Annotated in this window: 46 protein-coding genes, 1 other RNA gene and 1 pseudogene (1 of these 48 cut by a window edge); 21 read left to right on the top strand and 27 right to left on the bottom strand. The window is 60.9% G+C overall.

Features of this window, described 5'->3' with window-relative positions:
- The 3 genes from xdhC to xdhA all read right to left on the bottom strand — a co-directional run.
- On the bottom strand, positions 1-558 hold the 5' portion of the coding sequence (xdhC, locus tag ACEN8Q_RS14135; RefSeq protein ID WP_085716804.1) for a xanthine dehydrogenase accessory protein XdhC. Its footprint begins 285 nt before the window's first position; 558 of the gene's 843 nt are visible here — the first part of the coding sequence; it begins with the start codon at positions 556-558; the stop codon falls past the left edge of the window.
- 116 nt (positions 559-674) lie between these two features.
- The gene (xdhB, locus tag ACEN8Q_RS14130; protein ID WP_413705371.1) at positions 675-3074 is read right to left on the bottom strand and encodes a xanthine dehydrogenase molybdopterin binding subunit; all 2400 of its coding nucleotides are present in this window, start codon (positions 3072-3074) and stop codon (positions 675-677) included.
- A complete protein-coding gene (gene xdhA / locus ACEN8Q_RS14125) occupies positions 3067-4521 on the bottom strand; it encodes a xanthine dehydrogenase small subunit (protein ID WP_322614141.1) in 1455 nt (484 codons plus the stop codon). The genes xdhB and xdhA overlap by 8 nt, the downstream gene beginning before the upstream one ends.
- A 276-nt stretch (positions 4522-4797) precedes the next feature.
- On the opposite strand from xdhA, the gene ACEN8Q_RS14120 reads away from it, so the two are divergent.
- The 7 genes from ACEN8Q_RS14120 (at position 4798) to ACEN8Q_RS14090 (ending at position 15350) form a co-directional block, all read left to right on the top strand.
- Positions 4798-5457 (top strand): GntR family transcriptional regulator, encoded by a 660-nt coding sequence (locus tag ACEN8Q_RS14120; RefSeq protein WP_413705370.1) that lies wholly within the window; start codon positions 4798-4800, stop codon positions 5455-5457.
- A 2-nt stretch (positions 5458-5459) separates the two neighbouring features.
- A complete protein-coding gene (gene smc / locus ACEN8Q_RS14115) occupies positions 5460-8948 on the top strand; it encodes a chromosome segregation protein SMC (RefSeq protein ID WP_413705369.1) in 3489 nt (1162 codons plus the stop codon).
- A 257-nt stretch (positions 8949-9205) separates the two neighbouring features.
- The gene (gene zipA, locus ACEN8Q_RS14110; RefSeq protein WP_413427383.1) at positions 9206-10060 is read left to right on the top strand and encodes a cell division protein ZipA; all 855 of its coding nucleotides are present in this window, start codon (positions 9206-9208) and stop codon (positions 10058-10060) included.
- A 91-nt stretch (positions 10061-10151) separates the two neighbouring features.
- On the top strand, positions 10152-12509 hold the full coding sequence (gene ligA / locus ACEN8Q_RS14105) for an NAD-dependent DNA ligase LigA (RefSeq protein WP_413427384.1): 2358 nt from the start codon (positions 10152-10154) through the stop codon (positions 12507-12509).
- A gap of 171 nt (positions 12510-12680) precedes the next feature.
- Complete coding sequence (locus ACEN8Q_RS14100) at positions 12681-13847, top strand: putative zinc-binding metallopeptidase (protein WP_413705368.1); 1167 nt, start codon at positions 12681-12683, stop codon at positions 13845-13847.
- A gap of 110 nt (positions 13848-13957) precedes the next feature.
- Positions 13958-14054, top strand: an RNA gene (ffs, locus tag ACEN8Q_RS14095) — signal recognition particle sRNA small type.
- Positions 14055-14729: 675 nt separating this feature from the next.
- Entirely contained in the window at positions 14730-15350 is a 621-nt protein-coding gene (locus ACEN8Q_RS14090; protein ID WP_413705367.1) for a methyltransferase family protein, read from the top strand.
- Positions 15351-15445: 95 nt separating this feature from the next.
- Here ACEN8Q_RS14090 and ACEN8Q_RS14085 read toward each other — a convergent pair whose 3' ends face one another.
- On the bottom strand, positions 15446-16243 hold the full coding sequence (locus ACEN8Q_RS14085; RefSeq protein WP_413427387.1) for a substrate-binding periplasmic protein: 798 nt from the start codon (positions 16241-16243) through the stop codon (positions 15446-15448).
- Between the two features lie 123 nt (positions 16244-16366).
- Here ACEN8Q_RS14085 and dnaX point away from each other — a divergent pair, with 123 nt between their 5' ends.
- The 5 genes from dnaX to ACEN8Q_RS14060 all read left to right on the top strand — a co-directional run bounded on the left by dnaX (position 16367) and on the right by ACEN8Q_RS14060 (position 22209).
- Positions 16367-18448, top strand: a complete 2082-nt coding sequence (dnaX, locus tag ACEN8Q_RS14080) for a DNA polymerase III subunit gamma/tau (protein WP_413427388.1) — start codon at positions 16367-16369, stop codon at positions 18446-18448.
- A 67-nt stretch (positions 18449-18515) separates the two neighbouring features.
- Complete coding sequence (locus tag ACEN8Q_RS14075) at positions 18516-18854, top strand: YbaB/EbfC family nucleoid-associated protein (RefSeq protein WP_007985911.1); 339 nt, start codon at positions 18516-18518, stop codon at positions 18852-18854.
- Between the two features lie 292 nt (positions 18855-19146).
- Positions 19147-20181 carry an NADP-dependent oxidoreductase gene (locus tag ACEN8Q_RS14070; protein WP_413705366.1) on the top strand — a complete coding sequence of 345 codons (1035 nt, stop codon included), beginning with the start codon at positions 19147-19149 and terminating at the stop codon, positions 20179-20181.
- A gap of 79 nt (positions 20182-20260) precedes the next feature.
- Positions 20261-20863 (top strand): recombination mediator RecR, encoded by a 603-nt coding sequence (gene recR / locus ACEN8Q_RS14065; RefSeq protein ID WP_057715679.1) that lies wholly within the window; start codon positions 20261-20263, stop codon positions 20861-20863.
- Between the two features lie 197 nt (positions 20864-21060).
- Positions 21061-22209, top strand: a complete 1149-nt coding sequence (locus ACEN8Q_RS14060; protein WP_413705365.1) for an acyl-CoA dehydrogenase family protein — start codon at positions 21061-21063, stop codon at positions 22207-22209.
- A gap of 142 nt (positions 22210-22351) precedes the next feature.
- Here the strand turns inward: ACEN8Q_RS14060 and ACEN8Q_RS14055 are convergent, their stop codons facing one another.
- From ACEN8Q_RS14055 to ccoG, 8 genes are all read right to left on the bottom strand, one after another.
- On the bottom strand, positions 22352-22900 hold the full coding sequence (locus ACEN8Q_RS14055; RefSeq protein WP_007985920.1) for an adenine phosphoribosyltransferase: 549 nt from the start codon (positions 22898-22900) through the stop codon (positions 22352-22354).
- A gap of 80 nt (positions 22901-22980) precedes the next feature.
- Complete coding sequence (fnr, locus tag ACEN8Q_RS14050) at positions 22981-23715, bottom strand: fumarate/nitrate reduction transcriptional regulator Fnr (RefSeq protein WP_007995802.1); 735 nt, start codon at positions 23713-23715, stop codon at positions 22981-22983.
- Positions 23716-23808: 93 nt separating this feature from the next.
- Positions 23809-25191, bottom strand: coding sequence for an oxygen-independent coproporphyrinogen III oxidase (gene hemN / locus ACEN8Q_RS14045; RefSeq protein ID WP_413705501.1), 1383 nt, complete (start codon positions 25189-25191; stop codon positions 23809-23811).
- Positions 25192-25371: 180 nt separating this feature from the next.
- Positions 25372-26055: a sulfite exporter TauE/SafE family protein gene (locus tag ACEN8Q_RS14040; RefSeq protein WP_413421367.1), complete on the bottom strand. Its 684-nt coding sequence runs from the start codon at positions 26053-26055 to the stop codon at positions 25372-25374.
- A complete protein-coding gene (ccoS, locus tag ACEN8Q_RS14035) occupies positions 26048-26275 on the bottom strand; it encodes a cbb3-type cytochrome oxidase assembly protein CcoS (RefSeq protein WP_085716788.1) in 228 nt (75 codons plus the stop codon). The genes ACEN8Q_RS14040 and ccoS overlap by 8 nt, the downstream gene beginning before the upstream one ends.
- A 22-nt stretch (positions 26276-26297) precedes the next feature.
- Entirely contained in the window at positions 26298-28748 is a 2451-nt protein-coding gene (locus ACEN8Q_RS14030; RefSeq protein WP_413705364.1) for a heavy metal translocating P-type ATPase, read from the bottom strand.
- A gap of 115 nt (positions 28749-28863) precedes the next feature.
- Positions 28864-29403, bottom strand: a complete 540-nt coding sequence (locus ACEN8Q_RS14025) for a FixH family protein (protein WP_413421371.1) — start codon at positions 29401-29403, stop codon at positions 28864-28866.
- Between the two features lie 11 nt (positions 29404-29414).
- The gene (gene ccoG / locus ACEN8Q_RS14020; RefSeq protein ID WP_413421373.1) at positions 29415-30830 is read right to left on the bottom strand and encodes a cytochrome c oxidase accessory protein CcoG; all 1416 of its coding nucleotides are present in this window, start codon (positions 30828-30830) and stop codon (positions 29415-29417) included.
- Positions 30831-31215: 385 nt separating this feature from the next.
- On the opposite strand from ccoG, the gene ACEN8Q_RS14015 reads away from it, so the two are divergent.
- Positions 31216-31482, top strand: coding sequence for a hypothetical protein (locus ACEN8Q_RS14015; RefSeq protein ID WP_413705363.1), 267 nt, complete (start codon positions 31216-31218; stop codon positions 31480-31482).
- A gap of 113 nt (positions 31483-31595) precedes the next feature.
- Here ACEN8Q_RS14015 and ccoP (ACEN8Q_RS14010) read toward each other — a convergent pair whose 3' ends face one another.
- The 8 genes from ccoP (ACEN8Q_RS14010) to ccoN (ACEN8Q_RS13975) form a co-directional block, all read right to left on the bottom strand.
- A complete protein-coding gene (gene ccoP / locus ACEN8Q_RS14010) occupies positions 31596-32573 on the bottom strand; it encodes a cytochrome-c oxidase, cbb3-type subunit III (protein WP_413421377.1) in 978 nt (325 codons plus the stop codon).
- Positions 32570-32755, bottom strand: a complete 186-nt coding sequence (locus ACEN8Q_RS14005) for a CcoQ/FixQ family Cbb3-type cytochrome c oxidase assembly chaperone (protein WP_003175465.1) — start codon at positions 32753-32755, stop codon at positions 32570-32572. Before ACEN8Q_RS14005 ends, ccoP (ACEN8Q_RS14010) begins: the two co-directional genes overlap by 4 nt.
- A gap of 5 nt (positions 32756-32760) precedes the next feature.
- Positions 32761-33369 carry a cytochrome-c oxidase, cbb3-type subunit II gene (ccoO, locus tag ACEN8Q_RS14000; RefSeq protein WP_007905434.1) on the bottom strand — a complete coding sequence of 203 codons (609 nt, stop codon included), beginning with the start codon at positions 33367-33369 and terminating at the stop codon, positions 32761-32763.
- A complete protein-coding gene (gene ccoN, locus ACEN8Q_RS13995; protein WP_007974131.1) occupies positions 33369-34811 on the bottom strand; it encodes a cytochrome-c oxidase, cbb3-type subunit I in 1443 nt (480 codons plus the stop codon). The genes ccoO (ACEN8Q_RS14000) and ccoN (ACEN8Q_RS13995) overlap by 1 nt, the downstream gene beginning before the upstream one ends.
- Before the next feature lie 482 nt (positions 34812-35293).
- Positions 35294-36247, bottom strand: a complete 954-nt coding sequence (gene ccoP / locus ACEN8Q_RS13990) for a cytochrome-c oxidase, cbb3-type subunit III (RefSeq protein WP_413421380.1) — start codon at positions 36245-36247, stop codon at positions 35294-35296.
- On the bottom strand, positions 36244-36441 hold the full coding sequence (locus tag ACEN8Q_RS13985) for a cbb3-type cytochrome oxidase subunit 3 (RefSeq protein ID WP_413421382.1): 198 nt from the start codon (positions 36439-36441) through the stop codon (positions 36244-36246). The genes ccoP (ACEN8Q_RS13990) and ACEN8Q_RS13985 overlap by 4 nt, the downstream gene beginning before the upstream one ends.
- Before the next feature lie 3 nt (positions 36442-36444).
- Positions 36445-37053 carry a cytochrome-c oxidase, cbb3-type subunit II gene (gene ccoO / locus ACEN8Q_RS13980; RefSeq protein ID WP_413421384.1) on the bottom strand — a complete coding sequence of 203 codons (609 nt, stop codon included), beginning with the start codon at positions 37051-37053 and terminating at the stop codon, positions 36445-36447.
- A gap of 10 nt (positions 37054-37063) precedes the next feature.
- Positions 37064-38488 carry a cytochrome-c oxidase, cbb3-type subunit I gene (gene ccoN / locus ACEN8Q_RS13975; protein WP_111282303.1) on the bottom strand — a complete coding sequence of 475 codons (1425 nt, stop codon included), beginning with the start codon at positions 38486-38488 and terminating at the stop codon, positions 37064-37066.
- 95 nt (positions 38489-38583) lie between these two features.
- On the opposite strand from ccoN (ACEN8Q_RS13975), the gene ACEN8Q_RS13970 reads away from it, so the two are divergent.
- Positions 38584-39261: an alpha/beta family hydrolase gene (locus tag ACEN8Q_RS13970; protein WP_413705362.1), complete on the top strand. Its 678-nt coding sequence runs from the start codon at positions 38584-38586 to the stop codon at positions 39259-39261.
- 195 nt (positions 39262-39456) lie between these two features.
- On the opposite strand, the gene ACEN8Q_RS13965 is transcribed toward ACEN8Q_RS13970, so the two are convergent.
- The 3 genes from ACEN8Q_RS13965 to acnA form a co-directional block, all read right to left on the bottom strand.
- Positions 39457-41022, bottom strand: a complete 1566-nt coding sequence (locus ACEN8Q_RS13965) for a methyl-accepting chemotaxis protein (RefSeq protein ID WP_413421389.1) — start codon at positions 41020-41022, stop codon at positions 39457-39459.
- Between the two features lie 105 nt (positions 41023-41127).
- Entirely contained in the window at positions 41128-41919 is a 792-nt protein-coding gene (locus tag ACEN8Q_RS13960) for a CPBP family intramembrane glutamic endopeptidase (protein WP_413421390.1), read from the bottom strand.
- Positions 41920-42046: 127 nt separating this feature from the next.
- Entirely contained in the window at positions 42047-44788 is a 2742-nt protein-coding gene (acnA, locus tag ACEN8Q_RS13955) for an aconitate hydratase AcnA (RefSeq protein ID WP_413705361.1), read from the bottom strand.
- A gap of 298 nt (positions 44789-45086) precedes the next feature.
- Between acnA and rlmM the strand changes: the two genes are divergently transcribed.
- Both rlmM and tusA read left to right on the top strand, forming a co-directional pair.
- Complete coding sequence (rlmM, locus tag ACEN8Q_RS13950; protein ID WP_008022982.1) at positions 45087-46160, top strand: 23S rRNA (cytidine(2498)-2'-O)-methyltransferase RlmM; 1074 nt, start codon at positions 45087-45089, stop codon at positions 46158-46160.
- A 196-nt stretch (positions 46161-46356) separates the two neighbouring features.
- On the top strand, positions 46357-46608 hold the full coding sequence (tusA, locus tag ACEN8Q_RS13945) for a sulfurtransferase TusA (RefSeq protein WP_057400193.1): 252 nt from the start codon (positions 46357-46359) through the stop codon (positions 46606-46608).
- Positions 46609-46739: 131 nt separating this feature from the next.
- Here the strand turns inward: tusA and ACEN8Q_RS13940 are convergent, their stop codons facing one another.
- A complete protein-coding gene (locus ACEN8Q_RS13940; protein WP_413705360.1) occupies positions 46740-48140 on the bottom strand; it encodes an MATE family efflux transporter in 1401 nt (466 codons plus the stop codon).
- Between the two features lie 255 nt (positions 48141-48395).
- Here ACEN8Q_RS13940 and pdxB point away from each other — a divergent pair, with 255 nt between their 5' ends.
- Both pdxB and ACEN8Q_RS13930 read left to right on the top strand, forming a co-directional pair.
- Positions 48396-49538: a 4-phosphoerythronate dehydrogenase PdxB gene (gene pdxB, locus ACEN8Q_RS13935; protein WP_413421399.1), complete on the top strand. Its 1143-nt coding sequence runs from the start codon at positions 48396-48398 to the stop codon at positions 49536-49538.
- Between the two features lie 65 nt (positions 49539-49603).
- A pseudogene (locus ACEN8Q_RS13930) lies at positions 49604-49690 on the top strand (outer membrane lipoprotein carrier protein LolA); the annotation flags it as partial.
- A gap of 79 nt (positions 49691-49769) precedes the next feature.
- On the opposite strand, the gene ACEN8Q_RS13925 reads toward ACEN8Q_RS13930, so the two are convergent.
- Positions 49770-49949: a PA1571 family protein gene (locus tag ACEN8Q_RS13925; protein WP_413421401.1), complete on the bottom strand. Its 180-nt coding sequence runs from the start codon at positions 49947-49949 to the stop codon at positions 49770-49772.
- A 251-nt stretch (positions 49950-50200) separates the two neighbouring features.
- Here ACEN8Q_RS13925 and ACEN8Q_RS13920 point away from each other — a divergent pair, with 251 nt between their 5' ends.
- Positions 50201-51988 (top strand): ABC transporter transmembrane domain-containing protein, encoded by a 1788-nt coding sequence (locus tag ACEN8Q_RS13920; RefSeq protein ID WP_413421554.1) that lies wholly within the window; start codon positions 50201-50203, stop codon positions 51986-51988.
- Positions 51989-52087: 99 nt separating this feature from the next.
- On the opposite strand, the gene ACEN8Q_RS13915 is transcribed toward ACEN8Q_RS13920, so the two are convergent.
- Positions 52088-54016, bottom strand: coding sequence for a transglycosylase SLT domain-containing protein (locus ACEN8Q_RS13915; RefSeq protein ID WP_413421402.1), 1929 nt, complete (start codon positions 54014-54016; stop codon positions 52088-52090).
- Between the two features lie 213 nt (positions 54017-54229).
- On the opposite strand from ACEN8Q_RS13915, the gene ACEN8Q_RS13910 reads away from it, so the two are divergent.
- Entirely contained in the window at positions 54230-56149 is a 1920-nt protein-coding gene (locus ACEN8Q_RS13910) for an ATP-binding cassette domain-containing protein (RefSeq protein ID WP_008022990.1), read from the top strand.
- Positions 56150-56335: 186 nt separating this feature from the next.
- Here ACEN8Q_RS13910 and ACEN8Q_RS13905 read toward each other — a convergent pair whose 3' ends face one another.
- Positions 56336-56776, bottom strand: a complete 441-nt coding sequence (locus tag ACEN8Q_RS13905) for a universal stress protein (protein ID WP_008022997.1) — start codon at positions 56774-56776, stop codon at positions 56336-56338.
- 104 nt (positions 56777-56880) lie between these two features.
- Between ACEN8Q_RS13905 and ACEN8Q_RS13900 the strand changes: the two genes are divergently transcribed.
- Complete coding sequence (locus ACEN8Q_RS13900) at positions 56881-57318, top strand: hypothetical protein (RefSeq protein WP_413421407.1); 438 nt, start codon at positions 56881-56883, stop codon at positions 57316-57318.
- Positions 57319-57671: the final 353 nt, after the last annotated feature.

Genomic DNA, 57671 nt, shown 5'->3' with positions numbered 1-57671 from the left:
GAGAATCGCGGCAGTGAGTTCGAGGTCGAGTTGATGGTTGTGGGTCATCACGATGCAATAGCTCCCGGCAGGGAGATCATCGACTTCATCCACCGGTTCTTCGCTGACGATCTTGCGTACACCATGGGGGATCTGTTCGGGAAACTCCGCATCCCGCGAGTCGATCCAGCGCACCCGGCAAGGCAGGCTGGCCAGCAGTGGCACCAGCGCCCGGCCCACGTGGCCGGCACCGAACACGGCGATCTGCGCCTGTACCTGGCCCATCGGTTCGAACAGCAATACCGTGGCACCACCGCAGCATTGGCCGAGGCTGGCACCGAGGCTGAAGCGCTCCAGATGGGTGTCCTGTTTGCCGCTGGCCAGCATTTCGCGGGCGATCTGCATGGCCTTGTATTCCAGGTGTCCGCCACCGATGGTGTCGAAGGCCTGGTTCGCGCTGATGACCATCTTCGAGCCGGCATTGCGCGGCGTCGAGCCGAGCTCTTCGATGATGGTTATCAGCACGCAGGGCTCACCCCGGTTTTGCAGGTCGGCGAGGGCGTCGATCCAGTTGTACATGTTCACCTCGACATCGTTGTTGTCTGTTCGGGCCTCTTCGCGAGCAAGCCCGCTCCCACAGGGGATTGCATTCCAAATGTGGGAACGGGCTTGCTCGCGAAGGCGGCGCCTCGGTCTTAGAGCGAAGCCAGCTCGGTTTCAGCCTCGACAGCCTTCGCCGCCTTCAACTGGCGCATCTGCTCACAGCCCCACAACACCCGCTCCGGGGTCGCCGGTGCATCGATTTTCGGTTGATGCCTGTAATCGCCCAGGCTCGCCACCGCGTCCTTGATTGCACACCACGAGGCGATGCCAAGCATGAACGGCGGCTCGCCCACGGCCTTGGAATGGAACACCGTGTCTTCCGGGTTCTTGCGGTTTTCCACCAGCTTCACCCGCAGGTCCAGCGGCATGTCCGCCACGGCGGGGATCTTGTAGCTGGCCGGGCCGTTGGTCATCAGCTTGCCCTTGTTGTTCCACACCAGCTCTTCCATGGTCAGCCAGCCCATGCCCTGGATGAAACCACCCTCGACCTGACCGATGTCGATGGCCGGGTTCAGCGAGGCGCCGACGTCGTGGAGGATGTCGGTGCGCAGCATCTTGTATTCGCCGGTCAGGGTGTCGACCAGCACTTCGCAGCACGCCGCACCGAAGGCGTAGTAGTAGAACGGCCGGCCACGGGCCTGGCTGCGGTCGTAGTAGATTTTCGGGGTCTTGTAGAACCCGGTGCTCGACAGCGACACCTGAGCGAAGTACGCCTGCTGGATCAGTGCTTCGAAGGTCAGGATATGGTCGCGTACGCGCACGTGGCCGTTGTGGAATTCCACGTCCTCTTCGCTGACCTTGTATTGGCGGGCAGCGAATTCCACCAGGCGTTGCTTGATGGTTTCCGCCGCGTTCTGCGCGGCCTTACCGTTAAGGTCGGCACCGCTGGAAGCGGCGGTCGGCGAGGTGTTCGGTACTTTGTCGGTGTTGGTCGCGGTGATTTGCACGCGGTCCATTTCCACCTGGAACACTTCGGCCACGACCTGCGCGACCTTGGTGTTCAGGCCCTGGCCCATTTCCGTGCCGCCGTGGTTGAGGTGGATGCTGCCGTCGGTGTAGACGTGGACCAAGGCGCCTGCCTGGTTGAGGAAGCTGGCGGTGAAGGAAATACCGAATTTCACCGGGGTCAGCGCCAGGCCTTTTTTCAGGATCGGGCTGTTGGCGTTGTAGCGACGGATGGCTTCGCGACGCTCGGCGTACTGGCTGCTTTCTTCCAGTTCGGCGGTCATCTCCTCGAGCATGTTGTGCTCGACGGTCTGGTAGTAATGGGTGACGTTGCGCTCGGTCTTGCCGTAGTAGTTGGCCTTGCGCACCGCCAGCGGGTCGAGGGCCAGGTGACGGGCGATGGCGTCCATCACTTCCTCGATGGCGACCATGCCTTGCGGGCCGCCGAAACCACGGTAGGCGGTGTTCGACGCAGTGTTCGTCTTGCAGCGATAACCGTTGATGGTCGCGTCGCCCAAGTAGTACGAGTTGTCGGAGTGGAACATGGCACGGTCAACAATCGAGTTCGACAGGTCCGGCGAGCAGCCGCAGTTACCCGCCAGTTCCAGCTGGATGCCATGCAGGCGCCCGCTGTCGTCGAAGCCCACGTCGTATTCGACATAGAACGGATGGCGCTTGCCGGTCATCAGCATGTCTTCGACCCGTGGCAGGCGCATCTTGGTCGGTTGGCCGGTCAGGTGCGCGATCACCGCGCACAGGCAGGCCGGGCTCGCGGCCTGGGTTTCCTTGCCGCCGAAACCGCCGCCCATGCGGCGCATGTCGACGACGATCTTGTTCATCGACACGTCCAGCACTTCCGCCACCAGTTTTTGCACTTCGGTGGGGTTCTGCGTGGAGCAGTAGACGATCATGCCGCCGTCTTCGGTGGGCATTACCGAAGAGATCTGGGTTTCGAGGTAGAAGTGCTCCTGGCCGCCGATGTGCAGCGTGCCCTGGATACGGTTTTTCGCGGTCGCCAATGCCCCTGTCGAATCACCGCGTTGATGGGTGTGGGTGTCCAGCACGAAATGCTTTTTGCGATAGGCCTCGACCACGTCCAGCACCGGCTCCAGGTCTTCGTATTCGATCACGGCGGCCATGGCGGCCTTGCGTGCGGTCTCCAGGTCGCGGGCGGCCACGGCCACCACTACCTGACCGACGAACTGTACCGTGTCGATGGCCAGCAACGGGTCGCCGGGCATCAATGGGCCGATGTCTTTCAGGCCCGGTACGTCTTCGTGGGTAATGGCGATGCGCACGCCTTCGAAGGCGTAGCAGGGCGCGGTGTCGATGCTGATGATGCGGGCATGGGCGCGGTCCGACATGCGCGCATAAACGTGCAACTGGTTCGGAAACTCCAGGCGGTCGTCGATGTACTGCGCTTCACCGGCGACATGCTTGGCGGCGCTATCGTGCTTGACGCTGCGGCCGACACCGGTGGTCAGGTCCTTGGCGAACAGTTCAGCCAATTCGGCTTGGGTCTTCTCTACGGCGTGATGATTAGACATAAGCGGTCACCCGAGTCTCGATGTGCGGTGTTTGCAGTTCGATGAAGTATTTGCGCAGCAGGTTCTGCGCGCTGAGCAGGCGATATTCCTTGCTGGCGCGGAAGTCCGAGAGCGGCGTGAAATCTTCGCCCAGGGCAGCGCAGGCACGTTCAACGGTGGCGTTGTTGAATGGCGAACCAAGCAACGCGGCTTCGCAGGCTGCGGCGCGTTTCGGAATGGCTGCCATGCCGCCGAAGGCGACGCGGGCCTCGGCCACCACGCCGTTTTCCAGGCGAATGTTGAAGGCGGCGCACACAGCAGAAATGTCGTCGTCCAGACGCTTGGAGACTTTGTAGGCGCGGAACAGTTTTTCGACGCTGGCGCGCGGCACGATGATCTTCTCGATGAACTCGCTTTCCTGGCGCGCGGTGACGCGGTAATCGATGAAGTAATCTTCCAGCGCCAGGGTGCGGCGGGTTTCGCCTTTGCACAGCACGATTTGCGCACCGAGGGCGATCAGCAGGGGCGGCGAGTCACCAATCGGCGAGGCGTTGCCGATGTTGCCGCCGAGGGTGCCCTGGTTGCGGATCTGCAAGGAGGCGAAGCGGTGCAGCAATTCACCGAAGTCCGGGTACTCGGCGTTCAAGGCCTCGTAGCAATCGGAAAGGGCCGTAGCGGCGCCGATTTCCAGACGATCGTCAAAACGTTCGATGCGTTTCATTTCGGCGACGTTGCCGACGTAGATCATCACCGGCAGGGTGCGGTGGAACTGCGTGACTTCCAGCGCCAGGTCGGTACCGCCGGCCAACAGGCGGGCCTGTGGATAAGCGTCGTAGAGGTCGGCCAGGTCGGCCACGGTCAGTGGCACCAGGCAGCGTTTGTCGCCGCTGTTGAGTTCGCCGATATCGGTAGGGGCAATGGCTTTCAGGCGCGCGATGGTGTCGGCCTCGCGGGCGTCGAACTGGTCCGGTTGCTTGCCGCAGCAGGACTGTTCGGCGGCTTCCAGGATCGGCCGGTAGCCGGTGCAGCGGCAGAGGTTGCCGGCCAGTGCTTCGTGGGCCTTGGCATGATCCGGTGCATCGCTGTTCTTTTGCAGGGCAAACAGCGACATCACGAAGCCAGGGGTACAGAAACCGCATTGCGAGCCGTGGCATTCGACCATGGCTTTCTGCACGCTGTGCAGTTGACCTTTGTGCTTGAGGTCTTCAACGCTGATCAGCTGTTTGCCGTGCAGGGACGAGACGAAGGTCAGGCACGAGTTGAGGCTGCGATAGCGAATGTGTTCGCGGCCGTCATCATCCGTTTGCAATTCGCCGACCACCACGGTGCAGGCGCCGCAGTCACCGCTGGCGCAGCCTTCTTTGGTGCCGGGTTTGCCCACATGGTCGCGCAGATAATTGAGCACGGTCAGGTTCGGGTCCAGGGCGTGCTCGCTACGGAGTTCCTGGTTTAGTAAAAACTGGATCACGGAAGGCCTCGCAGACTCATTATTGTTGTTAACCGATAGGACCGAATTTAGCAGGTCTGACTTTTCGGTCAATGATTTTCTGACTTAAAGGTCAGGAAATTGCATTTTGTCGATCAACCACCTGTTCCTTAATTATTGTCGCTGGTTCGATAGCCTGCCTTTTTGCTTGAATTAGCTTGAATCGTGCCAAAAACCTCCGGGCGGGCACTCCGCCATGAGGCAGCAATTGCGCTACACTGCGCGGCTTGTACAGATCGAAGAGTTTGAAGAACAGCCATGACGTTCAAGGCGCCGGACAGCCTCGCCGAGCAAATCGCTCACCACCTCGCCGAACGCATCATTCGCGGCGAAATGAAGCCCGGGGAGCGCATCCAGGAACAGAAGGTCACACTGGCCCTCAATGTCAGTCGTGGTTCGGTCCGCGAGGCTCTGCTGATCCTCGAGCGTCGGCACCTGATCGCGATCCTGCCGCGACGTGGCGCCCATGTGACCGAGCTCACGCCGCACAAGGTGCAGAGCCTGTGCACGCTGATGAGCGAGATGTACATCCTGCTGGCCAATTCCGTGGCCAGTGGCTGGAAAGTCGAGGCTGACCTCGCGCCGTTCGTGCAGATCCAGCAGCGCCTGACCGCCAGCTACGAGCGCCAGGACATCCACACCTTCGTCGACGATAGTTTCAGCGTGATGCGTGCCACCTATGGGTTTGCCAACAACCCGTACCTGCAGGAAACCGTCGAGAATCTGCAGCCGGCCATGAGTCGTGCCTATTTCCTTGCCCTGGACCAGCGCAAGGCGTCGATGAGCGAGTTCCTGGAACTGTTCGAACGCTTGCTCGCGGCCGTGATCGCCCGTGACTTTGTGCAGATTCGCGTGGTGCTGACGGCTTACGCCCAGCGCAGTTGCGAGCTGGTGATCTCCGCTCTGACGGACGCCTGAGCGTGCGCCTAAAGTGCATCAAGCTGGCGGGGTTCAAGTCCTTCGTCGACCCGACCACGGTGAACTTCCCCAGTAACATGGCGGCGGTGGTCGGACCCAATGGCTGCGGCAAGTCGAACATCATCGACGCCGTGCGCTGGGTAATGGGCGAAAGTTCGGCGAAGAACCTGCGCGGCGAGTCGATGACCGACGTCATCTTCAATGGCTCTACCAGTCGCAAGCCGGTGAGCCAGGCGAGCATCGAGCTGGTGTTCGATAACTCCGACGGGACACTGCTCGGCGAGTACGCTGCCTACGCGGAAATTTCCATTCGCCGCAAAGTGACCCGCGACAGCCAGACCACCTATTACCTCAACGGCACCAAATGCCGGCGTCGTGACATTACTGACATCTTCCTCGGCACCGGCCTTGGTCCGCGCAGTTACTCGATCATCGAGCAGGGGATGATCTCCAAGCTGATCGAATCCAAGCCCGAAGACCTGCGTAACTTCATCGAAGAAGCCGCGGGCATCTCCAAGTACAAGGAGCGCCGGCGCGAGACGGAAAACCGTATCCGCCGCACCCACGAAAACCTTGAGCGCCTCACCGACCTGCGTGAAGAGCTTGAGCGTCAGCTCGAACGCTTGCACCGCCAGGCCGAGGCCGCCAAGAAGTATCAGGAATTCAAGGGCGAGGAGCGTCAGCTCAAGGCCCAGCTGTCAGCCCTGCGCTGGCAGGCGCTGAACGATCAGGTCGGCCAGCGTGAAGCGATCATCGGTAATCAGGAAGTTTCCTTCGAAGCCCTGGTGGCCGAGCAACGCAATGCCGACGCGAGCATCGAGCGCCTGCGTGACGGGCACCACGACCTGTCGGAGCGCTTCAATCTGGTGCAAGGGCGCTTCTACTCGGTCGGCGGCGACATTGCCCGGGTCGAGCAGAGCATCCAGCACGGCCAGCAGCGTCTGCGGCAATTGCAGGACGACCTGAAAGAAGCCGAGCGCGCACGCCTGGAAACCGAATCCCACCTGGGCCACGACCGCACGTTGCTGCTGACCCTCGGCGAAGAGCTGGACATGCTCACCCCGGAACAGGAAGTCACCAGCGCCGCCGCCGAAGAGGCCGCTGCCGCGCTGGAAGAATCCGAAACCACCATGCATGGCTGGCAGGAGCAGTGGGATACGTTCAACCTCAGCGCCGCCGAGCCGCGCCGTCAGGCCGAAGTGCAGCAATCGCGGATCCAGCAGCTGGAAACCAGCCTTGAGCGTCTGGCCGATCGCCAGAAGCGTCTTGGTGAAGAGCGCGCCTTGCTCTCGGCGGACCCGGAAGACGCGGCGATCATGGAACTCAGCGAGCAGCTCGCTGAATCCGAAGCGACCCTTGAGGATTTGCAGACCAGCGAAGAAGCGCAGGTCGAAAAACTTGAGCAATTGCGTCAGGAGCTGCAGCAGGCGCTGTCGGCGCAACAGCAGGCCCAAGGTGATTTGCAGCGGCTCAACGGGCGGCTGGCTTCGCTTGAAGCCTTGCAGCAAGCCGCGCTCGACCCGGGTACCGGTACCGCCGAATGGCTGCGCGAGCAGCACCTGGCGGATCGTCCGCGCCTGGCCGAAGGGCTGAAGGTTGAAGCCGGTTGGGAGCTGGCGGTGGAAACCGTGCTCGGTGCCGACTTGCAAGCGGTGCTGGTGGACGATTTCAACGATTTCGATCTGTCGGGCTTTGCCCAGGGCGATTTGCGTTTGCTCAGCCCGGCCAGCGATGGCGTACGAGTGCCGGGCAGCTTGCTGGACAAGGTTGAAGCGCAGATCGACCTGTCGCCATGGCTGGGGCAGGTCAAGCCGGTCGACAGCCTTGAACAGGCCTTGGCCTTGCGCGGGCAACTGGCTGCCGGGCAGAGCCTGATCAGTCGTGACGGTTACTGGGTCGGTCGGCATTTTCTGCGGGTGCGCCGGGCCAGTGAAGCGGAAAGCGGCGTGCTCGCCCGTGGTCAGGAAATCCAGCAACTGGGCCTTGAGCGCGAAGCGCTTGAAGCCGCTGTCGAAACCCTGGAAACCCAACTGCAGAATCTCAGGGCCCAGCAGCGTCAGCAGGAAAACGGTCGCGAACATTTGCGCCGCTTGCTGCAGGACGAAGCGCGTCAGCAAGGTGAGTTGAAGGCTCAATTGTCGGCCGGCAAAGCCAAGGTCGAGCAATTGACCCTGCGCCGTACCCGCCTCGACGAAGAGCTCACCGAGCTGGACGAACAACGCGCCCTGGAGCACGAAAACATCGGCGAAGCGCGCCTGCAATTGCAGGAAGCCCTCGACAGCATGGCGCTGGACACTGAGCAGCGTGAGTTGCTGCTGGCGCAGCGCGACAGTTTGCGTGAGCGCCTGGACCGGGTGCGTCAGGAAGCGCGGCAACACAAGGATCACGCCCACCAGTTGGCGGTGCGTTTAGGTTCGCTCAAGGCACAGCATGATTCGACGCGCCAGGCGCTGGAGCGTCTGGAGATGCAGTCCGAGCGGCTGACCGAAAAGCGCGAGCAACTGAGCCTCAATCTGGAGGAGGGCGAAGCGCCACTGGAAGAATTGCGTTTGAAGCTCGAGGAGTTGCTCGACAAACGCATGACCGTCGACGAAGAGCTCAAGACCGCGCAGATCGCCCTTGAAGACGCCGACCGCGAATTGCGCGACGCCGAGAAGCGCCGCAGCCAGGCCGAACAACAATCCCAGTTGATTCGCAGTCAGCTCGAAACCCAACGCATGGAATGGCAAGCCCTGACCGTGCGCCGCAAGACCTTGCACGACCAGTTGCTGGAAGACGGCTACGATCTCCACGGCGTACTTGCGACATTGACTGCCGAGGCCAGCGAGAAGGAAGCCGAGGAAGAACTTGAGCGCATCGCCGCGAGGATTCAGCGCCTGGGCGCGATCAACCTGGCGGCCATCGATGAGTACCAGCAACAATCGGAGCGTAAACGTTATCTGGATGCCCAGAATGACGATCTGGTGGAAGCGCTCGACACCCTTGAGAACGTGATTCGCAAGATCGACAAGGAAACCCGCAACCGTTTCAAGGATACCTTTGATCAGATCAATGGCGGTTTACAGGCGCTTTTCCCAAAAGTTTTCGGTGGAGGTCGCGCGTATTTGGAACTGACGGGCGAAGATTTACTCGATACAGGGGTAACAATCATGGCGCAGCCGCCCGGAAAGAAGAACAGCACCATCCATTTGCTCTCCGGCGGCGAAAAAGCCCTGACCGCATTGGCCCTGGTTTTTGCGATCTTCAAATTGAATCCGGCGCCGTTCTGCATGCTCGATGAAGTTGACGCGCCGCTGGATGACGCTAACGTTGGACGCTACGCGCGATTGGTAAAAGAGATGTCACAGACAGTGCAGTTCATCTATATCACCCACAACAAGATCGCCATGGAAATGGCCGAACAACTGATGGGTGTGACGATGCACGAACCCGGTTGTTCACGTCTGGTGGCAGTGGATGTCGAGGAGGCGATGGCGATGGTGGACGCCTGAGTCGTGATTGCAGGAAGAGTGTTTACGGTTCGTAGGACTCTTTTCCACGCTTCGACTTGCTGGCCAATCGACATATTCGCGCTAGCCGACGTGGTAGACGGTGTAAAGTTACCTTTGGTCGTGCTAGTTTAATGTCAATTTTTCGTATACGTGGGCAAAACGCCTGTCAGAACATAGAGTTGGCGCCACGTTTTAAAGCGGTTTACAGGTTGTAAACCCCTTATTTTTCAGCATTTTTCATAGAGGCACGGGATTACATGGAAATCGGTCTGCGCGAGTGGCTGATCGTCATCGGCATAATTGTCATTGCCGGTATTCTTTTCGATGGCTGGCGCCGTATGCGCGGCGGCAAGGGAAAACTGAAGTTCCGTCTTGATCGAAGTCTGTCCAACCTGCCGGACGAGGACAGCAGCGCCGAGCTGCTGGGCCCGCCGCGAGTGCTGGACACCCATAAAGAGCCGCAACTGGACGAGCAGGACCTGCCGTCGGTGAGCATGCCGGCCCGGGAGCCTCGCGAGTCGGGCTCCAAGCGCGGCAAGCGTGGCCACAGCGAGCCTTCCCAGGGCGACATGAACCTCAGCCTGGATCTGGACGGCGGCCCGAGTTTCAGCAGCCGCGACGATGATTTCCCGGCCGAAACCAAGTCCTCGCCATCGGTCGGCGACAAGGAACAGCCGCAAGCTGAAGAAGTGCTGGTGATCAGCGTGATCTGCCGCGACGCTGCCGGCTTCAAGGGCCCTGCGCTGTTGCAGAACATTCTGGAAAGCGGCCTGCGTTTCGGCGAGATGGATATTTTCCACCGTCACGAAAGCATGGCGGGCAACGGTGAAGTCCTGTTCTCCATGGCCAACGCCGTCAAGCCGGGCGTATTCGACCTGGACGACATCGACCACTTCAGCACCCCGGCGGTGAGCTTCTTCCTGGGCCTGCCAGGCCCTCGCCATCCGAAGCAAGCCTTCGACGTGATGGTGGCCGCGGCGCGTAAACTGTCCCAGGAGCTCAACGGCGAACTGAAGGACGACCAGCGCAGCGTACTGACCGCCCAGACGATCGAGCACTACCGTCAGCGCATCGTGGAATTCGAACGCCGCGCCCTGACCCAGAAGCGTTGATTGAAATGGTTATTCCCGCGCGGCGCGCGGGATGATCGGCAAAACGGATTGAGCAGCCTCGGCTGCTCTTTTGCTTTATGAGAGAACACCCATGACCGCCGCCAAGAACCGTATTTTAGAGCTGCGCGCTGAGCTGGATCAGCACAACTATCGTTACCATGTGCTCGACGAGCCGAGCATTCCGGACGCCGAATACGACCGCTTGTTCAACGAGCTCAAGGCGCTGGAAGCGGCCAATCCCGAACTGATCACCAGCGACTCGCCCACCCAGCGAGTGGGCAGCGCGGCGCTGTCGGCGTTTACCCAGGTGCGCCACGAAGTACCGATGCTCAGCCTCGGCAACGCCTTCGAAGAAACCGACATGCGTGAGTTCGACCGTCGGGTGACCGAAGGCCTGGATTTGCCGGCGGGCGACCTGTTCGGTGGCGGCGCAACCGTTGAATATAGCTGTGAACCCAAGCTCGATGGCCTGGCCGTCAGCCTGCTGTATCAGGATGGCATCCTGGTGCGCGGCGCGACCCGCGGTGATGGCACGACTGGCGAAGACATCAGCGTCAACGTGCGCACGGTACGCAATATTCCGCTCAAGCTGCACGGCACTGGCTGGCCGGCGACCCTGGAAGTGCGTGGCGAAGTGTTCATGTCCAAGGCCGGTTTCGAGCGGCTCAATGCCACGCAGCTGGAAGTCGGCGGCAAGACCTTCGCCAACCCGCGCAACGCGGCGGCAGGCAGTTTGCGCCAGCTGGATTCGAAGATCACCGCCAATCGTCCGCTGGAATTCTGCTGCTATGGCATCGGCCAGGTGTCGGCGGACATTGCCGACACGCACGCCGGCAATTTGCAGCAACTCCAGGCCTGGGGCATGCCGATCAGTCATGAGCTGAAGCTGGCGCAGGGTATCGCCGAATGTCTGGATTACTACCGCGACATCGGTGAGCGGCGCAGCGCGCTACCTTATGAAATCGACGGTGTGGTGTTCAAGGTCAACAGCATTGCCTCCCAGCGCGAACTGGGTTTTCGCGCCCGTGAGCCGCGTTGGGCCATCGCCCACAAATTCCCGGCGATGGAAGAACTCACCGAACTGCTCGATGTGGAGTTCCAGGTCGGCCGAACCGGTGCGGTGACGCCGGTGGCGCGTCTGAAACCGGTCAAGGTCGCCGGTGTCACGGTGGCCAACGCCACGCTGCACAACATGGATGAAGTGGCGCGCCTGGGCCTGATGATCGGTGACACGGTGATCATCCGTCGTGCGGGTGACGTGATTCCGCAAGTGGTGCAAGTGGTCATGGAGCGTCGTCCGGAAAGCGCCCGGCCTGTGCAGATTCCCGAGCAGTGCCCGGTGTGCGGTTCCCATGTCGAGCGCACGCAACTGATCAAGCGCAGCAAGGGCCGTGAGACGGTCAGCGAAGGCGCGGTGTATCGCTGCGTCGGCCGCCTGGCCTGTGGCGCGCAACTCAAACAGGCAATCATTCACTTCGTGTCCCGGCGCGCCATGGACATCGAGGGCCTGGGTGAGAAGAGTGTCGAGCAACTGGTGGACGAAGGCCTGGTGAGTTCGCCGGCCGATCTGTACGCCCTGACGTTCGAGCAGATCGTCGATCTGGAAGGCTTTGCCGAGCTGTCGAGCAAGAACCTGCTCGGCGCCATCGAAGACAGCAAGAAGCCAGGCCTGGCACGGTTCATCTACGCCCTCGGCATTCCCGATGTCGGCGAGGAGACGGCCAAGGTGCTGGCCCGCTCCCTGGGTTCGCTGGAGCGGGTGCAACAGGCCTTGCCACAGGTGCTGACGTACTTGCCGGACGTCGGGCTGGAAGTCGCGTACGAGATCCACAGCTTCTTCGAGGACGCGCACAACCAGCAGGTGATCGCCGATTTGCTCAAGCATGGCATGCAGATTCAGGATCAGGGCGAGTTGGGTGCCGAGTTTGCCGCAAGTACGACATTGGGCGGTTTCCTCGACAAGCTGCATATTCCGTCGGTCGGTCCGGGGGGGGCGCAGAAACTGGCGGACAAGTTCGGCTCGTTGCAGGCGGTGATCGGCGCTGACTGGCTCGACATGCGTCAGGCGCTACCGGAGAAACAAGCCAATTCGGTGCGCGAGTTCTTTGCGCTCGAAGAAAATCGCCAATTGGCCGAAGCGGCCGAGAAGCAACTGGTCGATTTTGGCATGCACTGGCAGAGCGAGAAGAAGGTTGTCGAAGGCTTGCCGCTGGCCGGGCAGACCTGGGTGCTGACCGGCTCCCTGGAGCTGATGAGCCGCGATGTGGCCAAGGACAAGCTCGAAAGCCTGGGGGCCAAGGTCGCCGGCTCCGTGTCGGCCAAGACCCATTGCGTGGTGGCTGGACCCGGCGCGGGCTCCAAGTTGACCAAGGCTAATGAGCTGGGCTTGAAAGTGCTGGATGAAGAGGCGTTTGTTGAAACATTGCGCGGGTACGGCAAGGTAGATTGAGCAGCAATTCAACCTGTAGGAGCGAGCCTGCTCGCGATGGTGGATCAGGCGCATTGATGTCGACTGACACTCCATCGCGAGCAGGCTCGCTCCTACAGGGGTTGCGTTCGACCTGGGAACGATCCTCCTTGGGAAATGATCTAGTCTTGGCAAGCCCAGGGAGAGATCGCCATGTACCGTTTCTTCGAACAGCTCAGCTCGCGCATCACCGCGCCGTTCATGGGTGAAAGTTCGCGCAACAGCAAGGTGTGGTCGTGTCGTTGCGGGCAGTCGCTGTTTTTTCGCAACAGCCAGTGCCTGGCCTGTTCGGCGGCGTTGGGTTATCAGCCGGAGCAGAGTCGCTTGTCCTCACTGCAGCCGGGTGCGCAAGCGGGCACCTGGCTGCTTGATGTCGATCCGGAGGCTGGCCTGTTTCGACGTTGCGCCAACCTCGATTCCCCGGCGGCCTGTAATTGGTTGCTGCCTGCCAATGACCATGAGGCCTTGTGCGTTGCCTGCAGCCTCAATCGCACCATTCCCGATTTGTCGATAGCCGCCAACCACGAGCGCTGGCGCAAGGTGGAAACCGCCAAGCGGCGTCTGGTCGCGCAACTGGTCAGCCTGGGGTTGCAGGTGCTTCCCAGGACAGTCGATGAAGAGGCTGGTCTTGCCTTCGATTTCATCGGCATGGACCTCGAAGGCAAACCGCCCACCACGGGGCATGCCAATGGCTTGATCACCCTCGATATCAAGGAAGCCGACGACGCGCACCGCGAGCAGATGCGAGTGCATTTGCACGAACCCTATCGCACGCTGCTCGGGCATTTTCGTCACGAGGTCGGGCATTACTACTGGGACCGCTTGATTGCCAGCAGCCATTGGCTGGAGCCTTTTCGCCGGTTGTTCGGCGATGAGCGCGCCAGCTATGCCGAAGCCATTGAGCGACATTATCAGCAGGGTGCGCCGCCCGACTGGCAACAGCACTACGTCAGCGCCTACGCAACCATGCACCCGTGGGAAGACTGGGCGGAAACCTGGGCGCATTACCTGCACATGATGGATGCCGTGGACACCGCGCTGGGCTTTGGCATGAGCGCTCGGGAACTGGAATTCGACTATCAGCCGTTTCCGCCTGAAACCCTCTACGATCCGCAGCATCCAGGTGGCGGGGCTTTTCTGTCATTCGTCAATGCGTGGATCGAACTGGCCGGCATGCTCAATGAACTGTCACGCAGCATGGGGCAGCCGGATTTCTATCCGTTCGTCCTGCCGCCTGCGGTGATCGCCAGGCTGCACTTTATCCACCTGGTGATTCAGCAGGAGGGCGGCAGGGCGGACGAGGTGCTTCAGGCGCAATAGCAAGTGCTTGAACCCCCTCATATTTTTAATCCTAACCAACGGTTGTAACTTCGCCTCAGATAGGTACAATGGCGCGGCTCGCCGTCAGGTGAGCGTCGTTATGGTGACCCCATCGGTCCCCCCGCAACGATCAGCCGTGAACCCGGTCAGGCCTGGAAGGGAGCAGCCGCAGCGGTGACATTGTGTGCCGGGGTGTGGCTGGTGGGGTCGCCACCTATCTCTAAATCCTTGAGTCTACAAGGATTTGTCAGTAAAAAATCTCGAAGTGTGACTGCGTTCTGGTACGCCAAAGTGGTGCGCCATGCGAGCGTGCAGGCTTTACGTTTGCACTCTTCAAAACCTTACTGCGCTCTCCAATTGCCTTGCTGTGGCATCTTTGCACACCTTCTCGCTGCTGGCCCAGGTTGGCAAACACTCCACACTCCATTGGCTACGTGTCCTGGTCCGATCAGGGGCAATCTTCCGTTGATTTTTTGGGTTTACCGGAGTCATCGCCATAGGCAAATCGAATAGTTGGCCATGTTGTTATGAAGATTCGATATTTGCACGGATTGATATCTGGTCCTATTGGTTATTATGGGTAAATGCTTAGTTCTATCAAGTTGTAAGGAACGATAGTTTCAAGGCATTAAGGCAGGCGTGCGTTTTGAAAGGAATCGTGAAAGTGTCGGAGTTTTGACTTGTCGCTGAGTCGGGCGGGGACGGACTTCAGTCTTGCCATTAGAGTGTTTTCAAGGTGGAGGCTTGAGGTCTGATTTTTAGCTAGGCTGTGATGAACAGTGGTGACGTAATCGCAGTGTCGACAATGTCAGTGGGTAAGGGGGTGCAAATCAAGGCACCTCAAAACGGATTTTGGTTGCTTTTCGGGCGGGAGTGTCTGGCATGAGTTCATTGTCTACAGTGCTGCAGTCGAGATGGGTCGGATTTTATAGCGGAGTTATCCTGGCGGGGGTGTGGAGTGTTTTTGCTTATGCTCATCTGGTCCGATTTCAGGAAACGCATGAACTGACCATGCTTTTGTTCTGTCTCGCCGAGACGCTGACAGCAGTTTTGTACATTTTTCGAAGCGAGCCAAAGACGGTTTCGGTCATTCCGCTCGACTGGTTGATGGCGGCAGGTGGGACGTTTGCCCCATTATTTTTCCGGCCGGAGGCTTGGGGAATACTCCCGTGGGCGAGTTTTCTGATTGTTGTGGGAACGGTCATTCAGGTGCTGGGGGTGCTTTCTCTAAACCGCAGCTTTGCGATCGTTGCAGCGAAGCGGGTTATCAAGACTGCATGGATGTATCGCGTGGTGCGTCATCCTATCTATGCCAGTTATTGTCTGACGTTTACGGGCTATGTGTTGGAAAATACATCGCTGGCGAATGTAACGATCTATGCAGCAACTATCGGTTTTCTGGTCGCGCGAATATTTCGAGAGGAAGCGCATCTTTCTCTTGATCCATTATATCGAGAGTATATGCAGGGTGTTCGTTTTCGGCTTGTTCCATTCATATTTTAGTTTCCGGGTGTTGACTGGCACGCTTACATGTGGGGTTGCCACCTTAACGCCAGGCGAGTGTTCTCTCGCGTTATCTTTCTGAAAACACCCTTTGGCTAGTTGCCAGGATCTTGTCCGGGGCGGTTTTTTGTTGTTTCCGATTTATCCACAGCCACAGGCTCGCCACCGATATACAACCGAACAGTCTCATCGATCTCCCCGGACATCTTCATCCGCACCAGTGTGCGCAGAATGCGCTCCACCGGCACTTGCGGGTCGTTGCGTACGTAGCAGCCGATATTCTGCTCCTGCAGCACCGCCACACTGTGCAGTTGTTGTTCCGGCAGCAGGCGCTGATTGAACCAGTCCAGGCTCCATTGATTGCTGACTGCATAGCGGTTGCGGCCGGCGAGGAGTTTTTCCAGCACCTGTTCCTGGCTGCGTGCGTCGTCGCGATGCAACTGGTTGGTGTCGAACAGCGGTTGCAGGGTCGGGTAGCTGTAGCTCAGCACGGTGCCGATGGACTGGTTTGGCAGATCTGCCGGGTTCACGGCGTCGGGCTGCGCATGCCGGGCGACCAACAGGTCGGGCTGGGTAAAGAGCGGGATGCTCCAGATGTAGTCGCCGGACTGCCGGGGCAGCCACGATTGCGCGGCATAACAGCGGACATCGACCTCGCCTTGCTCCATGGCGCTTTGCACTCGCCCGCGGGGCAATACATGGAATTCGGCCGGTAAGCCGACCTGGGTCGCGAGACTGAGCATCACGTCATACAGGATGCCCTGGGTCGGTTTGCCCCGTTCCAGTTGCACCATGGGCATGGTCCAACTGTCGCTTATCACGAAGCGCAGCGGTGCTGGCGCGGCCGCTCCGTCCAGGCTGATCAACAGCAATGCCCCCATGGCCAGCCTCATAAACACTCCGTTAAAAGCCCCCGATGTGCAGCTTGGCCAGAATACACGAGCGCACCGGATGCAATTTGTGCCTTGCTCCGCTAGCATTAGCCGCTTCTGCTTCCTTCGCTGCGACGGTTTTCGATGAGTTATCAGGTTCTTGCACGTAAATGGCGTCCGCGCTCGTTCCGCGAAATGGTCGGCCAGACCCATGTGCTCAAGGCTCTGATCAATGCCTTGGACAGCCAGCGGCTGCACCACGCCTACCTCTTTACCGGTACCCGTGGGGTCGGCAAGACCACCATCGCGCGGATCATTGCCAAATGCCTGAACTGTGAAACAGGTATCACTTCGACCCCCTGCGGTGAATGCTCGGTGTGCCGCGAAATCGACGAAGGCCGCTTTGTCGACCTGATCGAAATCGACGCCGCGAGCCGCACCAAGGTCGAAGATACCCGCGAATTGCTCGACAACGTGCAGTACGCCCCGAGCCGCGGGCGCTTCAAGGTCTACCTGATCGACGAAGTGCACATGCTCTCCAGCCATTCGTTCAACGCGCTGCTCAAAACCCTTGAGGAACCGCCACCCTACGTCAAGTTCATCCTGGCGACCACTGATCCGCAGAAACTTCCGGCAACGATTCTGTCGCGGTGCCTGCAGTTCTCCCTGAAGAACATGACGCCGGAACGCGTTGTCGAGCACTTGACCCACGTGCTGGGTGCCGAGAACGTACCGTTCGAAGACGATGCGCTGTGGTTGCTGGGCCGTGCCGCCGACGGATCGATGCGTGATGCCATGAGCCTGACCGATCAGGCCATTGCCTTCGGTGAAGGCAAGGTCCTGGCGGCCGACGTGCGGGCGATGCTCGGGACGCTCGATCACGGGCAGGTCTACGACGTCCTGCATGCGCTGATCGAAGGCGATGCCAAGGCGTTGCTCGAAGCCGTCCGCCACCTGGCCGAACAGGGCCCGGACTGGAACGGCGTGCTTTCGGAAATTCTCAATGTGCTGCACCGCGTTGCCATCGCCCAGGCGTTGCCGGAAGGTGTCGATAACGGTCATGGCGACCGTGATCGCGTGCTGGCACTGGCCCAGGCGTTGCCGGCCGAAGACGTGCAGTTCTACTACCAGATGGGCCTGATCGGCCGCCGCGACTTGCCGCTGGCGCCGGATCCCCGGGGCGGTTTTGAAATGGTGTTGCTGCGGATGCTGGCATTCCGGCCCGCAGACACCGCGGATGCCCCAAGGCAACCGCTAAAGCCAGTGGGGATCAGCCAGGCCACAGTTGATTCCGCAAATTCAGTGGCTGCCGCGCCGGTTGTTGCGCCGGTAGTCGCTGCGGCCGTAGCACCGATAGCGGCTGTGCCGGTGGCGGCGCCAGCGCCTGCGCCGGAACCGGAAGCGCCGGTCGTTGTGCCAGAGCCTGCGCCTGCGCCTGTGGTTGAAGCGGTGGTGGTTGAAGAGGTTGTCGACCTGCCATGGAATGACCCGGTCGAGCCCGCGCCCGTTCAGCAACCGGCGGTGGAGCCTGTACTGGAAACCGCCAGCGAACAACCCGAATTACCGCCGATGCCGTTGCCGACGCCGGACAGCGTGGTGCCGGACGCCCCTGAGTGGGCTGCCGCGCCGATCCCGGAACCTTCGGTGGCCGACGTCGATGCCGCGACGCCGGGCATGGACCTGGATGACGAGCCGCCGCTGGACGAGGATTACATCGAGCCGGACATGGATTCGGCCTACAGTTACCTCGACGAACTGGCCAGCGAGCATGCTGCTGACCCGGCTCCGGAACCCGAGCCTGAGCCCGCGGCAATGCCGGCCACCGGTCTGGCCCTGCAATGGCTGGAGCTGTTCCCGAAATTGCCGATTTCCGGCATGACCGGCAGTATCGCCGCCAACTGCACGCTGATCGCGGTGGATGGCGACAATTGGCTGATGCACCTGGACCCGGCACACAGTGCCTTGTTCAACGCCACTCAGCAGCGTCGTCTCAACGATGCGCTGAACCAGTATCACCAGCGCACGCTGACCCTGAACATCGAGCTGATCAAGCCCGAGCAGGAAACTCCGGCACAGGCGGCTTCTCGGCGCCGCGCCGACCGTCAGCGCGAGGCGGAGGAATCGATCCACGGTGATCCGTTCATCCAGCAAATGATGCAGCAGTTCGGTGCGGTGATCCGTAACGATACTATTGAGCCTGTCGACGCCCTGGTCACTCAGGGCTAATAACTGAAGGTGCTCGGCCGCATGGGCCGGGCGCTGTTTTGATCCAAGTACTTTTGAGGTGATTACCATGATGAAAGGTGGCATGGCCGGCCTGATGAAGCAGGCGCAGCAGATGCAGGAAAAAATGGCCAAGATGCAGGAAGAACTGGCCAACGCCGAAGTCACCGGTAAGGCCGGTGGCGATATGGTCACCGTGGTGATGACCGGTCGCCATGACGTCAAGAGCGTCACCATCGACCCAAGCCTGGTTGAAGGCCTGAGCGAGGACGACAAGGAAATGCTCGAAGCGGTCGTCGCTGCCGCCGTCAACGACGCCGTGCGCAAGATCGAAGCCAACAGCCAGGAAAAAATGGGCAGCATGACTGCCGGCATGCAACTGCCGCCGGGCATGAAACTGCCATTCTGATTCGCCTTCAGGCGGCAGATGAGCTACAAAAATGCCAGGCATTGCGCCTGGCATTTTTGTTTCTGGCTGACAGATATGTGTGGCTGACAGATATGTGTGGCTGACATGCCGCCATCGTCGGATCGCCGCCCGGAGCAAGCCCGCTCCCACAGGGGATTGCATTCCAAATGTGGGAGCGGGCTTGCTCGCGAAGAAGTCGCCTCGGTCTTGCTGAATAAACATCGAACGCCAAACCACCACAAAGGTCTGCTCCCTATATCACCGAACCTCATCGATTACAGGAGACGCTGCCATGTCCGACCCCATGACCCTCAATCAACGTATTGTCCTGGCTTCTCGCCCGGTAGGCGCGCCAACGCCGGAAAACTTCCGAATGGAGCGGGTACCGCTGCCGGATCTGGCCGACGGTCAGGTGCTGCTCAAGACCGTTTTCCTGTCGCTGGATCCCTACATGCGCGGACGCATGAGTGACGCACCTTCCTACGCTGCACCGGTGGAAATCGGCGAAGTCATGACCGGGGGCGCTGTCAGCCGGGTCGAGCGATCGCTCAATCCGAAGTTTCAGGAAGGTGATCTGGTGGTCGGTGCCACCGGTTGGCAAAGCCACAGCATCAATGACGGACGCAGCATCATCCCGGTGCCCTCGGGATTGCCAAGTGCGTCGATGGCCCTTGGGGTGTTGGGGATGCCGGGCATGACCGCGTACATGGGACTGATGGACATCGGCCAGCCCAAGGCCGGCGAGACCCTGGTGGTTGCAGCGGCGTCCGGCGCGGTGGGTTCGGTGGTCGGCCAGGTGGCGAAAATCAAGGGACTGCGTGTGGTCGGCGTGGCCGGCGACGCGGACAAGTGCCGGTATGTGGTCGATGAATTGGGTTTCGACGCCTGCATCGACCACAAGAGCCCCGATTTTGCTGAAGAACTGGCACACGCCTGTCCCAAAGGCATCGACATTTATTATGAAAACGTCGGCGGCAAAGTGTTCGACGCCGTGGTGCCGTTGCTCAATCCCAAGGCGCGGATTCCACTGTGCGGCCTGATTGCCTCCTATAACGCCTATGAAGCGCCGAGCGGGCCGGATCGCCTGCCGCTGTTGCAGCGCACCTTGTTGACCAAGCGGGTGCGCATCCAGGGCTTCATCGTGTTCGATGACTATGGTGATCGCCAGCCGGAATTCCTCAGTGCCATGGCGCCCTGGGTGCGCGATGGCAAAGTGAAATTCCGCGAAGATGTGGTCCATGGCCTGGAGCAGGCTCCCGATGCGTTCATCGGCATGCTGGAAGGGCGCAACTTCGGCAAACTGGTGGTTCAGGTTTCCCGGGACTGAGTTATTGACGCTGCAATTTGACGCTTAACCGAGGCGCGGGTATAAACCGCGTCTCGTTGTTTTGTCGGACTTTTCCACCATGAGCTTCAGCCCTTTGATTCGCCAACTGATCGACGCCCTGCGAATTTTGCCAGGCGTGGGTCAGAAAACCGCCCAGCGCATGGCGTTGCAGTTGCTCGAACGCGACCGCAGCGGCGGCTCGCGACTGGCTCTGGCCCTGAGCCAGGCCATGGAAGGGGTCGGTCACTGCCGCTTGTGCCGTACGCTGACTGAAGATGATCTGTGCCCGCAATGCGCCGATACCCGTCGCGACGACACCTTGCTCTGCGTGGTGGAAGGCCCGATGGACGTCTATGCCGTGGAGCAGACCGGTTTCCGCGGGCGCTATTTCGTGCTCAAGGGCCATCTGTCGCCGCTCGACGGCCTGGGGCCGGAAGCCATCGGCATTCCGCAATTGATGGCACGGATCGAAGAGGCCGGCACTTTCACCGAAGTCATCCTGGCCACCAACCCGACCGTGGAAGGTGAAGCCACGGCGCACTACATCGCCCAATTGCTCAGCAGCAAAGGCCTGATCGCCTCGCGTATCGCCCATGGCGTGCCGCTCGGTGGCGAGCTGGAACTGGTCGATGGCGGCACGCTGGCGCATTCGTTTGCCGGGCGCAAGCCGATTTCGCTCTGAGTTTTGTGGTGTCTTTTCTGGCGCCTTCGTCGGATCGCCGCCCGGAGCAAGCCCGCTCCCACATATGGAATGCAATCCCCTGTGGGAGCGGGCTTGCTCGCGAAGGGCGCGCCTCGGTTTCACTGATTCACACAATCCTGTTGAAAACCAAGCAAGCGCTCGGTTAACTTCACTGACCCCTTCAGTGGAGCTCGCCGATGCCTGCCTTTCAGGAATACTTCGACCCCAGCCACCAATTGGTCCGCGACAGCGTCAGACGTTTCGTCGAGCGCGAGATTCTTCCTGATATCGAGCAGTGGGAAGAAGCCGAAAGCTTTCCTCGCGAGCTCTACCTCAAGGCCGGCACGGCGGGGATTCTCGGCATCGGTTACCCGGAGGTTTATGGCGGCAGCCACGAAGGGGATCTGTTCGCCAAGGTTGCCGCCAGTGAAGAGTTGATGCGCTGCGGCTCGGGCGGCCTGGTTGCCGGCCTGGGTTCGCTGGATATCGGCTTGCCGCCCATTCTCAAGTGGGCCCGGCCCGAAGTGCGTGATCGTGTGCTGCCGCAGGTGCTGTCGGGAGAAAAGATCAGCGCCCTGGCCATCACCGAGCCCGGTGGCGGCTCCGACGTCGCCAACCTGCAGACTCGTGCCGTGCGAGAGGGCGATTTTTACCGGGTCAGTGGCAGCAAGACCTTTATCACCAGCGGTGTGCGCGCGGATTTTTATACCGTCGCGGTGCGAACCGGCGAGCCAGGTTTCGCTGGCATTAGCCTGTTGCTGATCGAGAAAGGCACACCCGGTTTCACCGTAGGACGGCAACTGAAGAAAATGGGCTGGTGGGCGTCAGACACGGCGGAACTGTTCTTCGATGATTGCCGAGTGCCCGCGGGAAATCTGATAGGCGCCGAGAACATGGGCTTTGCCTGCATCATGGGCAATTTCCAGAGTGAACGCCTTGCCCTGGCATTGATGGCCAACATGACCGCACAACTGGCGCTGGAGGAGAGCCTGAAGTGGGCACGCCAGCGTGAAGCCTTTGGCAAACCGATCGGCAAGTTTCAGGTGATCAGGCACCGTCTCGCCGAGATGGCGACCGGGCTGGAAGTGTCCCGGGAGTTCACTTACCGCCAGGCCGCGAAAATGGCGGCGGGGCAGAGCGTGATCAAGGAGATTTCCATGGCCAAGAACTTTGCGACCGATACGGCAGACCGGATCGTCACCGATGCGGTGCAGATACTCGGTGGGCTGGGTTACATGCGCGAGAGTCTGGTGGAGCGGCTGTACCGCGACAACCGGATCCTGTCGATTGGCGGCGGGACGCGGGAAGTGATGAACGAGATCATCGGCAAGCAGATGGGGCTGTAATCGGCGGTGTGGCGGCTGACGCCATTCGTCGGATCGCCGCCCGGAGCAAGCCCGCTCCCACACTTGACCGCGTACTGTCAGGAACAATGCAATGCACTGTGGGAGCGGGCTTGCTCGCGAAGGCGTCAGTACAGGCGCCAGATTACTTGTCAGTCAACGCAAACTGCGTCAGGCAGAACGTAGGAATGCCCATGTCTTCCAGGCGCTGCGAGCCACCCAGTTCCGGCAGATCGATAATCGCCGCCGCTTCATGCACCCGGGCGCCCATGCGGCGGATCAGGTTTGCGGCGGCAATCAGGGTGCCGCCGGTCGCGATCAGGTCATCGAACATCACCACCGAATCCCCCTCGCACAGGCTGTCGGCGTGCACTTCCAGGAAGGCTTCGCCGTATTCGGTCGCATAGCCCTCGGCCAGCACGTCAGCCGGCAGCTTGCCTTGCTTGCGGAACAGCACCAGCGGCTTGTTCAACTGATAGGCCAGTACCGAACCGATCAGGAAGCCACGGGCATCCATCGCGCCGATATGGGTGAAGTCAGCCTCGACGTAACGGTGAGCGAAGCTGTCCATCACCAGGCGCAGGGCCGTGGGCGACTGGAACAGCGGGGTGATGTCGCGAAAAATCACACCCGGTTTCGGGAAGTCGATGACAGGGCGAATCAGGGATTTGATGTCGAAGGAGTCGAAGGCCATAGTCGGAGAATCCTGGCAGGGCTGCAAACGACGAAGTATAACGGCGGCTGAACCGTTTCGCTCAGCCGCAACGGTTTGATTCAGCTTTCCAGTGAGCCACCGGCCAGGGCACAAAGCTGGATCGGGTCGATGATCCGGATTTCCTTGCCTTCTGCCGCGATCAATTCGTTTTGCTGGAAGCGCGTAAAGACGCGGGACACGGTCTCTACCGCCAGGCCCAGGTAGTTGCCGATTTCGTTACGCGACATGCTCAGGCGGAACTGATTGGCGGAAAAACCCCGGGCGCGAAAACGTGCCGAGAGGTTGACCAGGAACGTGGCGATGCGTTCGTCGGCGGTCTTTTTCGACAACAGCAGCATCATCTGCTGGTCGTCACGGATTTCGCGGCTCATCACGCGCATCAACTGACGGCGCAACTGCGGCAGTTGCAGGGCCAGTTCGTCGAGGCGTTCAAAGGGGATTTCACACACCGAAGTGGTTTCCAGGGCTTGAGCCGACACCGGGTGCTTTTCGGTGTCCATGCCCGACAGACCGACCAGTTCGCTGGGCAGGTGGAAACCGGTGAGCTGTTCTTCACCGGTGTCGCTCAGGCTGAAGGTCTTGAGGGCGCCAGAACGGACTGCGTAGACAGAATCGAAGGTATCGCCCTGGCGAAACAGAAACTCACCTTTTTTCAGCGGTCGGCCGCGCTTGACGATTTCGTCCAGTGCATCCATGTCTTCCAGATTCAGCGAAAGTGGCAGGCAAAGAGGGGCCAGGCTGCAATCCTTGCAATGGGCTTGATTATGAGCGCGCAGTTTTACTGGCTCGGACATTTCTTCAATCCTTGTGGGAATTCACACATAAGACGTAAGGGTAACTCACCCGAGGACATTGGGGCCAGCCTGTGGCGCTTTTGTCGCAGTGCTCTAGATCACCCGTGAGAATCGTTGCCGGCTGTGTTGTTCCAGGTACGCGTCGAAGACCATGCACACCGAGCGCACCAACAGTCGCCCGGCGGGCAGGATGGTGATCCTGTCGCGATCGAGCTCGATCAGTCCGTCTTTGGCCATGTCTTGCAGTTGGGGCCAGAGTTCGCCGAAGTAGCCTTGAAAATCGATGTTGAAGGCCTGTTCGATGTCGGCGTATTCGAGACTGAAATGGCAGATCAACTGCTGGATGACCGCACGCCGCAACCGGTCATCGGCATTGCACAGCAGGCCGCGGCTGGTGGCCAGTTGCATTGATGCAAGGGCGTTCTGATAGTGGTTCAGGTCGCTGCTGTTCTGGCAGTAAAGGTCGCCGATCTGGCTGATTGCCGAGACGCCGAGACCGATCAAGTCGCAGTGACCATGGGTGGTGTAGCCCTGGAAATTGCGTTGCAGGGTCGATTCTTCCTGGGCAATCGCCAGCTCATCGTCGGGCAGGGCGAAGTGGTCCATGCCGATGTAGCGGTAGCCGGCGCTGATCAACTGCTCAATGGTGCGCTGTAGCATTTCCAGTTTCTGCGCGGGTGTCGGCAGTTCATTGCTGTTGATGCGCCGCTGCGGCATGAAGCGTTCCGGCAGGTGGGCGTAGTTGAACACCGATAATCTGTCCGGTTGCAGGCGGATGACCTCTTCGACGGTGCGGGCGAAGTTCTCCGGCGTCTGTCTCGGCAGGCCGTAGATCAGGTCGATGTTGATCGAGCGAAACTGCAAGGTACGGGCAGCGTCGATCACTGCGCGGGTTTCTTCCAGGCTTTGCAGGCGATTGACTGCGCGCTGGACCGCCGGGTCGAGGTCTTGCAGGCCGATGCTGACCCGATTGAAGCCCAGATCGCGCAGCAGGCCCATGGTCGACCAGTCGGCCTCACGCGGGTCTATCTCGATGCCGTAGTCGCCGGAATCGTCGTCCAGCAAATTGAAGTGTTTGCGCAAGTGCGCCATCAATTGGCGCAGTTCGTCATGGCTGAGAAAGGTCGGCGTGCCGCCACCGAAGTGCAGTTGCTCGACTTTCTGCGTGGGGTCGAGGTGGCAGGCGATCAAGCGGATCTCCTGTTCCAGGCGCTGCAAATACGGCTGCGCCCGGCCGCGATCCTTGGTGATCACCTTGTTGCAGGCGCAGTAATAGCAAATGTTCGCGCAGAACGGCACGTGCACGTACAGTGACAGCGGGCGTTGGGCCTTGCGGCTGTCGCGCAGGGCGTGAAACAGGTCGAAGGTGCCGACCTGGCTGTTGAATTGCACGGCGGTCGGGTACGAGGTGTAACGCGGTCCCGCCAGGTCATAACGGCGGATCAGATCGGTGTCCCAACGAATGGCGTCGAGCATCATGCGGGCATTCCCCCGGATAGGCTGGCAGTGTCGGCCATTTTATGCGAGGGCGGGTCGGGGGATCTTGATTTGCATCAAGGGTCAAGAATTGTGGTACCTGTACCGGCCCCTTCGCGAGCAAGCCCGCTCCCACAGGGAAGTGGGAGCGGGCTTGCTCGCGAAGGGGCGCGCCGCCGATCAATGCCCCATCAGCCAATGTTGATGGGGTCCCGGCAAGGTCCAGATGCCGAACAGCATGACCAACAAGCCGCCGGCCATCCGCACGCTGCGTTTGCGCAAAAGTGCGGTGATGCGCTCTGCGGCAAGGCCTGTGGCCAGCAGCACCGGCCAGGTGCCGAGCCCGAACGCGAGCATCAACAACGCACTGTCCAGCGCGTTGCCCTGACTGGCCGACCATAACAAGGTGCTGTAGACCAGGCCGCACGGCAGCCAGCCCCAAAGTGCACCCAACAGCAGCGCGCGCGGCACGCTCGATACCGGCAGCAACCGGTTGGCGACTGGCTGGATGTGCCGCCACAAGCCTCGACCGAGGCTTTCGATACGGGTCAGGCCGCTCCACCAGCCGGCCAGGTACAGGCCCATGGCGACCAGCAGCAGTCCGGCGAGGATACGCAGGAACATCGCCGCCGGGCTGCTGGCCACGGCCCATCCGGCCAGGCCGATCAGCAGTCCGGCGCAGGCATAGCTCAGAATCCGTCCCAGGTTGTAGGCCAGCAGCAGGCGAAAGCGGCGGCTGCGTTGTTCCTTGGGAATCGCCAGGGTCAGCGCGCCCATCAAGCCGCCGCACATGCCCAGGCAATGGCCGCCGCCAAGCAAGCCGAGGATCACCGCAGACACCAGCAGGGGCGCCAATTCAAGCATGGGGCGGGGCCTTGTCTTGCGGTTTGGCCGGATTGGTTGGTTGACCGCTGGCCTCATCGACGGCGGCGGTGTGGTTCGGGTCCTGGTCGTCGAACAGGATGCTGTGGGCCGGGCCGTCGAGGTCGTCGTACTGACCGCTGTCGACCGCCCAGAAGAAGATATAGACGGCGATGGCCACGATCAGCAGCGCAGCGGGAATCATCACGTAAAGAGCTGGCATCTGGACTCCATGCCCGCGCGGCTCAGGCCGGCAGCGGGCGGGTTTCTGGCGTGGTGGAGTGGGCGGGCGCGCTCGGCATCCGAGTCAGGCGCAGCGCGTTCAACACCACGGTCAACGAACTGATCGACATGCCCACCGCAGCCCATACCGGAGTGATCCAGCCGAGGGCGGCGAAGGGCAACATGAGGCCATTGTACAACCCGGCCCACAGCAGGTTCTCGATAATGACCCGACGGGTGCGCCGCGCCAGGCTGAAGGCTTGCACCAGCGCGTCGAGGCGGTTGGACAGCAACACGGCATCGGCACTGGTTTTCGCCAGGTCGGTGGCCGAGCCCATGGCGACGCTGATATCCGCAGCCGCCAGTACCGGCACGTCATTGACCCCGTCACCGAGCATCAACACCTTGCGACCTTCCTTGTGCAGTCGTTGCAGGACCTGCAGTTTATCGTCCGGCCGCAAACCGCCGCGGGCTTCATCGATACCGAGTTGCGCCGCCACGCTGGCGACCATCGGCGAGCTGTCACCGGACAACAACAGCGTGCGCCAGCCACGCGCCTTGCACGCGGCCAGCAATGCGGGCGCATCGGCACGCAAGCGATCATCGAGGACGAACCAGGCCAGCGGTCCCTGGCGGTCGCCGAGCAGCAGCCATTGGCCGGCTTCTTCGGGTATCGACGGCACCCCGGCGCCGCTGAGTTCACAGACGAAACGCGGTTGGCCGATGCGCAGGCGTCGCCCCTCGACCACTCCCTCCAGGCCCAGGCCCGGAGTGCTGTGGACTTCTTCAGCGGCCAGTGGCGCGCGTCCGAACGCACGGGCGATCGGATGTTCGGAACGGTTCTCCAGGGCGGCGGCGAGGCTCAGGCATCGATCACTGTCGAGCGCGCCGAGCGGGCGGATCGAGCGCAATGCCAGGCGGCCTTCGGTGAGGGTGCCGGTCTTGTCGAAAATCACTGTGTCGATCTGGTTCAGGCCTTCCAGGACATGGCCGCGGGTCAGCAACAAACCGAGTTTGTGCAGCGTGCCGGTGGCCGCGGTGAGGGCGGTCGGCGTCGCCAGCGACAAGGCGCAAGGGCAGGTCGCCACCAGCATCGCCAGCACAATCCAGAAGGCTCGCGAGGCATCCAGTTGCCACCACAGCAGACCAATCGCGGCGGCGGCGATCAGCGACAACAGCAGGAACCATTGCGCGGCGCGGTCGGCGATTTCCGCCAGGCGCGGCTTTTCGGCCTGGGCACGATCAAGCAGGCGAACGATGGCCGAGAGGCGAGTGTCCTGGCCCAGGGCCTGAACCTCGACGGTCAGTGCGCCTTCGACGTTCAGGGTGCCAGCGGTGACCGCATCGCCGAGGGTGCGTGGTTGCGGCAGGTATTCGCCGGTCAGCAGCGACTCGTCGACACTCGACTGACCGTCGAGGATCTTGCCGTCAGCCGGGAGAATGGCACCCGGATGAACCAGCACGCGGTCGCTGACACGCAGTTCGCTGAGCAGAATGCGTTCGCTCTGGCCGTCATCCATCAATCGCAGGCACGAAGCGGGCAACAGATTCACCAGCTGTGCAGTGGCGGCAGCCGTGCGCTCGCGGGCGCGCCGTTCCAGATAGCGCCCGGCCAGCAGGAACAGGGCAAACATGCCGACGGCATCGAAATACAGTTCGCCGACCCCGGTGATCGACGTCCAGATCCCGGCAATGTAGGCGCTGCCGATGGCCAGCGACACGGAAACGTCCATGGTCAGGTGGCGGGTGCGCAGATCGCGCATGGCGCCTTTGAAAAACGGCGCGCAACTGTAGAACACGATCGGGGTGGTGAGGAACAGGGCGACCCAGCGCAGGATGGTGTGCAGTTCAGGGCTGAGGTCGATGTTGAATTCAGGCCAGGTGGCCATGGTTGCCATCATCGCCTGGAACCACAACAGCCCGGCCACACCGAGCTGACGCAGGGCCAGGCGGTTTTCGCTGGCCAGTTGTTCGCTGGCCCGGTCGGCCTGATACGGGTGTGCGGCGTAACCGATCTGGCGCAGTTCGCTGAGGACGTGGCTCAGCGGTAACTGCGCATCGGTCCAGCGTACGTGCAGGCGATGGTTGGACAGGTTCAGGCGCGCTTCGGCCACGGCCGGCAAGGCGCGCAGGTGTTTTTCGATCAGCCAGCCACAGGCTGCGCAACTGATGCCTTCCATCAACAGCGTGGCTTCGGCGAGTTCGCCATCGTGGCGGACAAAGGGCTGCTGCACATCGGCGCGGTCGTACAGCGCCAGTTCGTCCACCAGTTGCACCGGCAGCGCTTCGGGGTTGGCCGAGGCTTCGCTGCGGTGCTGGTAATAGCTTTCCAGGCCGCCGGCGACAATGGCTTCGGCCACGGCCTGGCAACCCGGGCAGCAGAACTCGCGGGACTCCCCGAGCACGACGGCGGTGAAGCGACTGCCGGTCGGGACGGGCAGGGCGCAGTGATAGCAGGGCAGAGGGGTGGTCATGAGGTTTTCATTAATGCCGCTGGAACTCTGTCGTCAGGTAGGGCCTCTTCGCGAGCAAGCCCGCTCCCACAGGGATCAACTGTGGGAGCGGGCTTGCTCGCGAAGCGCAGGCTTTTTACTTCTTCAGGTCTTCCGCACCTTGCAGCGGTTCATCACCGAGCAGCAGATCCTTGTCATGGCTGACCGGTTCCTCTTCGAACATGCGCCAGATGTGGTCGTCCTGAGTACCGAGCAATTCGACAAAACGCCGGCCTTCAATCTTGTCGCTCAACTGGCCGATGTAGCGGCCCTGTTCGGTTTCGCTGCGGGTGAGGGTGATCTTGCGATCCTTCTCCGGCTGGGTCGGCGAGATCAGATTGAGCTCCAGGGTCTTGGGCTGGCTCTCGCCGCTCAGGCGCAGGTCAACTTCGCCGGTCAAGTCATCGAGATGCACGCTGGCGCGCATTTTCAGGGTCTGGGCCAGCAGCTCACGGTCGAGGGAGCGGTTGATGCCTTTGCCGGCCTCGTAGTAGTTGTCGTTGACCAGATTGTCCGGGTTGTTCACCGCAATGGTCACCATGGACAAGGTCAGGGTCACCGAGCAGGCCAGGATCCCGATGATGATCCATGGCCAGAGGTGCTTGTACCAGGGACTTGCGGCAGTTGCAGCGGGCATGTTCAGTTCTCTCAACGATTTTGTGGGCCGATGAACCGGCTCTTGGCTTCAATGTGGACGCTGTCGTCATCGGCATCCTTGAGGATGAATTTCACCTCGTTGGTGCTCGACGGCAGTTTTTCCGGTGCGACGGACAGTTCGGCAGGCTGGCTGACGATCTCGCCGGCCGCGACCTTGATCTCGCGCCGGCCCTGCAATTTGAGATCCGGCAGGCCAGAGGCTTCGAGCACGTAGGTATGGTCGCGCTGGTCCTTGTTCATGATTTTCAGGCTGTAGACGTTTTCGATCCGGCCTTCGGCGTTCTCGCGGTACAGCACGCGGTCCTTGCTGACATCGAAACCCACCAGCGAACGCATGAAGAACGCCGTCACCAGCAAACTGATCATCGCCAGCAGCACCACGGCATAGCCGATCAGGCGCGGGCGCAGTTTATGGGTTTTCTGCCCGGACAGGTTGTGCTCGGTGGTGTAGCTGATCAATCCGCGCGGGTATTCCATTTTGTCCATGACGGCGTCGCAGGCATCGACGCAGGCGGCGCAACCGATGCATTCGATTTGCAGGCCGTCGCGGATATCGATACCGGTCGGGCAGACCTGGACGCACATGGTGCAGTCGATGCAGTCACCCAGGCCCTGGGCCTTGTAGTCGATACCTTTTTTGCGCGGGCCACGGGACTCGCCACGGCGCGGGTCGTAGGAGACGATCAGGGTGTCCTTGTCGAACATCACGCTCTGGAAGCGCGCGTACGGGCACATGTAGATGCACACCTGTTCGCGCAACCAGCCGGCATTGCCGTAAGTGGCGAGAGTGAAGAAGCCGACCCAGAAGTACGACCAGCCATCCGCTTCACCGATAAAGAAGTCGATGGTCAATTCGCGGATCGGCGAGAAGTAGCCGACGAAGGTCATGCCGGTGACGAAGCCGATCAGCAGCCACATGACGTGTTTGCTGAATTTGCGCAGGAACTTGTTGGCGCTCATCGGCGCCTTGTCGAGCTTGATGCGTTGGTTGCGGTCGCCTTCGGTGACCTTTTCGCACCACATGAAAATCCAGGTCCAGACGCTCTGCGGGCAGGTGTAGCCGCACCAGACCCGGCCTGCATAGACCGTAATGAAGAACAGGCCGAACGCGGCGATGATCAACATGCCCGACAGCAGGATGAAATCCTGGGGCCAGAAGGTGGCGCCGAAAATGAAGAACTTGCGCTCCGGCAGGTTCCACCAGACCGCCTGGTGACCGCCCCAATTCAGCCACACCGTGCCGAAATACAGCAGGAACAACACGGCACCGCCGGTCATCCGCAGGTTGCGGAACAGGCCGGTGAAGGCACGGGTGTAGATTTTTTCTCTGGAGGCGTAGAGGTCGACGCTGTTGTTCGCGTTCTTGTTGGGTGGAGTGATGTCGTGTACCGGAATCTGGTTGCTCATCATTGCATCCCACGGCAGTGGAAAAATGCCTCGGTCAGTACGTGCCGGCCGGGGTCAAAAAGGGGTGTTGCAGTGGCTTAATGATACGCCTGTCGCTCTGGCTCAAGGGTGTGACCTTTGGTCGCGTTGGGGAAAAATCACGAATGGTGTAGCGAATGTAACAAAGGATGATGCAGGTCAATTGACTTGTTGAGTATGGACGGATTTCTGCCGGGTGTTGTTGTCAGGTGGGGCTGCGGCGTCCTACATGCCTTGAGACAAAGATGGATTGAAGGACTAATTGCCACGGCTGTATTGTTTTTTGTGCCGCTTATGGCATTAAACGTGCGCCGCAAAATTGATTGCTGATGTTTCTGCGGTGGGCTTTTTTCAAGGAAGAAAGATTATGGATGACGCTATGGAACAGGAATCGGATGTTGGCCGGGAAATCGATGTGTTAAGGACAATCCTCAGCATGGGAATTCCGGGAGCTCCGTTGCTGAACGCTTATCTTGAAACGGCTCTTGCCACGCTTGAGTCAGAGGGTGCCTTTCCCAAGGTCGAGGCTTCCACTGGCCTGGGGGGCGGCATGACTGACAACCCGCTGAAGGAGTCCGGCAGGAGCACGGGTTCGGGCTCTCTGGATAGTCTGGGGGGCGGCAATATTCTCTGAGTCAGTCCCGGGAATCGCATGATCGATCCGGGAATCCTCTCGCAAGCTTGAATGAAAACGGCCCCGCCAATTCACATTGGCGGGGCCGTTTTTTGTTGCTTCAAGCGTTTGCCTTACTGGGCGTCCGCTGCCTTCTCGCCGTGAGACAGGCTGTAGACGTAAGCGGCCAGCAGGTGAACCTTGTCGTTGCCTTGCAGCTGTTCTTGCGCAGGCATCTGGCCCTGACGGCCGTAACGGATGGTCTGCTGCAGTTGAGCGAAGCTCGAACCGTAGATGAACGCGGCAGGGTGAGTCAGGTCAGGTGCGCCCATCGCTGGCGTGCCTTTGCCTTCCGGACCGTGGCACGCCACGCAGTTGGTGGCGAACAGTTTCTGCCCGGCAGCCGGGTCGGCCTTGGTGCCTTCCGGCAGCTTGCGGCCATCGAGGTTGGTCAGCACGAATGCGGCCACGTCGGCCACGCCTTGCTCGCCGATCACTTCAGCCCACGCAGGCATCACGGCATGACGGCCGCCCATGATGGTGGTCTTGATGGTTTGCGGCTCGCCGCCCCAGCGCCAGTCGGCGTCGGTCAGGTTAGGGAAGCCATAGGCGCCCTTGGCATCGGAACCATGGCAAACCGAGCAGTTGGAGGCGAACAGGCGGCCACCCATCTTCAGGGCTTGCGGGTCCTTGGCCACTTCTTCGATTGGCATGGCCGCGAACTTGGCGAAGATCGGACCGAACTTGGCGTCCGACCTGGCCATTTCCTTTTCCCACTCGTGAACGCCGGTCCAGCCGGTCTGGCCGTTGGCGAACGGGGTCTGCTTCTCGTTGTCGAGGTAGCCGTAACCCGGCAGCAGGCCTTTCCAGTTACCCAGGCCCGGATACAGCGCCAGGTAGCCCAATGCGAAGATGATGGTGCCCACGAACAGCATGAACCACCATTTCGGCAGCGGGTTGTCGTACTCCTCGATCCCGTCGAAGGAGTGCCCCACGGTCTCGTCCGTTTGCTCTGCGCGCTGGCCCTTGCGGGTCGACAGCAGCAGCCAGGTCAGGGAAAAGATCGTACCGAGACTGAGGACTGTGACGTACAGACTCCAGAATGTAGTCATTCTTTGTTACTCCTAGAAGCTTGCTCGACGTGCTTGATGGCTTCGGGATCATCCGCGAAAGGCAGCAAGGTCGCGTCTTCAAACTCCGACTTGCGCTTGGGGCTGAACACCCACAGTGCCAGTCCGATGAAGGCCACCATGACAACTACGGTGCCCAGGCCACGAATCATCCCGATATCCATTTAGATCACCGTTTGCTTTTGATGATGGTGCCCAGGCCTTGCAGATAGGCCACCAGCGCGTCCATTTCGGTTTTGCCCTTCACGGCATCCTTGGCACCGGCGATGTCTTCGTCGGTGTAAGGGACGCCGAGCGTGCGCAAGACTTCCATTTTCTTGGCGGTGTCTTTGCCGTCGAGCTTGTTTTCCACGAGGAACGGGTAGGCCGGCATTTTCGACTCAGGCACTACGTTGCGCGGGTTGTACAAGTGCGCACGCTGCCAGTCATCGGAGTAACGACCGCCGACACGGGCCAGGTCCGGACCGGTACGCTTGGAACCCCACAGGAACGGGTGGTCCCAGACGCTTTCACCGGCGACCGAGTAGTGGCCGTAGCGTTCGGTCTCGGCGCGGAACGGACGGATCATCTGCGAGTGGCAGCCGACACAACCGTTGGCGATATAAACGTCCCGGCCTTCCAGTTCAAGGGCGGTGCGGGGCTTCATGCCCTCGACCGGCTTGTTGGTGACATCCTGGAAAAACAGCGGAACGATCTGGGTCAGGCCGCCAACGCTGACGGCGATGACCATGAAGAAGGCCAGCAGGCCAATATTCTTCTCGACTGCTTCATGCTTCATCAGTGAGCTCCAACTACAACGATCTGTTCGGCGGCTTCAGCTTCTGCCGGGTTCGAGGCGCGTACGGTGCGGAAAACGTTGTAAGCCATGAACAGCATGCCGGTGGCGAAGAACGCACCGCCCAGGGCGCGAACGATGAAGCCAGGGTGGCTGGCTTGCAGCGCTTCGACGAACGAGTAGGTGAGGGTGCCGTCGTCGTTGATTGCACGCCACATCAGGCCTTGGGTGATGCCGTTGACCCACATCGAAGCGATGTACAGAACGGTACCGATGGTCGCGAGCCAGAAGTGCGTGTTGATCAGGCCGGTGCTGTGCATCTGCGCACGACCGAACAGTTTCGGGATCATGTGGTAGATCGCGCCGATCGAGATCATCGCCACCCAGCCCAGAGCGCCGGCGTGTACGTGGCCGATGGTCCAGTCGGTGTAGTGCGAGAGCGAGTTGACGGTCTTGATCGCCATCATCGGACCTTCGAAGGTCGACATGCCGTAGAACGCCAGGGACACCACCAGGAAGCGCAGGATCGGGTCGGTGCGCAGCTTATGCCAGGCGCCCGACAGGGTCATCATGCCGTTGATCATGCCGCCCCAGCTTGGAGCCAGCAGGATGATCGACATGGCCATGCCCAGGGACTGAGCCCAGTCCGGCAGTGCGGTGTAGTGCAGGTGGTGCGGACCGGCCCAGATGTACAGGGTGATCAGCGCCCAGAAGTGCACGATCGACAGGCGATAGGAGTAGATCGGACGCTCGGCCTGTTTCGGCACGAAGTAGTACATCATCCCCAGGAAGCCGGTGGTCAGGAAGAAGCCCACGGCGTTGTGGCCGTACCACCACTGGATCATCGCGTCGGTGGCACCCGAGTAGGCCGAGTAGGACTTGAACAGGCTGACCGGCAGCGACATGTGGTTGACGATGTGCAGCATCGCGGTCACGACGATGAACGCGCCGTAGAACCAGTTACCCACATAGATGTGCTTGGTCTTGCGCTTGACGATGGTGCCGAAGAACACCAGACCGTAGGTGACCCAGACAATGGCCAGCAGAATAGCCAGGGGCCATTCCAGTTCCGCGTATTCCTTGGTGGTGGTGAAACCCATCGGCAAGGTAATGATCGCGCCGACAATCACCGCTTGCCATCCCCAGAAGGTGAAGGCGGCGAGGCTGTCGGAAATCAGTCGCGTTTGGCAGGTTCGCTGCACGACGTAATAAGAAGTGGCAAACAGTGCACATCCACCGAAGGCGAAAATCACCAGGTTGGTGTGCAGCGGGCGCAGGCGTCCAAAGCTCGTCCACGGCAGACCGAAGTTCAACTCCGGCCAGACCAGTTGCGAGGCGATGAAGACACCGAGCCCCATGCCAAGGATCCCCCAGACCACCGTCATGATGGCGAACTGGCGGACTACCTTATAGTTATAAGCAGTCGGACTGATTGCTGTGCTCATTCTAAGGTTCCACGGTTTGGGTGTTTTATTAGGATTAAAAATCGGCCGCAAGTATGGAGAAAGCAGGGGGTCATTGCAACGCGCCATGACCTGGGTCAATGCTTTCAAATGCTGATTCTGCGGCCTTTCCATGCGCCGCGTAGGGACAAAAATACCCGTGGGCAAAACGTCCCGTCGGACTGATCAGGCGAGGGGGTCAGGTCGGATGTAACGGGGTGTGTTCAAACGCAACGTTTGGCTGACCGAAGGCAACTGGCGCGACAGCCGGTATCTACCAGCCTTTGCGGCCTGTCATCGGGCAGATTCGTCGAACACATCGTTCAGGGTCGACCTGGAACCGGCACCGGCCAGTCCGCATGGGGGGAAGCTTAGACTCGAATCCGGGGTTCCGAAAGAAAGTCTGTGCGAGGGTGCGACAATGGGTCGCAAAGGGGCAGGGAACTGCCGCATCCGGGAGAATGCGGCAGCAGAGCGCTCGGGATTTATTCGCGGTTGTGTTCAGCCTGCAGGCGCTCGGTATTCAAACCGTGGGACAGGCTGTACACATACGCGGCCAGCAATTGCACCTTGTCATTGCCGAGCAGTTCATTTTGCGCCGGCATATGGCCCTGGCGACCATGCCGAATCGTTTGTTCAAGCTGCGTCAGGCTGGTGCCGTAGATGAAGCCGGTCGGGTGCGTGAGGTTCGGCGCGCCCATGGCTTCAGTGCCCTGGCCGTTTGCCCCGTGACAGGCGACGCAGGTGGTGCTGAATGCCTGCTGTCCGGCCTGCAGGTCGGCTTTGCTGTCGGCAGGCAACGGCAGGCGGGCCAGGTCATGGCGCACATAAGCGGCGACGTTCTTCACGCCTTCTTCCCCCAGGACTTCACCCCAGGCCGGCATCGCCGCCATCCGGCCACCCATGATGGTGGTCTTGATGGTTTCTGCGCTGCCGCCCCAGCGCCAGTCGCTGTCGGTCAGGTTGGGGAAGCCGTATGCACCCTTGGCATCCGAGCCGTGGCACACCGAGCAGTTGGAGGCAAACAGGCGGCCACCCATTTTCAGCGCCTGTGGGTCCTTGGCCACTTCTTCCACGGGCATCGCCGCGAACCTGGCGAAGATCGGCCCGAACTTCGCGTCAGCCTTGGCCATTTCCTTTTCCCACTCGTGCACGCCGGTCCAGCCGTTTTCATAGCCGGGGAGGATGCCTTTCCAGTTGCCCAGGCCGGGATAGAGGATCAGGTAACCGACCGCAAACACCAGGGTGCCGGCGAACAGCATGAACCACCATTGCGGCAACGGGTTGTCGTACTCCTCGATGCCGTCGAAGCTGTGGCCCATGGTCTGGTCGACGCTGCCCTTGGTTTCGCCCTTGCGGGTGCCGATCAGCAGCCAGGTCAGGCCGATCAGGCTGCCGATGGTCAGTACGCAGATCCACGTACTCCAGAAGGTGGTCATGGCCGGGTACTCCTTGTTGCTGATTCTTCGGTGATGTCGGGTTGTGGCTCGTCGGCGAACGGCAGCAGGCGCGCTTCGGCGAATTCCGGGCCGCGCTTGCCGCTGAACACCCAAAGGGTCAGGCCGACGAAGGCCACGAACACCACGACCGTGCCCAGGCCGCGGATCATTCCAGTGCTCATTTCAATGAACATTGCTCACCTCTTGCTCTTGATGGCAGTGCCGAGCACTTGCAGGTAGGCGACCAGCGCATCCATTTCGCTCTTGCCTTTGAGCGAGGTGACGGCACCGGTGATGTCCTCGTCGGTGTACGGCACGCCCAGGGTGCGCATGGCGCGCAGCTTGGTTTCGGTATGACTGCTGTCGAGCTGGTTGGCCACCAGCCACGGGTAGGCCGGCATCTTCGACTCCGGCACGACGTTGCGCGGGTTGTACAGGTGCGCCCGGTGCCAGTCATCCGAGTAGCGCGCGCCGACCCGTGCCAGGTCCGGTCCGGTGCGTTTCGAGCCCCACAGGAACGGGTGATCCCAAACGCTTTCACCGGCCACCGAGTAGTGCCCGTAGCGTTCGGTTTCGGCGCGGAACGGACGGATCATCTGTGAATGACAGCCGACGCAGCCTTCGCGGATATAGATGTCGCGACCTTCCAGTTGCAGCGCGGTGTAGGGCTTCATGCCTTCCACCGGTTTGTTGGTCACGTCCTGGAAGAACAGCGGGACGATCTGGGTCAGGCCGCCGATGCTCACGGCCAGGATCATCAGCAGCAGCAACAGGCCGACGTTTTTCTCGATAGTTTCGTGTTTCATGGCGGACTCCTCAGGCCATCTGCGCGGCAGCGGCGACTTCGGCAGGCTGCGAGGCCCGCACGGTGCGCCAGGTGTTGTAGGCCATCAGCAACATGCCGCTGAGGAAGATCGCCCCGCCCACCAGCCGCACGACGAAGCCTGGATGGCTGGCCACCAGGGTTTCGACGAAGGAGTAAGTCAGCGTGCCGTCCTCGTTCACCGCACGCCACATCAGGCCCTGGGCGATACCGTTGACCCACATCGAGGCGATGTACAGAACGGTGCCGATAGTGGCGAGCCAGAAGTGCGCGTTGATCAGGCCGATGCTGTGCATCTGCTCGCGGCCGAAGACTTTCGGGATCATGTGGTACAGCGCGCCGATGGAGATCATCGCCACCCAGCCGAGCGCGCCGGCGTGTACGTGGCCGATGGTCCAGTCGGTGTAGTGGGAGAGGGCGTTGACGGTCTTGATCGCCATCATCGGCCCTTCGAAGGTCGACATGCCGTAGAACGCCAGCGACACCACGAGGAAGCGCAGGATCGGGTCGCTGCGCAACTTATGCCAGGCGCCCGACAGGGTCATCATGCCGTTGATCATCCCGCCCCAGCTCGGCGCCAGCAGGATCAGCGACATCACCATGCCCAGCGACTGCGCCCAGTCCGGCAGTGCGGTGTAGTGCAAGTGGTGCGGACCGGCCCAGATGTACAACGTGATCAGCGCCCAGAAGTGCACGATCGACAGGCGATAGGAATACACCGGGCGCTCGGCCTGTTTCGGCACGAAGTAGTACATCATCCCCAGGAAGCCGGCGGTGAGGAAGAAGCCTACGGCGTTGTGGCCGTACCACCACTGGACCATCGCATCGGTGGCGCCCGAGTACAGCGAGTAGGACTTGGTGAAGCTGACCGGCAATTCCATGTTGTTGACGATGTGCAGGATCGCCACGGTGATGATGAATCCGCCGAAGAACCAGTTACCGACATAGATGTGCTTGGTCTTGCGCTGCATGATCGTGCCGAAGAACACGATGGCGTAGGCGACCCAGACGATGGTGATCAGGATGTCGATCGGCCATTCCAGCTCGGCGTATTCCTTGGAACTGGTGTAGCCCAGCGGCAGGCTGATGGCCGCCAGGAGAATTACAAGCTGCCAGCCCCAGAAACAGAACGCGGCGATTTTCGGTGCGAACAACCGGGTCTGGCAGGTGCGTTGCACCGAATAGAACGAACTGGCAAACAACGCGCAGCCACCAAAGGCGAAGATCACCGCGTTGGTGTGCAGCGGGCGCAAGCGGCCGAAGCTGGTCCACGGCAAATTGAAGTTGAGTTCGGGCCAGACCAACTGGGCAGCGAGAAAAACCCCGAGCCCCATGCCGACGATGCCCCACACCACCGTCATAATGGCGAATTGGCGGACCACCTTGTAGTTGTAGGCGGTACTGATAGAAGTGTTCATGGTTCCCCATCCACGGTTCAGCCGAAGTGGGCGCGCTCGCGCAAGGCAGTGCACCCTTCGGCCGGAGTTATAGGCAGACTGAAAGCGAGGCAAGCATGGACAAAGGGCACAAGGCCGGTATTGACGGGGATCAATGGGCGCAGTGCGTGCGGGAACATGGATGGTTGTGGAATGCCGCGGCTGGCAAGGCTGCGGCGACGCTGATCCTCGCCCACGGCGCCGGCGCACCGATGGACAGCGACTGGATGAGCGACATGGCTGCACGCCTCGCCGTTCAAGGCATCAACGTGTTGCGTTTCGAATTTCCGTACATGGCGCAGCGGCGTGTGGATGGCGGCAAGCGCCCGCCGAACCCGGCGCCGAAACTGCTGGAATGCTGGCGCGAGGTGTATGCCCAGGTGCGACGCCATGTCACTGGGCCGCTGGCCATGGGCGGCAAGTCCATGGGCGGGCGGATGGCCAGTCTGCTGGCCGATGAGTTGGGGGCGCACGCGCTGGTGTGCCTGGGTTATCCGTTCTATGCGGTGGGCAAACCGGAGAAACCGCGGGTCGAGCATTTGGCCGGGTTGAAGACTCGGACCCTGATCGTGCAGGGCGAGCGCGATGCACTGGGCAATCGTGAGGCGGTCGAGGGGTATGCGCTATCGCCGGGTATCGAAGTGTTCTGGCTGGTGGCGGGGGATCATGACTTGAAGCCGTTGAAGGCTTCGGGGTTTACCCATGAGCAGCATTTGGCGGCTGCGGCGCAGAGAGTGGCTGCATTTCTTCGGTGAGATTTTTAATGCCCTTGAGAGCCACTTCGCGAGCAAGCCCGCTCCCACAGTTGACCGGGTTCTAACAGAGAAATACGGTCGAATGTGGGAGCGGGCTTGCTCGCGAATGCGACCTGCCAGGCAACATCACTTTCAGAGTGGCAATAAAAAACCCGGAAGTTTCCACTGTCCGGGTTTTTTATGAATCAACCACAATCAGCGGTTAAACCGCTCCACCAACGAGTACTGGGTATTGGCTGTCTTGGTCAGCTCTTCACTCAGCAATGCCGAGTTCTGCGCCTGTTCCGAGGTCTGGTCCGCCAGCTCCGAGATGTTGCTGATGTTGCGGCTGATTTCTTCGGCCACGGCGCTTTGCTCTTCGGTCGCGGCAGCGATCTGGGTGGTCATGTCGGTAATGTTGGCCACCGCTTCGCTGATCCCTACCAGTGCCTGGTCCGCTTCCAGTACCCGCGCCACGCCTTCTTCCGCCTGACGATGCCCGGCTTCCATGGTCTGCACGGCGGTGCTGGCGGTTTGCTGGAGCTTGGCGATCAGTGCATGAATCTGCCCGGTGGACTCACTGGTTCGTTGCGCCAGCTGACGGACTTCGTCGGCAACCACCGCAAAGCCACGCCCCATTTCGCCGGCACGGGCCGCTTCGATGGCGGCGTTCAGGGCCAGCAGGTTGGTCTGGTCGGCAATGCCTTTGATCACGTCGACCACGCCACCGATTTCGTTGCTGTCCTTGGCCAGTTGGGTCACGGTCACGCCGGTTTCACCGACCACCACCGACAGGCGCTGGATGGCTTCGCGGGTTTCCCCGGCGATGTCACGACCGCGACCGGTCAGGCGATTGGCTTCCTGGGTGGCGTCAGCGGTGCGTTGCACGTGGCTGGCGACTTCCTGGGTGGTAGCGGCCATCTGGTTGACCGCGGTGGCCACTTGCTCGGTTTCGACGCGTTGACGTTCCAGACCGCTGGAGCTGTTGTGCGCCAGGGTATCGGACTGCCTGGCCTGGTCGGTCAGGTGTTCGGCCGTGTCCTGCAGGCGCGTCAGGCAGGTTTTCAGGCGTGCTTCCTGGCTGAGGATGGACATTTCCAGACGCGCCTGGGCGCCGCGACTGTCGGTGTACATCTGTGCGATCAACGGGTCGGAGGTCGTCTGCTCGGCCAGGCGCAGCAAGCGCTTGAGGCCGCGTTGTTGCCACTGAAGGCCCATCAGGCCCAGCGGCACCGAGAGCCCGGCTGCCAGGGCAAACCCCCAATGGGAGTTCAGCGACGCACCGATCATGAAGCTCAATTGGCTGACCAGAATGAACGGCAGCCAGTCCTGCAGGATCGGCAGCCATTTATCCGACGAGGGTACGGCCGACTTGCCCTGGTTGATGCGTTGGTAGAGCGCCTCGGCGCGGCGGATCTGTTCGGCGGTGGGCTTGACCCGCACCGACTCGTAACCGATCACCTGATTGCCTTCGAAGATCGGTGTCACATAGGCGTTCACCCAGTAATGATCACCGGTCTTGCAGCGATTCTTGACAATGCCCATCCATGGCAAGCCTTGTTTCAGTGTGCCCCACATGTGTGCGAACACCGCGGCCGGCACATCAGGGTGACGGACCAGGTTGTGCGGTGCGCGGATCAGCTCCTCTCGGGAAAACCCGCTGATTTCGACGAATGCGTCGTTACAGTAGGTAATCATGCCCTTGGCATCGGTGGTGGAAATCAACCGTTGCTGAGCCGGGAAGGTCCGCTCGCGTTGTGTAATTGGCTGGTTGTTACGCATGGCTTTCTTAATCCGCAAGGCTTTCAAGTGCTGTATCGGCAAGATCGGCGGATTGTTGAGATTATTTTTCGATAATCAGCCATGCGTCGCAAAATGACCCATGCGTCAGCCGGCGAGCATCGGATAGGTGAACAGGCCGAAGTGCAGCAGGTTCAAGCCAAAGTGGCTGGCGATTGCGGCCGCCAGCCCACCGAAACGGTAGGCCAGGCCATAGCCGACCCCGGCCAGCGTTGCCAGTAACACCCACTGCCATCCTGCGCCGATATGGGCCAGGCCGAAGGCCGATGACGCCAGCAACAGGGCGAGGTTTTCACCCTGGGGGCGGTGTTTCAGGCACCGGCTCAGGCCGCCCTGGATGTAGCCACGAAACAGTGCTTCCTCGACCAGCGTCACCAGCAGCAGATTGTTCAGCAACCACAACCAGGCTTGATCCGGCCATTTCGGCGCCCAGGCGATGACCCCCAGCAACAGCGCGCCGCCCAGTGCCAGCAGGGCGCTCAAGGTCAGTGCCAGTGAGGTGGCATACAGCGCTGGCCGAAGCGAACGGCGGCCGACAATCCACGGGCAAACCAGCAACAGCCAGAAGCCGATCAGCGGTTTGTCCAGATTCAGGTGCATCGCAAATAACACGGCGTTATCGGTGAAACGCTGGGGATCGATACCGCGACCGTTGTAGAAGCCGGGAAGCCAATGTGTCGCCAGGGTCAAAGCCAGGACGATAAACAGCCCGTGGCCGAGATAGCGAACAAAAGGAATTTCGCGCTGGCGAACCGCCGCACCGGCGACCAGTAACAGGAACACCGAGATTGCAGAGAGCCAACCGAGATGGCCGTAAGTCAGCGCCAGTCCATAGCCGAGGGTGAGCAGGGCCAGAAACGTCCATGGCAGGGCAATCATTTGAAGTCCTTGTGTCGGGATTTGCGGCGCGCGGCCACCGTCTGTGGGAGCGGGCTTGCTCGCGATAGCTTACTGACTGTCCCCAACAAAAACACCGCCCGAAGGCGGTGTCTTTGTCAGCGCTCGGTCAAGACGCGATCAATTGCCGCAACACGTAGTGCAGAATCCCTCCGGACTTGAAGTACTCCACCTCGTTGAGCGTATCGATGCGGCACAGCACTTCGACTTTTTCGCTGCTGCCGTTTTCACGGGTTATGACCAGGTTCAGGTTCATCCGTGGAGTCAGCTCGACGCCAGTCAGGCCGAGGATGTCCAGGGTTTCACTGCCGTTGAGTTTCAGGCTCTTGCGGTTCTGATCCAGCTTGAACTGCAACGGCAGCACGCCCATGCCTACCAGGTTGGAACGGTGAATCCGTTCGAAGCTTTCGGCGATGACCGCCTTCACTCCCAGCAGGTTGGTGCCTTTGGCCGCCCAGTCGCGACTCGATCCGGTGCCGTATTCCTGGCCGGCGATCACCACCAGCGGCGTGCCCGAAGCCTGATAACGCATGGCGGCGTCGTAGATCGGCATTTTCTCCCCGGTGGGTATGTAGCGGGTGTTGCCGCCTTCCTCGCCGCCGAGCATTTCGTTGCGTATGCGGATGTTGGCGAAGGTGCCGCGCATCATCACTTCATGGTTGCCGCGCCGCGAGCCGTAGGAGTTGAAGTCCCGCGGTTCCACGCCTTTGTCGCGCAGGTATTGCCCGGCCGGGCTGTCCGCCTTGATGTTGCCGGCGGGGGAGATGTGGTCGGTGGTCACCGAGTCGCCGAGCAGTGCCAGGACGCGCGCGCCGCTGACATCCTTGACCACTGGCGGTGGGCCGCCGATGTCGTCGAAAAACGGTGGATGCTGGATGTAGGTTGAGTCGTTCTGCCAGACATAGGTCGCCGCTTGCGGGACTTCAATTGCCTGCCATTGCTCGTCACCGGCGAACACTTCGGCGTATTCCTTGTGGAACATCGCGGTGTTGACCTGGGTGACCGCGTCGGCAATTTCCTTGCTGCTTGGCCAGATGTCCCGCAGGTAAACCGGTTTGCCGTCCTTGTCATTGCCCAATGGCTCGCGGCTGAGGTCGGTACGTACCGTGCCCGCCAGCGCATAGGCGACCACCAGCGGCGGGGAGGCCAGCCAGTTGGTTTTCACCAATGGATGCACCCGGCCTTCGAAGTTGCGATTACCCGAGAGCACGGAAGCCACTGTGAGGTCGGCTTGCTGGATGGCTTTCTCGATGGGCTCCGACAGCGGCCCGGAGTTGCCGATGCAGGTGGTGCAGCCATAGCCGACCAGGGCAAAGCCCAATTCATCGAGGTATTGGGTCAGGCCGGCCGCCTTGTAGTAGTCGGTGACCACTTTCGAGCCGGGGGCCAGCGAACTCTTTACCCAAGGCTTGCGCTTCAGGCCTTTTTCCACGGCTTTCTTCGCCACCAGCCCGGCCGCCATCATCACGCTCGGGTTCGAGGTATTGGTGCAGGAGGTGATGGCGGCAATCACCACCGCGCCGTTTTTCAGACGATAGGTCTGGCCTTCGTGGTGGTAATCCGCTTCACCGGCCATATCGGCGTTGCCGACGGCGACGCCGCCACCGCCTTCGCTTTCCAGGCGGCCTTCTTCCTTGCTGGTGGGCTTGAATTGCAGGTCGATGAAGTCACTGAAGGCTTGGGCGACATTCGGCAGCGACACCCGGTCCTGCGGGCGTTTCGGTCCCGCGAGGCTGGCTTCGACACTGCCCATGTCCAGCGCCAGGCTGTCGGTGAACAGCGGCTCCTGGCCGGGCAGGCGCCACAAGCCCTGAGCCTTGCTGTAGGCCTCGACCAGTTGCACCGTTTCGAGGGTACGGCCAGACAGGCGCAGGTACTCCAGCGTTACCTCGTCCACCGGGAAGAAACCGCAGGTGGCGCCGTATTCCGGAGCCATGTTGGCGATGGTCGCGCGGTCGGCCAGCGGCAGGTCGGCGAGGCCGTCGCCGTAGAATTCGACGAATTTGCCCACCACGCCTTTCTTGCGCAGCATCTGGGTGACGGTCAGCACCAGGTCGGTGGCGGTGATGCCTTCCTTGAGCTTGCCGGTGAGTTTGAAACCGATCACTTCCGGAATCAGCATCGACACCGGTTGCCCGAGCATCGCCGCTTCCGCCTCGATACCGCCGACACCCCAGCCGAGCACGCCGAGGCCGTTGATCATGGTGGTGTGGGAATCGGTGCCCACCAACGTGTCGGGGAAGGCATAGGTGTGGCCGTCCTCGTCCTTGGTCCAGACCGTGCGGCCGAGGTATTCAAGATTCACCTGGTGGCAGATCCCGGTGCCCGGCGGCACCACGCTGAAATTATCGAAGGCACTCTGGCCCCAGCGCAGGAACGCATAACGCTCGCCATTGCGCTGCATTTCAATGTCGACGTTTTGCTCGAAGGCGCTGCTGCTGGCGAACTTGTCGACCATTACCGAGTGGTCGATCACCAGGTCCACCGGCGACAAGGGGTTGATCCGCTGCGGATTGCCGCCGGCCTTGGCCATCGCCGCACGCATGGCGGCCAGGTCGACCACCGCCGGTACGCCGGTGAAGTCTTGCATCAGCACCCGCGCCGGGCGGTACTGGATTTCGCGGTCAGAGCGACGCTCCTTGAGCCACGCGGCCAGGGCCTTGAGGTCGGCGCCGGTGACGGTTTTTTCGTCCTCCCAGCGCAGCAGGTTTTCCAGCAGTACCTTCAACGACATCGGCAACTTGTCCAGCTCGCCCAGGCTCCTGGCGGCAGCGGGCAGGCTGAAGTAATGGTAGGTCTTGTTGCCGACTTGCAGGGTTTTCAAAGTCTTCAGGCTATCGAGGGACGGCATTGCAATCACTCCTTTAAGTCCGCACGGCTACGGTCTGAGGGAACGGACAGAGCCTTAAACCTAGCCCTGTTTTCGGTAGCTGGCTAATAACCGGACTCTATCGACAAGCTCCAGCTCCCGATCTCGGCTATCATGCGCCGGTTTTCGTGACAGGCTTTGCTTCAGGGCAAGCGGTCTCTCTTTGTAGGAGCGAGCCTGCTCGCGATGGACGTTAACGATAACGCGTGTTTCCTGAATACATGCGCCGCCCTTGAGTCCATCGCGAGCCTGCTCGCTCCTACAGGGTCCAGGAGTAAGAATGAACACCCTATTCATGCATTGCCGGCCGGGCTTCGAAGGTGAAGTCTGTTCCGAGATTTCCGACCTTGCCGCACGGCTGAACGTGGCCGGTTATGCCAAGGCCAAGGCCGCCACGGCTTGCGCCGAATTCGTCTGCACCGAAGAAGACGGCGCCGAGCGCCTGATGCGCGGGCAGCGTTTCGCCGAGCTGATCTTCCCGCGCCAGTGGGCCCGGGGGATATTCATCGACCTGCCGGAAACCGACCGCATCAGCGTGATCCTCGATCATATGGCGGACTTTCCGCTGTGCGGCAGCCTGTGGCTGGAAATGGTCGACACCAACGATGGCAAGGAACTGTCGAACTTCTGCAAGAAATTCGAAGTGCACCTGCGCAAGGCGCTGATGGCTGCTGGCAAACTGGTGGAGGACGCGCACAAGCCGCGTCTGCTGCTGACCTTCAAAAGCGGTCGTGAAGTGTTCATGGGCCTGGCCGAATCGAACAACTCGGCCATGTGGCCGATGGGCATTCCCCGTTTGAAGTTTCCACGGGAGGCGCCGAGCCGCTCGACCCTGAAGCTGGAAGAGGCCTGGCACCACTTCATCCCGCGCGACCAGTGGGACGAGCGCCTGCACAGCGACATGACCGGCGTCGACCTGGGGGCCGCTCCCGGTGGCTGGACCTGGCAACTGGTCAACCGCGGCATGCTGGTGACCGCCATCGACAACGGCCCGATGGCCGAAAGCCTGATGGACACCGGTCTGGTGCAACATCTGATGGCCGACGGTTTCACCTTCAAGCCCAAGCAGCCGGTGGACTGGATGGTCTGCGACATCGTCGAGAAGCCGGCGCGTAACGCCGCGATGCTGGAAGAGTGGATCGGCGACGGCCATTGCCGCGAGGCGGTGGTCAACCTCAAGCTGCCGATGAAACAGCGTTATGCCGAAGTGAAACGGTTGCTGGAGCGTATTGCCGATGGCTTCAAGGCACGGGGCATCAAGGTCGAGATCGGCTGCAAGCAGCTGTACCACGACCGCGAGGAAGTGACGTGCCATTTGCGTCGGCTGGACGTGAAGAAACCCAAGTCCCGCTGATTGACGAGACCCCCTGTGGGAGCGGGCTTGCTCGCGAAGGCGTCGTGTCAGTCGACATCAACGTTGCTGATACACCGCTTTCGCGAGCAAGCCCGCTCCCACAGGTCAGTGGTAATCCCACCAGGGCGGCGTTTTGCCACAGATGACGTTGCACCCGGCAATGCGCGACAATGCCGGCCAGTTTCAGGAGTGAATCATGAGTGAAATGCTTGATACGCCGGTAGACGGCACCCTCGACGCCACCGGCCTCAACTGCCCCGAGCCGGTGATGATGCTGCACCAGCACATCCGTGACCTGGTGCCCGGCGGCCTGCTCAAGGTGATCGCCACCGACCCGTCGACCCGTCGCGACATTCCCAAGTTCTGTGTGTTTCTCGACCACGAACTGGTGGGGCAGCATGAGGAGGAAGGCACCTACCTCTACTGGATTCGCAAGAAGTCTGTTTAAGCTCGCATCATGACGCCACTGTAGGAGCGAGCTTGCTCGCGAAAATAACGAAGGTGCCGTTGGGCATCTGGTTTTTGCGCGTTATCGTTCACGACCTTCGCGAGCAAGCTCGCTCCTACAATTTTCGCAAGTCAACCGGCCGAGCGGCTGTTACGAATCCGTTTGCGCGCACTTAGCGTCAGGCGGATCGACAGCATCAGCGCCGCACAGCTCAAGCCGGCGATCAGCCCTTCCCACAGCCCGCTCGGGCCGCTGGCCGGGCCGAACCAGTCGGTCAGCCCCAGCACGTAGCCGACCGGCAGGCCGATGCCCCAATAGGCGAACAAGGTCAGGATCATCGTCACCCGGGTGTCCTGGTAGCCACGCAACGCGCCCGCGCAAATCACCTGGATGGCATCGGAAAACTGATACAGCGCGGCATAGACAATCAGCATCGACGCAATCTGGATCACCTTCCTGTCAGGTGTGTAGATCGAGGCGATAGGCTCGCGCAAAAGCAGGATCAGGCTCGCCGAGAATGCCGCGAACACCAGTGCCGCGCCGAGCCCGACCTTCGCCGCAAAGCGTGCCTGCCAGGGATTGCCGGCCCCCAGTGCCTGACCCACCCTCACCGTTACCGCCATGCCCAGCGAGTAAGGAATCATGAACAGCAAGGAGCTGATATTGAGAGCGATTTGATGCCCGGCCACCACGGTAGAACCGAGACTGCCGATCAACAGGGCGATGACCGCGAAGATGCTGGACTCGGCGAAGACCGCGATACCGATCGGCAGGCCAATGCCGACCAGGCGCTTGATCACCGCCCATTGCGGACGGTCGAAGCGCACCAGCACGCGGGTGCGGGCATAGAAGGGGGCCCAGAACGTCCAGCCGGCCATGCTCAAGGCCATGAACCACATCACGATACCGCTGGCCCAACCGCAACCGACGCCACCCAGGGCCGGTGCACCGAAATGGCCATAGATCAACGCATAGTTCAGCGGGATGTTCAGCAGCAGGCCGCACAGGCCGATGACCATGCTCGGACGGGTCCGCCCCATGCCATCGCTGTAGCAGCGCAGTACGTAATAAAACGCCATGCCCGGCAAGCCGAAGGCGATACCGTGCAGGTAACCCATGCTCGGCTCGATCAATTGTGGATCGACTTTCATCCAGTGCAGGATCGGCTCGGCGCCTAGCAGCAGGCCACTGCCGATCAGCCCGACACACAGTGCGAGCCACAGTGCCTGGCGCACCAGTGGCCCGATCTCGTCAAACTGCCTGGCGCCAAAGCGTTGTGCGACCTTGGGTGTGGTCGCCAGCAGCACACCGGACATCAATAGGTAGACCGGAATCCAGATCGAGTTGCCCAGGGCCACGGAGGCCAGGTCCCGCGGGCTGACGCGGCCGGCCATGACTGCATCGACGAAGCCCATGGCGGTGGTGGCCAGTTGCGCGATCATGATGGGCAGGGCCAGGCCGAGCAGGCCCTTGAGTTCCAGGCGAACCGGGGTCGTGCGTGGGGTGGCGGTAGTGTCAGTCACGGAATTCACAAGCGAAGCGTCCAGAGGTTTTGATGCGCAGGGCCGCGCATTCTACGCGTTGACGCAGCGGTCAGGAAAAGACTGTGTTGGGTATTTGTAATCGCACCGCTCTCCCCGTAGGAGCGAGCTCGCTCGCGATGAATGTCAGGGCATCGAGTTCATTCAGGCAGCCCTCGTTATCGTTAACGCCCATCGCGAGCATGCTCGCTCCTACACAGGGATGCATTCTGCGCCTACACTGCCAACCCGCCAAAGGAGCCTGCCATGCTGATTGTTGCCGACGAAAATATCCCCCTGTTCGATGCTTTCTTTGAAGGCTTCGGTGAAATCCGCCGGATGCCGGGGCGCGCCATCGACCGTGCCACGGTCGAGCAGGCCGATGTGCTGCTGGTGCGTTCGGTGACCAACGTCAATCGCGCGCTGCTCGAAGGCAGCAAGGTGCGCTTTGTCGGTACGTGCACCATCGGCACCGATCATCTGGATCTGGATTACTTTCAGCAGGCCGGTATCACCTGGGCCAGCGCGCCGGGCTGCAATGCCCGCGGCGTGGTCGACTATGTGCTCGGCAGCTTGCTGACCCTGGCCGAAATCGAAGGCGCCGACCTGACCCGGCGGACCTACGGTGTGGTCGGTGCCGGTGAAGTGGGCGGACGGCTGGTCAAGGTCCTGCAAGGCCTGGGCTGGAAGGTGCTGGTGTGCGATCCACCACGGCAAGCGGCTGAAGGCGGTGACTACGTCAGCCTCGAGCAGATCATCGAGACGTGCGACGTCATCAGTCTGCACACGCCATTGACCAAGCAGGGCCAGCAGTCGACCTGGCATTTGTTCGATGAAAAACGTCTGAACCAGCTCAGGTCCGGCACCTGGCTGATCAATGCCAGTCGCGGACCTGTGGTCAACAACGCGGCACTGCGCGATGTGCTGCTGGAGCGCGAAGACCTGCAAGCGGTGCTCGATGTCTGGGAAGGCGAGCCTGAAGTCGACGTGGCGCTCGCCGAACTGTGCGTGCTGGCAACGCCGCACATTGCCGGTTACAGCCTCGATGGCAGGCAGCGGGGGACCGCGCAGATCTATCAGGCGTATTGCGACTTCCTCGGGCAACCGGCCCGCGTCAGCCTGAGCGATTTGCTGCCGGCGCCGTGGCTGTCGCACGTGACCCTGGATGCGCAAACCGACCCGGCCTGGGCGTTGGCGATGCTCTGCCGTGGCGTGTATGACCCGCGTCGTGACGATGCGGATTTCCGTCGCAGCCTTGTCGGCAGTGTCAGCGAGCAGCGTGCGGCATTCGATGTGCTGCGCAAGCAATACCCGTCGCGCCGTGAGATCGACGGGTTGCAGGTGCGGATCGAGGGTGACTCGGCTGAGCTGCAGAGGATTGTGGCGGCGTTGGGGGCGACGGCAATCTGATGGACCGCGGTGGCCCCTTCGCGAGCAGGATCTTCATGCACCACAAATCCCCTGTAGGAGCGAGCATGCTCGCGATGGTCGCCAACGATGACGCGGGAAACCTGACACCCCGCGGTGCTCTCAGGTTCATCGCGAGCAAGCTCGCTCCTACAGAGAGGGGGTAATTGCTTTTTTTGCCGGCAATAAAAAACCCGGCCAACAATGGGCCGGGTCAAGAAGACGGTGGCTATATCACTTTTGTTCGGCAGGTTTGACCAATCGCTTTTCCAGTTCGCGGCAAGCGGTCTGGATCATCTTTTCAGTGATCGGTACTTCGCGACCCTGCTCGTCAATAATCGAGCAACCCAGAGACTGGTCTGGTTGCGTGCGGATCACTTGAATCTTGTCATCGCTGCTGTGTTGCAAGGACATGGCCTGTCTCCTCATCAGGTTGTGTGCTTACTGTAGAACCGCCAGGTGACCGGGCTATGACAACTCCCTGCGATCTTTCCCGGGGGACAGAACCAGTCCACCAGAAATGCCACCACGTGGCTAGCCGAACTTTAGACCAATAGCGTCTAGCCTCTAGTGTTGGCGGACATAATTAACCTGACTCATTGTGATTTGCAGCGAGCCACCCCATTGAGCGGTGTAGGCTGACTCTATTGACTGCTTTGTCCTGGATGAATTCGATGCTCTCTGTTCGTCACCGCCGTGCCTTTCGCCTGGCCAGTCGTTTTATCGAGCCATATCGCTGGCCGGCCTTCGGCGCCTTGCTGGCGTTGATCGTCACCGCTGGCATCACCTTGTCCATGGGGCAGGGCATTCGCCTGCTGGTGGACAAGGGGTTCATGACCCAGTCACCGCATCTGCTCAACCAGTCCATCGCTCTGTTCATGTTGCTGGTCATGGGGCTGGCGATCGGTACGTTTGTGCGGTTTTACCTGGTGTCGTGGATCGGCGAGCGCTGCGTCGCCGACATACGGCGTCAGGTGTTCAATCATCTGATTTATCTGCACCCCGGGTTTTACGAAGACAATCGCAGTTCCGAAATCCAGTCCCGCCTGACCGCCGATACCACGCTGCTGCAGTCGGTCATCGGTTCTTCGCTGTCGTTGTTCTTGCGCAATCTGCTGATGGTGATCGGCGGGATCGTCCTGTTGTTCATCACCAACCCCAAGCTCACCAGCATCGTGGTGGTGGCCTTGCCCCTGGTGATCGCGCCGATCCTGATCTTCGGACGCCGGGTGCGTAACCTCTCGCGCCTGAGTCAGGACCGGATTGCCGATATCGGCAGTTATGTGTCGGAAACCCTTGGCCAGATCAAGACCGTGCAGGCCTACAACCATCAGGCCCAGGACGAGGGACGGTTTGCCGTGACGGTGGAGGAGGCCTTCAACACCGCGCGCAAGCGTATCTTCCAGCGGGCGTGGCTGATTACCCTGGTGATCGTCCTGGTATTGGGCGCGGTCGGGGTGATGCTCTGGGTTGGCGGCATGGACGTCATCGCCGGGCGAATTTCTGCCGGCGAGCTGGCGGCATTCGTGTTCTACAGCCTGATCGTCGGCAGTGCGTTCGGCACGTTGAGCGAGGTGATCGGCGAATTGCAGCGGGCAGCCGGCGCGGCCGAACGGATTGCCGAGTTACTGCGCTCGGAAAACATCATTCTGCCACCGGTGTCGGGCGCGGTGACGCTGCCGGAACGGGTCGACGGCCACCTGCAATTGCAGAATGTGCGTTTTTCCTACCCGTCGCGGCCGGAAAGTTATGCTGTCGACGGCCTGAACCTGACCGTCAATGCCGGCGAGACGCTGGCGCTGGTCGGGCCATCAGGGGCCGGCAAGTCGACGGTATATGACTTGCTGCTGCGCTTTTACGACCCGGCCGAGGGACGCATCCTGCTCGATGGCGTGCCGTTGACTCAACTCGATCCACTGGATCTGCGCCGCTGCTTCGCCCTGGTGTCACAAACCCCGGCGCTGTTTTTCGGCAGCATTGAAGAAAACATTCGCTACGGTAATCCGAAGGCGACTTCGGCCGAGGTGCAGGAAGCGGCAAAAATCGCTTACGCCCATGACTTTATCGAAGCCATGCCCAACGGTTACCAGACGCATCTGGGGGATGGCGGGCTCGGCCTGTCCGGTGGCCAGCGCCAACGCCTGGCCATCGCCCGTGCGCTGCTGGTGGACGCCCCGATCCTGCTCCTCGACGAAGCCACCAGCGCCCTCGACGCCCAGAGCGAACACCTGATTCAGCAGGCGCTGCCGAGCCTGATGAAAAACCGTACCACCCTGGTGATCGCCCATCGCCTGGCCACGGTGAAAAACGCCGACCGGATCGCGGTGATGGATCAGGGGAAACTGGTGGCGGTGGGGACGCATCAGGAGCTTATCGCCAGCAATGCGTTGTATGCGCGGTTGGCGGCGTTGCAGTTCAGTGATGGATTGATTAACGCTGGGGAACTCTTGTAGGAGCGAGCCTGCTCGCGATGGTCGTCAATGATGACGCGGGATGCCTGACACCCGGCGGCACTCTAATGTCCATCGCGAGCATGCTCGTTCCTACAGTGATCATTGATCATCGAAGTACCGCTCATGCCAATCCACGATCGGTTGTGGCGAATTGAGCTTCTGACCGTAGATCACCGAGTACGACAATACGTTTTGCACGTACTGGCGGGTTTCGTCGAACGGGATGCTTTCTACCCACACGTCGAAACTCAGGTGGTCCGCACCGCGCAGCCATTGGCGTACGCGGCCGGGGCCGGCGTTGTAGGCGGCGGAGGCAAGCACACGGTTGCCGTTGAACTGGCTGTGCACCTGGCTCAGGTAGGCGGCACCGAGCTGGATGTTCTTGTCCGGATCGAACAATTGCTGTGGCGAGCTATAGGGAATGCTGAACTTGCGTGCGGTTTCCTTGGCGGTGGCGGGCATCAGTTGCATCAGGCCCGAGGCGCCGACCCCGGAGCGGGCGTCATCCATGAACGCACTTTCCTGGCGGGTGATGGCGAACGCCCAGCTCGGATGCAGGCCGCGGTTCTTCGCTTCACGCACCAGCGTTTCTCGGTGAGCCATCGGGAAACGGATATCCAGGTCGTCCCAATACTGCGCCTGACTGATGGTGCGGATCGCCGGGAAGTACCATTTCAGGTCGTAGGCCAGCTTGGCCTGGGCGACCATTTCGTCGCGGCTGAAGTGACGGCTGACGTAATACCACTCGCGGCGACCATCGACGACCTGCCCGCGGGCGTGCAGCTCCAGGGCGCGGCGCACGCCAGGGGTGTTGCGCACTTTGTTGATGGTGGCCTGGCTGAGCACCAGCGGTTTGTTGAGCAGCGAGTAGGGCGACTGTGAGCGATCGGCGGCGAGGAAGCCGTAGAAGTCGCGTTCGCGGGCCAGGCTTTTATAGAGCGTCTGCGCTTCCGGATTCTGCGGTTGCGCCAGTTCCAGGCTACGGGCCTGCCAGTAGCGCCAGCGGTTGGTGGTGGCCAGGTCCTGGGGCAGGCGGCGGGTCAACTGATAGGCATCGTCCCAGCGCGCCAGGCGCAGGAGCAGGCGCAAGCGCCATTCGGAAACCGTGTTGTCGCGCAGCTCGGGGTCGTATTTGGTCATGACATCCAGCGCACGGCTGTCGAAACGTCGCGCAAGAGTCAGGCCGATTTCCCGGGCGATCGCCACTTTTTCATCCCGGGAGAAGTGCATGCTGCTGGCGTAGCCATCAAGCAGGTCCATGGCCTTGTCCGGGTCCTGGCGAGCCAGGCGGCGCAGGCCGAGGCTGACCACGTCGGACATGGCTTCATCGGCCGGGGTGAAGCGTGACGGCTGGTTGAGCAGTTCCGGTTTCTGCGCGACGTCCACCAGCAGGCGACCGCGAGGGGCGAGGGTGGTCATGCCGTTGACCAGGCTGTTGGCCAGCGGGTAGTTGCGCGCCTGGGCCGCGAGTTTGGCGCGTTCCCAGCGTTTTTGCTCGGTCAACTGGCCGTCCGCGGCCCACATGCCGAACAAGGCATCGCAGGCCTCGGGTTGGGATTTGCCGGTCAACCAGAGCTTTTCAGTGTTGGCATAACCTTCGGATTTGAGGTTATGGCTGACCTGGTACTGCGCATTCAGGCAGTCCAGTTCGGTGAAGTTCATCTTGGGGTCGTAATACCTGACGAAGGTCGCCCAGTCGCCCCGTTCCGCCAGCCAGCGCAACCAGCGCAGTTTCATCCAGTTGGCCTGGGGCAGGTCGCCGTGTTCGGCGAGGAATTTCTCGATTTCGGCGTTGCTCGCGGTTTTCAGGCGTGCTGTCAGCTCGTCGTAAGCCAGGTACGGTTCCAGTGGATAATCGGCGAGGGCCTGGCTGTAACGGAAGTACGGGCCGCTATCGCCCTTGGCTAGGGCGCGTTTGGCTTCATCGTAATACTGGCGTTGGGTGGAAAGGTCCACCGCCTGGGCGGATTGAACGGCAGCGGCAGAGAGAAGAAAACAGGATAAAAGTCTGAAGAGGCGACTGCGCATGAGACGTCCGGGCAGAGAAATCATGACAAGTGCGGGCCAGGCCCGCACTGAATTGTCTGTAGCTTAGCCTTTTGCCAGCAGCCGGCGAAAGCTTTGCGGGTCTTCCCGCATCAGTTCGCAACATTTGTCGTTCAGAGTGCTACGAGAGTGAAATTGCCGGCCTTGTGAAGCCTCAAGTCAGGTAGAATGCGCGCCCGGTTTTTGGAGAAGCTCATGACCCTGCTCAAATTCAGCGATGTGTCCCTTGCTTTCGGCGCTATGCCGTTGTTGGACAAGGTGTCCTGGCAGATCGCCCGTGGTGAGCGGGTGTGCATCATCGGCCGCAACGGCACTGGCAAGTCCAGCATGATGAAGCTCGTCAAGGGCGACCAGAAGCCCGATGACGGCTCCGTTTGGCGCGCACCCGGGCTCAAGATCGGCGAATTGCCGCAAGAATTGCCGGTAGCCGACGAGCGGACAGTGTTCGACGTGGTGGCCGAAGGCCTGGATGGCGTCGGTGCGTTGCTCGCCGAGTATCACCACCTGAGCCAGAACATCGTCACCGATGCCGATCTGGACAAGCTGATGCACGTCCAGCACGACCTCGAAGCCCGCGATGGCTGGCGCTTGCAGACGCTTGTCGACAGCACCTTGAGCCGCCTGCAACTGCCGGCCGACAAGACCCTCGCCGAGTTGTCCGGCGGCTGGCGTCGTCGCGTCCTGCTGGCCCAGGCCCTGGTGTCCGAGCCGGACCTGCTGCTGCTCGACGAACCGACCAACCACCTGGACATCGGTGCCATCGCCTGGCTTGAAGAAGCGCTCAAGGATTTCCAGGGCGCCGTGCTGTTCATCACGCACGACCGTTCTTTCCTGCAGAACCTGGCAACCCGCATCCTTGAACTGGATCGCGGCGGCCTGATCGACTGGAACGGCGACTACGCCAGCTTCCTCGTGCACAAAGAAGCCGCACTGGCCGCCGAAGAAACCGCCAACGCGTTGTTCGACAAGCGCCTGGCCCAGGAAGAAGTGTGGATTCGCCAGGGTATCAAGGCCCGTCGTACCCGTAACGAAGGCCGCGTACGTGCGCTGAAAGCCTTGCGTGTCGAGCGCAGCGAGCGTCGTGAGCGTACCGGCAAGGCCAATATCCAGCTGGAAACCGCCGACAAGTCCGGCAAGCAGGTGATGGTGCTCGATAACGTGAGCTTCGCTCACCCGGACGGTCCGTTCCTGATCAAGGACTTCTCCATGGTGCTGCAGCGCGGCGACCGTATCGGTCTGCTCGGCGCCAACGGTACCGGCAAGACCACGCTGCTGAAGCTGATGCTCAGCGGCTTGCAGCCAACCAGCGGCAAAGTGGAAGAGGGCACCCGGATCGATGTCGCCTACTTCGACCAGTTGCGCCATCAGCTGGACCTGGAAAAAACCGTGATCGACAACGTCGCCGAAGGTCGCGACTTCATCGACATCGACGGCCAGAGCCGCCATGTGCTGAGTTACCTCGGCGACTTCCTGTTCAGCCCGCAGCGTGCGCGTACGCCGGTCAAGGCGCTGTCCGGTGGTGAGCGTGCCCGTCTGTTGCTGGCCAAATTGTTCAGCAAGCCGGCAAACCTGCTGGTACTCGACGAACCGACCAACGACCTCGACGTCGAGACCCTCGAATTGCTCGAAGAGGTCCTGCTGACCTTCAACGGCACCGTACTGATGGTCAGCCACGACCGGGCATTCCTCGACAACGTGGTCACCAGTACCCTGGTCTTCGAAGGCGAAGGCAAGGTGCGCGAGTACGTCGGTGGCTACCAGGACTGGCTGCGTCAGGGCGGCTCGCCGCGCCTGCTGGGCGTGACCGAGAGCAAGTCGGGCAAGGCCGACCTGAACTCCGCTGTGGTGAAGGCCGAGCCTGCGCCGGTGGCGGCAGCCGTCGAAGCGCCAGTGGCGAAGAAAAAGCTCAGCTACAAGTTGCAGCGCGAGCTGGAAGCGTTGCCGGGGCAGATCGAAGCCATGGAGCAGCAGATTGCCGCCGTTGAAGCACAGATGGCGGATGCGGGCTTCTATCAGCGTCCTGCTGCCGAAACGGCTGCGGTGATTGCTCAGCTGGAACAGTTGCAGGCTGAGCTCGACATCATGGTCGAGCGTTGGGCCGAGCTGGATGCCTGATTGATCCGTTAATAAAAAAGCCCGGCTTCACACATGTGAACGCCGGGTTTTTCATATGAAACCCGATCCCCTGTAGGAGCGAGCTTGCTCGCGATGAACCTGAGAGCACCGCGGGGTGTCAGGCTGCCCGCGTCATCGTTGGCGACCATCGCGAGCAAGCTCGCTCCTACAGGGGGGGCTGTGTTTTCAGCTTTTGTTTTGCAGGCGCACCGCAAGCACATCGCAAGGCGCGCCATGCAGCACGTCATTGGCGGTGGAGCCCAGAAGCAGTGCCAGGCCGTGGCGGCCATGACTGCCTACGACGATCAGGTCGCATTCCTGTTCCTTGGCCATGTGATGGATTTCCTGGCGTGGTTGGCCATAGGTCAGGTGGCTGTACTCTTTCGAGAGTTCAGGATACTTGTTGATCAACCGGTCAAGGCGCTCCTTGGCCTGATCGAACTGCTGCTGTTGCAGTTGTGACAGGTCCATTGGCACGTCGCCACCGAAGGCCATCGCCATCGGCTCGACAATGTGCACCAGTGACAGTTTCGCGCCGTTGCTCACCGACAGCTCGCGAGCGCGGTGGATCACAGGGTCGCACTCTTCGGTCAGATCTACAGCGACCAGAATATGGTTGTAGGGCATGAGGTGCTCCTCCTGAGGATTGCAATATTGGTAAGTATGGCTGGTTTCAAGCGCATTGGTTCCAAAGTGACACAATGGGCTCATCAAGAATCGGGAGTACAGATATGACGGTCTGGATAGTGGTGTCAATCCTGCTGGTGGTACTCAGCCCGCTGGCATGGTTGCGTCCCTCACGTGCCCAGAGTGGGCGTATCGGCCTGCGGATGGAGGCCCGGCGCATCGGCCTGGCCATGCAACTGGCGCCGCAGGAATGGCCGCACTGGCTGAGCCAGGAGCCGCCAAGCCCGTGCGCCCAGTACCATCGTCCGCGCCGCGGCAATCAGCCAGCGTGCTGGAGCTACTGGCAAAAATCACCGGGTCTGTGGGTGAATCAATGGCAGGAAGCCTGTGAGGACAGGGCGCTGCTCGATCATTTCGAAAAATTGCCGGCCAACGTCTACAAAGTCGAGGCGGACAAGCAAATGATCACGTTGTACTGGGGCGAGAAGGGTGAGGCCGAGGTATTGCAACAAATCGATGCCACCCTCAAGGCACTCGCCTGAAACCCGACCCCCTGTAGGAGCGAGCTCGCTCGCGATGGTCGTCAACGATGACGTGGGAAGCCTGACACCCTGTGGTGCTCTCAGGTTCATCGCGAGCGAGCTCGCTCCTACAGAGAGGGGCAATTGCCGTTTTTTTAGCAGGCAATAAAAAGCCCGACATTCATCATCGGGCTGGAGTTGGCCAGGCAGGCCGGTAAAAACGGTGTGGGCTGATCTTACGCTGGGCGTTCGCCAAAGCGTTCAACTTTTTCCCCTGGTTCCGCCAGCGTAGCCTGTTAAGCACGGGCTGCAGCGAATTAGGGCGAATTTTCTAATGATTGATCTTATGAATGTCTCCACATGCAGCCGCGTGT

It is taken from the genome of Pseudomonas sp. Pseusp16 (assembly GCF_047324915.1).
Classification (GTDB): Bacteria; Pseudomonadota; Gammaproteobacteria; order Pseudomonadales; family Pseudomonadaceae; genus Aquipseudomonas; species Aquipseudomonas fluorescens_CD.
The sequence above is the reverse complement of the archived record's forward strand: the minus strand, read 5'-3'. Positions and strand labels throughout refer to the sequence as shown.

Excerpts from the sequence above, each read along its gene's own strand:
- xdhB (WP_413705371.1), bottom strand. The coding sequence starts at position 3,074 with ATGTCTAATCATCACGCCGTAGAGAAGACCCAAGCCGAATTGGCTGAA.
- ACEN8Q_RS14120 (WP_413705370.1), top strand. The coding sequence starts at position 4,798 with ATGACGTTCAAGGCGCCGGACAGCCTCGCCGAGCAAATCGCTCACCAC.
- zipA (WP_413427383.1), top strand. The coding sequence starts at position 9,206 with ATGGAAATCGGTCTGCGCGAGTGGCTGATCGTCATCGGCATAATTGTC.
- ligA (WP_413427384.1), top strand. The coding sequence starts at position 10,152 with ATGACCGCCGCCAAGAACCGTATTTTAGAGCTGCGCGCTGAGCTGGAT.
- ACEN8Q_RS14100 (WP_413705368.1), top strand. The coding sequence starts at position 12,681 with ATGTACCGTTTCTTCGAACAGCTCAGCTCGCGCATCACCGCGCCGTTC.
- ACEN8Q_RS14090 (WP_413705367.1), top strand. The coding sequence starts at position 14,730 with ATGAGTTCATTGTCTACAGTGCTGCAGTCGAGATGGGTCGGATTTTAT.
- ACEN8Q_RS14085 (WP_413427387.1), bottom strand. The coding sequence starts at position 16,243 with ATGAGGCTGGCCATGGGGGCATTGCTGTTGATCAGCCTGGACGGAGCG.
- dnaX (WP_413427388.1), top strand. The coding sequence starts at position 16,367 with ATGAGTTATCAGGTTCTTGCACGTAAATGGCGTCCGCGCTCGTTCCGC.
- ACEN8Q_RS14075 (WP_007985911.1), top strand. The coding sequence starts at position 18,516 with ATGATGAAAGGTGGCATGGCCGGCCTGATGAAGCAGGCGCAGCAGATG.
- ACEN8Q_RS14070 (WP_413705366.1), top strand. The coding sequence starts at position 19,147 with ATGTCCGACCCCATGACCCTCAATCAACGTATTGTCCTGGCTTCTCGC.
- recR (WP_057715679.1), top strand. The coding sequence starts at position 20,261 with ATGAGCTTCAGCCCTTTGATTCGCCAACTGATCGACGCCCTGCGAATT.
- ACEN8Q_RS14060 (WP_413705365.1), top strand. The coding sequence starts at position 21,061 with ATGCCTGCCTTTCAGGAATACTTCGACCCCAGCCACCAATTGGTCCGC.
- ACEN8Q_RS14055 (WP_007985920.1), bottom strand. The coding sequence starts at position 22,900 with ATGGCCTTCGACTCCTTCGACATCAAATCCCTGATTCGCCCTGTCATC.
- fnr (WP_007995802.1), bottom strand. The coding sequence starts at position 23,715 with ATGTCCGAGCCAGTAAAACTGCGCGCTCATAATCAAGCCCATTGCAAG.
- hemN (WP_413705501.1), bottom strand. The coding sequence starts at position 25,191 with ATGCTCGACGCCATTCGTTGGGACACCGATCTGATCCGCCGTTATGAC.
- ACEN8Q_RS14040 (WP_413421367.1), bottom strand. The coding sequence starts at position 26,055 with ATGCTTGAATTGGCGCCCCTGCTGGTGTCTGCGGTGATCCTCGGCTTG.
- ccoS (WP_085716788.1), bottom strand. The coding sequence starts at position 26,275 with ATGCCAGCTCTTTACGTGATGATTCCCGCTGCGCTGCTGATCGTGGCC.
- ACEN8Q_RS14030 (WP_413705364.1), bottom strand. The coding sequence starts at position 28,748 with ATGACCACCCCTCTGCCCTGCTATCACTGCGCCCTGCCCGTCCCGACC.
- ACEN8Q_RS14025 (WP_413421371.1), bottom strand. The coding sequence starts at position 29,403 with ATGCCCGCTGCAACTGCCGCAAGTCCCTGGTACAAGCACCTCTGGCCA.
- ccoG (WP_413421373.1), bottom strand. The coding sequence starts at position 30,830 with ATGAGCAACCAGATTCCGGTACACGACATCACTCCACCCAACAAGAAC.
- ACEN8Q_RS14015 (WP_413705363.1), top strand. The coding sequence starts at position 31,216 with ATGGATGACGCTATGGAACAGGAATCGGATGTTGGCCGGGAAATCGAT.
- ccoP (WP_413421377.1), bottom strand. The coding sequence starts at position 32,573 with ATGACTACATTCTGGAGTCTGTACGTCACAGTCCTCAGTCTCGGTACG.
- ACEN8Q_RS14005 (WP_003175465.1), bottom strand. The coding sequence starts at position 32,755 with ATGGATATCGGGATGATTCGTGGCCTGGGCACCGTAGTTGTCATGGTG.
- ccoO (WP_007905434.1), bottom strand. The coding sequence starts at position 33,369 with ATGAAGCATGAAGCAGTCGAGAAGAATATTGGCCTGCTGGCCTTCTTC.
- ccoN (WP_007974131.1), bottom strand. The coding sequence starts at position 34,811 with ATGAGCACAGCAATCAGTCCGACTGCTTATAACTATAAGGTAGTCCGC.
- ccoP (WP_413421380.1), bottom strand. The coding sequence starts at position 36,247 with ATGACCACCTTCTGGAGTACGTGGATCTGCGTACTGACCATCGGCAGC.
- ACEN8Q_RS13985 (WP_413421382.1), bottom strand. The coding sequence starts at position 36,441 with ATGTTCATTGAAATGAGCACTGGAATGATCCGCGGCCTGGGCACGGTC.
- ccoO (WP_413421384.1), bottom strand. The coding sequence starts at position 37,053 with ATGAAACACGAAACTATCGAGAAAAACGTCGGCCTGTTGCTGCTGCTG.
- ccoN (WP_111282303.1), bottom strand. The coding sequence starts at position 38,488 with ATGAACACTTCTATCAGTACCGCCTACAACTACAAGGTGGTCCGCCAA.
- ACEN8Q_RS13970 (WP_413705362.1), top strand. The coding sequence starts at position 38,584 with ATGGACAAAGGGCACAAGGCCGGTATTGACGGGGATCAATGGGCGCAG.
- ACEN8Q_RS13965 (WP_413421389.1), bottom strand. The coding sequence starts at position 41,022 with ATGCGTAACAACCAGCCAATTACACAACGCGAGCGGACCTTCCCGGCT.
- ACEN8Q_RS13960 (WP_413421390.1), bottom strand. The coding sequence starts at position 41,919 with ATGATTGCCCTGCCATGGACGTTTCTGGCCCTGCTCACCCTCGGCTAT.
- acnA (WP_413705361.1), bottom strand. The coding sequence starts at position 44,788 with ATGCCGTCCCTCGATAGCCTGAAGACTTTGAAAACCCTGCAAGTCGGC.
- rlmM (WP_008022982.1), top strand. The coding sequence starts at position 45,087 with ATGAACACCCTATTCATGCATTGCCGGCCGGGCTTCGAAGGTGAAGTC.
- tusA (WP_057400193.1), top strand. The coding sequence starts at position 46,357 with ATGAGTGAAATGCTTGATACGCCGGTAGACGGCACCCTCGACGCCACC.
- pdxB (WP_413421399.1), top strand. The coding sequence starts at position 48,396 with ATGCTGATTGTTGCCGACGAAAATATCCCCCTGTTCGATGCTTTCTTT.
- ACEN8Q_RS13925 (WP_413421401.1), bottom strand. The coding sequence starts at position 49,949 with ATGTCCTTGCAACACAGCAGCGATGACAAGATTCAAGTGATCCGCACG.
- ACEN8Q_RS13920 (WP_413421554.1), top strand. The coding sequence starts at position 50,201 with ATGAATTCGATGCTCTCTGTTCGTCACCGCCGTGCCTTTCGCCTGGCC.
- ACEN8Q_RS13915 (WP_413421402.1), bottom strand. The coding sequence starts at position 54,016 with ATGCGCAGTCGCCTCTTCAGACTTTTATCCTGTTTTCTTCTCTCTGCC.
- ACEN8Q_RS13910 (WP_008022990.1), top strand. The coding sequence starts at position 54,230 with ATGACCCTGCTCAAATTCAGCGATGTGTCCCTTGCTTTCGGCGCTATG.
- ACEN8Q_RS13905 (WP_008022997.1), bottom strand. The coding sequence starts at position 56,776 with ATGCCCTACAACCATATTCTGGTCGCTGTAGATCTGACCGAAGAGTGC.
- ACEN8Q_RS13900 (WP_413421407.1), top strand. The coding sequence starts at position 56,881 with ATGACGGTCTGGATAGTGGTGTCAATCCTGCTGGTGGTACTCAGCCCG.